Annotated in this window: 50 protein-coding genes (1 of these 50 running past the window's edge); 21 read left to right on the top strand and 29 right to left on the bottom strand. The window is 62.0% G+C overall.

Going from position 1 to position 57,671, the window contains the following annotated elements:
* Positions 1–118 carry the beginning of a LysR family transcriptional regulator gene (locus SNL23_RS04645; RefSeq protein WP_076014340.1) on the bottom strand. 773 nt of this gene lie to the left of the window's left edge, so the window shows 118 of its 891 coding nt (coding positions 1–118); its start codon is at positions 116–118; its stop codon lies off the left edge, out of view.
* A gap of 101 nt (positions 119–219) precedes the next feature.
* Here SNL23_RS04645 and SNL23_RS04640 point away from each other — a divergent pair, with 101 nt between their 5' ends.
* From SNL23_RS04640 to SNL23_RS04630, 3 genes are all read left to right on the top strand, one after another.
* Positions 220–1,635, top strand: coding sequence for an aldehyde dehydrogenase family protein (locus SNL23_RS04640; RefSeq protein WP_318301739.1), 1,416 nt, complete (start codon positions 220–222; stop codon positions 1,633–1,635).
* A 196-nt stretch (positions 1,636–1,831) separates the two neighbouring features.
* The gene (gene mrdA / locus SNL23_RS04635; RefSeq protein ID WP_076014338.1) at positions 1,832–3,724 is read left to right on the top strand and encodes a penicillin-binding protein 2; all 1,893 of its coding nucleotides are present in this window, start codon (positions 1,832–1,834) and stop codon (positions 3,722–3,724) included.
* Positions 3,725–3,816: 92 nt separating this feature from the next.
* Complete coding sequence (locus SNL23_RS04630; RefSeq protein ID WP_318301738.1) at positions 3,817–4,284, top strand: SRPBCC family protein; 468 nt, start codon at positions 3,817–3,819, stop codon at positions 4,282–4,284.
* Positions 4,285–4,305: 21 nt separating this feature from the next.
* On the opposite strand, the gene SNL23_RS04625 is transcribed toward SNL23_RS04630, so the two are convergent.
* Complete coding sequence (locus SNL23_RS04625) at positions 4,306–4,893, bottom strand: hypothetical protein (RefSeq protein ID WP_076014336.1); 588 nt, start codon at positions 4,891–4,893, stop codon at positions 4,306–4,308.
* 140 nt (positions 4,894–5,033) lie between these two features.
* On the opposite strand from SNL23_RS04625, the gene SNL23_RS04620 reads away from it, so the two are divergent.
* A complete protein-coding gene (locus tag SNL23_RS04620) occupies positions 5,034–6,068 on the top strand; it encodes a M4 family metallopeptidase (protein ID WP_318301737.1) in 1,035 nt (344 codons plus the stop codon).
* Positions 6,069–6,078: 10 nt separating this feature from the next.
* Positions 6,079–6,393 carry a protealysin inhibitor emfourin gene (locus SNL23_RS04615; RefSeq protein ID WP_318301736.1) on the top strand — a complete coding sequence of 105 codons (315 nt, stop codon included), beginning with the start codon at positions 6,079–6,081 and terminating at the stop codon, positions 6,391–6,393.
* Between the two features lie 9 nt (positions 6,394–6,402).
* Here SNL23_RS04615 and SNL23_RS04610 read toward each other — a convergent pair whose 3' ends face one another.
* The 6 genes from SNL23_RS04610 to SNL23_RS04585 all read right to left on the bottom strand — a co-directional run bounded on the left by SNL23_RS04610 (position 6,403) and on the right by SNL23_RS04585 (position 14,052).
* Positions 6,403–7,374: a cyclase family protein gene (locus SNL23_RS04610; RefSeq protein ID WP_087695324.1), complete on the bottom strand. Its 972-nt coding sequence runs from the start codon at positions 7,372–7,374 to the stop codon at positions 6,403–6,405.
* A gap of 27 nt (positions 7,375–7,401) precedes the next feature.
* Positions 7,402–8,160 carry an SDR family oxidoreductase gene (locus tag SNL23_RS04605; RefSeq protein ID WP_318301735.1) on the bottom strand — a complete coding sequence of 253 codons (759 nt, stop codon included), beginning with the start codon at positions 8,158–8,160 and terminating at the stop codon, positions 7,402–7,404.
* Positions 8,161–8,192: 32 nt separating this feature from the next.
* The gene (locus SNL23_RS04600; protein WP_318301734.1) at positions 8,193–9,641 is read right to left on the bottom strand and encodes an aldehyde dehydrogenase family protein; all 1,449 of its coding nucleotides are present in this window, start codon (positions 9,639–9,641) and stop codon (positions 8,193–8,195) included.
* Positions 9,642–9,643: 2 nt separating this feature from the next.
* Positions 9,644–10,750 (bottom strand): tartrate dehydrogenase, encoded by a 1,107-nt coding sequence (locus SNL23_RS04595; RefSeq protein ID WP_167665723.1) that lies wholly within the window; start codon positions 10,748–10,750, stop codon positions 9,644–9,646.
* Positions 10,751–10,870: 120 nt separating this feature from the next.
* Positions 10,871–11,752, bottom strand: coding sequence for a LysR family transcriptional regulator (locus SNL23_RS04590; protein WP_318301733.1), 882 nt, complete (start codon positions 11,750–11,752; stop codon positions 10,871–10,873).
* Between the two features lie 65 nt (positions 11,753–11,817).
* Positions 11,818–14,052: a TonB-dependent receptor gene (locus SNL23_RS04585; protein WP_318301732.1), complete on the bottom strand. Its 2,235-nt coding sequence runs from the start codon at positions 14,050–14,052 to the stop codon at positions 11,818–11,820.
* A gap of 230 nt (positions 14,053–14,282) precedes the next feature.
* On the opposite strand from SNL23_RS04585, the gene SNL23_RS04580 reads away from it, so the two are divergent.
* Together SNL23_RS04580 and SNL23_RS04575 are read left to right on the top strand one after the other, a co-directional pair.
* Entirely contained in the window at positions 14,283–16,640 is a 2,358-nt protein-coding gene (locus SNL23_RS04580; protein ID WP_318301731.1) for a DNA polymerase II, read from the top strand.
* Positions 16,641–16,712: 72 nt separating this feature from the next.
* Positions 16,713–17,291, top strand: coding sequence for a GNAT family N-acetyltransferase (locus tag SNL23_RS04575; protein ID WP_318301730.1), 579 nt, complete (start codon positions 16,713–16,715; stop codon positions 17,289–17,291).
* Here the strand turns inward: SNL23_RS04575 and SNL23_RS04570 are convergent.
* Positions 17,288–17,503, bottom strand: a complete 216-nt coding sequence (locus SNL23_RS04570; RefSeq protein ID WP_003208231.1) for an AbrB/MazE/SpoVT family DNA-binding domain-containing protein — start codon at positions 17,501–17,503, stop codon at positions 17,288–17,290. The two genes, SNL23_RS04575 and SNL23_RS04570, sit on opposite strands and share 4 nt — an antisense overlap.
* Before the next feature lie 244 nt (positions 17,504–17,747).
* Between SNL23_RS04570 and SNL23_RS04565 the strand changes: the two genes are divergently transcribed.
* The 4 genes from SNL23_RS04565 to SNL23_RS04550 all read left to right on the top strand — a co-directional run bounded on the left by SNL23_RS04565 (position 17,748) and on the right by SNL23_RS04550 (position 22,472).
* A complete protein-coding gene (locus SNL23_RS04565) occupies positions 17,748–18,317 on the top strand; it encodes a DUF4174 domain-containing protein (protein ID WP_318301729.1) in 570 nt (189 codons plus the stop codon).
* Between the two features lie 179 nt (positions 18,318–18,496).
* Positions 18,497–19,009, top strand: coding sequence for a sigma-70 family RNA polymerase sigma factor (locus SNL23_RS04560; RefSeq protein ID WP_167665731.1), 513 nt, complete (start codon positions 18,497–18,499; stop codon positions 19,007–19,009).
* Positions 18,982–19,968, top strand: a complete 987-nt coding sequence (locus tag SNL23_RS04555) for a FecR domain-containing protein (protein WP_318301728.1) — start codon at positions 18,982–18,984, stop codon at positions 19,966–19,968. Before SNL23_RS04560 ends, SNL23_RS04555 begins: the two co-directional genes overlap by 28 nt.
* A gap of 83 nt (positions 19,969–20,051) precedes the next feature.
* Entirely contained in the window at positions 20,052–22,472 is a 2,421-nt protein-coding gene (locus tag SNL23_RS04550; RefSeq protein ID WP_318301727.1) for a TonB-dependent siderophore receptor, read from the top strand.
* 24 nt (positions 22,473–22,496) lie between these two features.
* Here the strand turns inward: SNL23_RS04550 and SNL23_RS04545 are convergent, their stop codons facing one another.
* The 14 genes from SNL23_RS04545 to SNL23_RS04480 form a co-directional block, all read right to left on the bottom strand.
* Positions 22,497–23,561 (bottom strand): acyltransferase family protein, encoded by a 1,065-nt coding sequence (locus tag SNL23_RS04545; RefSeq protein ID WP_412104155.1) that lies wholly within the window; start codon positions 23,559–23,561, stop codon positions 22,497–22,499.
* Positions 23,562–23,576: 15 nt separating this feature from the next.
* Positions 23,577–24,992: a murein biosynthesis integral membrane protein MurJ gene (gene murJ, locus SNL23_RS04540; protein WP_318301726.1), complete on the bottom strand. Its 1,416-nt coding sequence runs from the start codon at positions 24,990–24,992 to the stop codon at positions 23,577–23,579.
* A 2-nt stretch (positions 24,993–24,994) separates the two neighbouring features.
* Positions 24,995–26,422 carry an O-antigen ligase family protein gene (locus SNL23_RS04535; protein ID WP_076014349.1) on the bottom strand — a complete coding sequence of 476 codons (1,428 nt, stop codon included), beginning with the start codon at positions 26,420–26,422 and terminating at the stop codon, positions 24,995–24,997.
* 2 nt (positions 26,423–26,424) lie between these two features.
* Entirely contained in the window at positions 26,425–27,528 is a 1,104-nt protein-coding gene (locus tag SNL23_RS04530) for a glycosyltransferase family 4 protein (protein WP_318301725.1), read from the bottom strand.
* A complete protein-coding gene (locus SNL23_RS04525) occupies positions 27,519–28,736 on the bottom strand; it encodes a glycosyltransferase family 4 protein (RefSeq protein WP_318301724.1) in 1,218 nt (405 codons plus the stop codon). The genes SNL23_RS04530 and SNL23_RS04525 overlap by 10 nt, the downstream gene beginning before the upstream one ends.
* An 8-nt stretch (positions 28,737–28,744) precedes the next feature.
* Complete coding sequence (locus SNL23_RS04520; protein ID WP_318301723.1) at positions 28,745–30,073, bottom strand: GH39 family glycosyl hydrolase; 1,329 nt, start codon at positions 30,071–30,073, stop codon at positions 28,745–28,747.
* The gene (locus SNL23_RS04515) at positions 30,063–31,253 is read right to left on the bottom strand and encodes a glycosyltransferase (protein WP_318301722.1); all 1,191 of its coding nucleotides are present in this window, start codon (positions 31,251–31,253) and stop codon (positions 30,063–30,065) included. Before SNL23_RS04515 ends, SNL23_RS04520 begins: the two co-directional genes overlap by 11 nt.
* Positions 31,253–33,244 (bottom strand): GumC family protein, encoded by a 1,992-nt coding sequence (locus SNL23_RS04510; protein ID WP_076014316.1) that lies wholly within the window; start codon positions 33,242–33,244, stop codon positions 31,253–31,255. The genes SNL23_RS04515 and SNL23_RS04510 overlap by 1 nt, the downstream gene beginning before the upstream one ends.
* A gap of 14 nt (positions 33,245–33,258) precedes the next feature.
* Positions 33,259–34,023, bottom strand: a complete 765-nt coding sequence (locus SNL23_RS04505) for a polysaccharide biosynthesis/export family protein (RefSeq protein WP_076014315.1) — start codon at positions 34,021–34,023, stop codon at positions 33,259–33,261.
* Positions 34,024–34,052: 29 nt separating this feature from the next.
* Positions 34,053–34,964 carry a glycosyltransferase family 2 protein gene (locus SNL23_RS04500; protein ID WP_063028458.1) on the bottom strand — a complete coding sequence of 304 codons (912 nt, stop codon included), beginning with the start codon at positions 34,962–34,964 and terminating at the stop codon, positions 34,053–34,055.
* Positions 34,964–36,424 carry a mannose-1-phosphate guanylyltransferase/mannose-6-phosphate isomerase gene (locus SNL23_RS04495; RefSeq protein WP_318301721.1) on the bottom strand — a complete coding sequence of 487 codons (1,461 nt, stop codon included), beginning with the start codon at positions 36,422–36,424 and terminating at the stop codon, positions 34,964–34,966. Before SNL23_RS04495 ends, SNL23_RS04500 begins: the two co-directional genes overlap by 1 nt.
* Positions 36,424–37,863 carry an undecaprenyl-phosphate glucose phosphotransferase gene (locus SNL23_RS04490; protein ID WP_318301720.1) on the bottom strand — a complete coding sequence of 480 codons (1,440 nt, stop codon included), beginning with the start codon at positions 37,861–37,863 and terminating at the stop codon, positions 36,424–36,426. Before SNL23_RS04490 ends, SNL23_RS04495 begins: the two co-directional genes overlap by 1 nt.
* Before the next feature lie 487 nt (positions 37,864–38,350).
* Positions 38,351–38,653 (bottom strand): DUF6124 family protein, encoded by a 303-nt coding sequence (locus SNL23_RS04485; RefSeq protein ID WP_076014311.1) that lies wholly within the window; start codon positions 38,651–38,653, stop codon positions 38,351–38,353.
* Between the two features lie 303 nt (positions 38,654–38,956).
* The gene (locus SNL23_RS04480) at positions 38,957–40,282 is read right to left on the bottom strand and encodes an aminotransferase-like domain-containing protein (protein WP_167665739.1); all 1,326 of its coding nucleotides are present in this window, start codon (positions 40,280–40,282) and stop codon (positions 38,957–38,959) included.
* A 94-nt stretch (positions 40,283–40,376) separates the two neighbouring features.
* Here SNL23_RS04480 and SNL23_RS04475 point away from each other — a divergent pair, with 94 nt between their 5' ends.
* The gene (locus tag SNL23_RS04475) at positions 40,377–41,006 is read left to right on the top strand and encodes a LysE family translocator (RefSeq protein ID WP_318301719.1); all 630 of its coding nucleotides are present in this window, start codon (positions 40,377–40,379) and stop codon (positions 41,004–41,006) included.
* Between the two features lie 27 nt (positions 41,007–41,033).
* Positions 41,034–41,375, top strand: coding sequence for an antibiotic biosynthesis monooxygenase family protein (locus SNL23_RS04470; RefSeq protein ID WP_076014308.1), 342 nt, complete (start codon positions 41,034–41,036; stop codon positions 41,373–41,375).
* Here the strand turns inward: SNL23_RS04470 and inhA are convergent.
* Positions 41,372–42,052: an isonitrile hydratase gene (inhA, locus tag SNL23_RS04465; RefSeq protein WP_318301718.1), complete on the bottom strand. Its 681-nt coding sequence runs from the start codon at positions 42,050–42,052 to the stop codon at positions 41,372–41,374. The two genes, SNL23_RS04470 and inhA, sit on opposite strands and share 4 nt — an antisense overlap.
* 90 nt (positions 42,053–42,142) lie before the next feature.
* Between inhA and SNL23_RS04460 the strand changes: the two genes are divergently transcribed.
* The 3 genes from SNL23_RS04460 to SNL23_RS04450 all read left to right on the top strand — a co-directional run bounded on the left by SNL23_RS04460 (position 42,143) and on the right by SNL23_RS04450 (position 46,020).
* Positions 42,143–43,111, top strand: coding sequence for a GlxA family transcriptional regulator (locus SNL23_RS04460; protein ID WP_318301717.1), 969 nt, complete (start codon positions 42,143–42,145; stop codon positions 43,109–43,111).
* Between the two features lie 129 nt (positions 43,112–43,240).
* Complete coding sequence (locus SNL23_RS04455; RefSeq protein WP_318301716.1) at positions 43,241–43,828, top strand: biliverdin-producing heme oxygenase; 588 nt, start codon at positions 43,241–43,243, stop codon at positions 43,826–43,828.
* The gene (locus tag SNL23_RS04450; RefSeq protein ID WP_318301715.1) at positions 43,825–46,020 is read left to right on the top strand and encodes an ATP-binding protein; all 2,196 of its coding nucleotides are present in this window, start codon (positions 43,825–43,827) and stop codon (positions 46,018–46,020) included. Before SNL23_RS04455 ends, SNL23_RS04450 begins: the two co-directional genes overlap by 4 nt.
* Here the strand turns inward: SNL23_RS04450 and SNL23_RS04445 are convergent.
* From SNL23_RS04445 to SNL23_RS04425, 5 genes are all read right to left on the bottom strand, one after another.
* On the bottom strand, positions 45,998–46,906 hold the full coding sequence (locus SNL23_RS04445) for an alpha/beta fold hydrolase (RefSeq protein WP_318301714.1): 909 nt from the start codon (positions 46,904–46,906) through the stop codon (positions 45,998–46,000). The genes SNL23_RS04450 and SNL23_RS04445 overlap by 23 nt on opposite strands.
* 82 nt (positions 46,907–46,988) lie before the next feature.
* Positions 46,989–47,177 (bottom strand): VOC family protein, encoded by a 189-nt coding sequence (locus tag SNL23_RS04440; protein WP_256576857.1) that lies wholly within the window; start codon positions 47,175–47,177, stop codon positions 46,989–46,991.
* A 185-nt stretch (positions 47,178–47,362) separates the two neighbouring features.
* Entirely contained in the window at positions 47,363–47,824 is a 462-nt protein-coding gene (locus SNL23_RS04435) for a cysteine hydrolase family protein (protein WP_318301713.1), read from the bottom strand.
* Positions 47,825–48,020: 196 nt separating this feature from the next.
* A complete protein-coding gene (locus SNL23_RS04430) occupies positions 48,021–49,847 on the bottom strand; it encodes a glycoside hydrolase family 15 protein (RefSeq protein ID WP_318301712.1) in 1,827 nt (608 codons plus the stop codon).
* The gene (locus SNL23_RS04425; protein ID WP_010166680.1) at positions 49,840–50,640 is read right to left on the bottom strand and encodes a glucose 1-dehydrogenase; all 801 of its coding nucleotides are present in this window, start codon (positions 50,638–50,640) and stop codon (positions 49,840–49,842) included. Before SNL23_RS04425 ends, SNL23_RS04430 begins: the two co-directional genes overlap by 8 nt.
* 161 nt (positions 50,641–50,801) lie before the next feature.
* Between SNL23_RS04425 and SNL23_RS04420 the strand changes: the two genes are divergently transcribed.
* The 5 genes from SNL23_RS04420 (at position 50,802) to SNL23_RS04400 (ending at position 57,570) form a co-directional block, all read left to right on the top strand.
* The gene (locus SNL23_RS04420; RefSeq protein WP_076014300.1) at positions 50,802–51,542 is read left to right on the top strand and encodes an AraC family transcriptional regulator; all 741 of its coding nucleotides are present in this window, start codon (positions 50,802–50,804) and stop codon (positions 51,540–51,542) included.
* A 246-nt stretch (positions 51,543–51,788) separates the two neighbouring features.
* Complete coding sequence (locus SNL23_RS04415) at positions 51,789–53,030, top strand: hypothetical protein (RefSeq protein ID WP_076014299.1); 1,242 nt, start codon at positions 51,789–51,791, stop codon at positions 53,028–53,030.
* Positions 53,031–53,493: 463 nt separating this feature from the next.
* Positions 53,494–54,942 (top strand): efflux transporter outer membrane subunit, encoded by a 1,449-nt coding sequence (locus SNL23_RS04410; protein WP_167665748.1) that lies wholly within the window; start codon positions 53,494–53,496, stop codon positions 54,940–54,942.
* Positions 54,939–56,069 (top strand): HlyD family secretion protein, encoded by a 1,131-nt coding sequence (locus SNL23_RS04405; RefSeq protein WP_318301711.1) that lies wholly within the window; start codon positions 54,939–54,941, stop codon positions 56,067–56,069. The genes SNL23_RS04410 and SNL23_RS04405 overlap by 4 nt, the downstream gene beginning before the upstream one ends.
* On the top strand, positions 56,059–57,570 hold the full coding sequence (locus SNL23_RS04400; protein WP_167665750.1) for an MDR family MFS transporter: 1,512 nt from the start codon (positions 56,059–56,061) through the stop codon (positions 57,568–57,570). Before SNL23_RS04405 ends, SNL23_RS04400 begins: the two co-directional genes overlap by 11 nt.
* Positions 57,571–57,671: the final 101 nt, after the last annotated feature.

Below are 57,671 nucleotides of genomic sequence, written 5' to 3'. Positions count from 1 at the left end.
CAATAGAGTGACTCAGCGCCGACGTCGACACATTCAACTCAGTCGCCGCCGCACGAAAACTTCGATGCCGCGCCACTGCCAATACGGCTTCCAGCTCATTCAGTCCGGATGTGTTCATTGTCCTGGATCACTCATCAACTCATGCCGATTTGTACGGCTTATCAACTCAATCATAGTGAATTACGGTATGACGCACTAGCTCAGCGTCCCGGAGGACCTATGCAACGCATCAACCAGATTTACATCAACGGCGCTTTTGTAACTCCCCATGGCGAAGAGCTTTTTGACCTGTTCAATCCCGCCACGGGCCAGAGTATCGGCCAGGTTCGGTTGGCAAATGAACAGGACGCCCTGGATGCCATCGCCGCCGCTAAGCAAGCGTTTATCGAGTTTTCCCACAGCTCGAAAGAGGTACGCATCGGCTATCTAAAACGCATGCATGCTGCCGTTGAATCCATTGAGGACGAACTCACCGAAGCGATTATCGAGGAGTATGGTGCCCCGGTTTCACGTGCGCGATGGATGGCCAAGCACGCGGCCAGCGTCCTGCAGGATGCCGCTTCGGTTCTGGAGAACTACAATTTCTCCCGACGTATCGGTATTGCCGAGGTGGTCATGCGGCCCTTGGGTGTGGCCGGTTTGATCACCCCCTGGAACAGCAACGCCGGTTTTATCTGCGGCAAGCTCGCTGCTGCGCTGGCCGCCGGCTGTACCGCGGTGATCAAACCCAGCGAAATGAGCGCAATCCAGACCTCCATAGTCACCCGTGCACTCCATGAAGCGGGCTTACCGCCTGGTGTGTTCAACATCGTCACCGGTCGTGGCGAAACCGTAGGCGCCGTGTTGAGCTCCCATCCTGACATCGCAAAAGTGTCCTTCACCGGCTCGACCGCTGTCGGCAAAACAATCCTGCGTACCGGAGCCGAGACACTGAAACGCATCACCCTGGAGCTGGGCGGCAAATCACCGGTGTTGGTTCTCGATGATGCGGACCTCAAGGTGGCCGTGCCCATGGCTATCCAGGCAGGCTTCATGAACAGCGGCCAGGCCTGCATCGCCGGCACCCGAATCCTGGTACCTGAAAGTCGCCTGGCTGAAATCGAAGCGCTGATGATCGAGGAAGTAACCAAAGTACAAGCCGGTAATCCTCGTGATCCATCCACGGCCGTGGGTCCCATGGTCAGCCTTAAACAATGGGAGCGCGTGCAGCGCTACATTCAGATCGGGATCGAGGAGGGCGCTCACCTGCTAGCGGGAGGCCCCGGTCTGCCAGAAGGCATCACGGCGGGCTGGTTCGTAAGACCCACCGTATTCAGCCGCGTGACCAATCAAATGACCATCGCCCGCGAGGAGATTTTCGGTCCGGTGCTATCGATCATTACCTACGCAACCGAGGAAGAAGCACTGGCCATCGCCAACGACACGCCCTACGGCCTCCAGGCGTACATCCTGTCATCAAATCCCGAGCGTGCCCGCACGCTAGCCAGCCGTATCGACGCAGGGCGGGTCCTGATCAATACCCTCGCCCATGAGCCGCTCGCACCGTTTGGCGGCTTCAAACAATCGGGCATTGGCCGCGAGTACGGCACATTCGGCCTGGAAGCCTTCCTGGAACCCAAATCGATCCTCAGTTGATTCCTCAGCATGAAAACGTATGAATAAGGTCAACCAGCCAAACCTAAGTGCATGAACCGGCTCCATAAGCACACCGTTCAGGGAAATCGATGCAAAGTGTTTCTGCATTTTTGGTATGGTGCAGCACATTTTCACAAGGACTGATTTCTCCTCCGCAGGAAGCGGCGTCGACCTTATTCAACGAGATGCTGTAGAAATGCCTGAACCGATACCGATCAAGGATCACGAAAAAGAAAACCGCCTGGTCAACAAGCGGCTGTTGGCCTGCGCGCTGCTGGTAGTGGGGATTACCTGCGCACTGGTAGGCCGGATGTACTTCCTGCAGGTGGTGCAGTACGACTATCACTCCACTATTTCCGAGAACAATCGCGTCCACGTCCTACCGATTACCCCGACGCGCGGTCTGATCTATGACCGCAATGGCGTAGTACTTGCCGACAATCGCCCCAGCTACAACTTGACGATCACCCGCGAGCGCACCACTGATCTCAAGGGTGAGCTGGACGCCATCGTCAGCCTCCTGCATCTGCCCGCCGAAGACCGCGGCGTATTTGATAAAGCGCTCAAGCAGGCGCGTCATCCCTTTGTACCCGTCACGCTGTTTTACGAGCTGACCGAAGAACAGATCGCCGTGCTGGCCGTCAACGAATTCCGCCTGCCGGGCGTGGATGTCGAGCCGCAATTTGTCCGCCATTACCCGCTGGGTGCGCACTTTGCCCACTCCATTGGCTACGTAGGCCGGATCAACGAAAAAGAATCCAAGGCCCTCGACTCTGTGGAATACCGGGGCACGCAGTCCATCGGTAAAACCGGGATCGAGCGTTTCTATGAGTCCGAGCTGCATGGCCACGTGGGCTATGAAGAAGTTGAAACCAACGCCCAGGGCCGCGTCCTGCGAGTGCTCAAGCACACCGACCCGATCCCCGGCAAAAACATCGTTTTGAGCCTGGACGTCAAACTCCAGGAAGCGGCCGAAGAAGCCCTCGGCGACCGTCGTGGCTCGGTGGTCGCTCTCGATCCGGCAACTGGCGAAGTCCTGGCGATGGTCAGCAAGCCGAGTTTTGACCCCAACCTGTTCGTCACCGGTATCAGCTTCAAGGAATATGCAGCGCTTCACGACTCCCTCGACCGTCCGCTGTTCAACCGCGTGCTGCGCGGGCTCTACGCACCGGGCTCGACGATCAAGCCGGAAGTGGCCATCGCCGGCCTCGACAGCGGTGTGGTCACCGCCCAGACCCGCGTGTTCGACCCCGGCTATTACCAACTCCCGGACTTCGATCACAAATACCGCAACTGGAACCACAGCGGCGACGGCTGGGTGGACATGGATGCGGCCATCATGCGCTCCAACGACACCTACTTCTACGACCTTGCCCACAAGCTGGGCATCGACCGCCTGCACGACTACCTGGCCGAGTTCGGCCTCGGGCAGAAAGTCTCCCTCGACATGTTCGAAGAGTCGGCCGGCTTGATGCCGTCCCAGGCCTGGAAGCGCGCCACCCGACGCCAACCGTGGTTCCCGGGTGAAACCGTGATCCTCGGCATCGGCCAGGGCTACATGCAGGTCACCCCGCTGCAACTGGCCCAGGCCACTGCGTTGATCGCCAACAAAGGCGTGTGGAACCGACCGCACTTGGCCAAGACCATCAATGGCGTGGCGCCAGTGGATGAAAATCCGATGCCTAACGTCGTCCTCAAAGACCCGCGCGACTGGGAACAGGTCAACCACGGCATGCAACTGGTCATGCACGACCCACGAGGTATTGCCCGGGCGGCTGCAGCCGGCGCGCAATACCGGATTGCCGGCAAGAGTGGTACCGCACAGGTGGTGGCCATCAAGCAGGGCGAGCGTTACAACCGTCTCAAGACCCTGGAACGCAACCGCGATAACGCCTTGTTCGTCGGCTTCGCCCCGGCGGAGCACCCGCGGATCGTGATTTCGGTGATGATTGAAAACGGCGAGGCCGGTGGCCGAGTGGCAGGCCCGGTGGTGCGTCAGATCATGGACGCCTGGCTGCTTGATCAGGAAGGCCATTTGAAGCCGCAATACGCGACGCCCAGCAAGGCACCGGGTGACCCTCACGTCTGAGGCCACGAGGGCATGACGCTGGTCATGCCCCATCCTTTTTTAAAGGTTGCGCATTGGTCGATGTCGCCTACTGTCAATACAGGAGGTGTCTCATGCACGAATCAAATGAAATCAAACGTAAAGTCCTGCTCAACGCTCCACGTCAACGCGTCTGGGAAGCACTGACCGATGCCGAGCAATTCGGCAGCTGGTTTGGCATCGCTCTCAAGGGCAAGCAGTTTGCCCAGGGCCGGGCCATTGAAGCCCAAATTACTTATCCCGGTTACGAACATGTGGTGTGGAAGGCCAAAATCGAGCGCCTTGAGCCGCAAACGCGCTTCTCTTTCAGTTGGCATCCCTACGCCGTAGACAAGGATGTCGATTACGACACCGAAACGCCCACCTTGGTGGAGTTCACCCTTGCGGATCACGCCGAAGGCATCTTGTTGCGGGTGGTGGAGTCAGGTTTTGACGCGATCCCCGGCGCTCGCCGTCAGAAAGCCTACAAGAAGAACTCCCGAGGGTGGGACGATCAGATGAACAACATCGAAGACTACCTGGCGAAATCCCATCAGCCGTGAGCGGATGGGACGCCGCAATCATCAGCCCTCGTGGGCGGTGCTGATTTCCAGGGTATCGGTGTAGGTTACCAGCACGCTCTGGCCAACCTTGAGGTCTTTGAGGCCGGCGCGGATTTCCGGTTTTTCCACGGTCAGCACTTTGCTCTGGCCAGCTGGATTTTCCAGGGTCACCTGGTTTTTTTTCAGGTCGATGTGGGTGATCTTCAACTGCACCTGCACCTGGCGGAACGCAGCACCGCCCGGGTTCGGGTTATCTGCGGTCGCGCGCAATACGCCAGTCTTCTCGATGGCATCCGGGGCGCTCTTGTCGATGTCGGTATCCAGCACGGCCGCGACCGAATGAGTCACCAGGACCTTGACCTGATCGCCGACCTTGAGGTTGCCCAGGTCCTTGGCCTGTTCGCTGAGCTGCACATGCACCTCACGACCTTCGGCGCCTTGGAGTACTACCTGATGGCTGGCGGCATCCACCTTCAGCACCTTGGTGGTCACCTCATCGGCTTCCAGTGACTTGGACAGCGGGATATCGGCGGCATGTGCCGTCAGGAAACCAGCAGACAGCAAGGTTGCCAGGGTAATTGCCTGACGAAGAGGGCGAAATACGTTCATTCAATAGACTTCCATGTAAGAGGAGCCTTGAGTCTAGTGATGAGCCGGTGATATGCAAATTCGCCAGCCGATCAAAACGAACCTCTGGGGCCGAACCCGATCACAACAATACAGACCGCTATCTGACAAGGAGAACGCCCATGCCCAGTCAAGGTTCATGCCCGGGATTTATCCCGCCCTACATTCTCCATCGGCTGATCGACCATGGTTCCGAGTGGCAGCGTTCGCGAGCGCTGAATACCCTGACGCACGTTCGCCAGTTGCTGCCCAACCCGGGCAAGCCTGGCCCGGCTCCGGTGGCGCCAATCGCCGGCGCGTTGCAACGCAACCTCTACGATGCCGGCCACCTGACGGTGCTCCCCGGTGACCTGGTGCGCGGCGAAGGGCAGCGGGCCAGCGGCGATGCGGCGGTGGATGAGGCATATGACGCCTTGGGCGCGACCCACGATTTTTTCTGGCAGGTTTACGGACGCGATTCTATCGACAATCGTGGTTTAGCCCTCGTCGGCACCGTGCATTATGGGGAAGGCTACGACAACGCCTTCTGGAACGGCGCGCAAATGGTCTTCGGCGACGGCGACGGCGAGGTGTTCCAGCGCTTTACCCGGTCCCTGGACGTGGTCGCCCACGAACTGACCCACGGTATCATCGAGAGCGAAGCCGGCCTGGTTTACCGCAATCAGTCCGGGGCGCTCAATGAATCAATCTCCGACGTGTTCGGCGTACTTACCCGGCAATACGTACTCAAGCAAACTGCCGAGCAGGCGGACTGGCTCATCGGCGCGGATTTGCTTACCGACAAGGTTCAGGGCAAGGGCCTGCGCTCCATGTCCCATCCCGGCACCGCCTATGACGACCCCGTGCTGGGCAAGGACCCGCAGCCCGCGCATATGCGGGATTTCGTCGTCACCCAAGATGACAACGGTGGCGTGCACTTGAACTCCGGGATCCCAAACCGCGCGTTTTACCTGGCGGCGACCGCCTTGGGCGGCTCGGCCTGGGAGCAGGCTGGGCAAGTCTGGTATGACACCCTGTGCGACGAAAAACTCGATAACGATGCGGACTTCCAAGGCTTTGCCGCCTTGACCGTCGCCCATGCCCGCGAACGTTTCGGTGCGACCCAGGCCAAGGCCGTGGAGAAAGCCTGGGCCGGGGTAGGCGTGAGTCCTGGATGAGGAGGATGTGATGAAACAGCTACCACCCTTGGGCAGCGATGCCACGGTGCGTCTGTCTCGCCAAGGCGGGGTGACCGCGATGCTGAGCCGGCCGCGAGAGATCGAGTTTGCCCAGTGCAACGTGGATGAACGCGAACAGATCTTCACGCTGCTCAATGGTTGCCTGCCGCTGGCCTCGGCTGAGTCAGGAAGGGGCGACCAGCGCTTCTATCAAATCGAAGTGCGTTTTCGCCAGCATGATCGCGATGACCGGTTGCTGCTCCAGGTGCCGGAAGACCTGGCACCTGGAGAGTTAGTCCGGCTGTGGGACAAAGGCCAGGTCTGATCTTTCGGGCTACTTGATCACCACCGGATTAACCGGCGCGCCACTGCCCCCGACAATCTTCAACGGGGCGGCGGTGTAGAGGAACTTCCACTGGCCGTCATCCGCGCAATCGGCGGCCAGTTCCTCCAGCAATACAATCTCGGTGAAGGCGATTCCCAGGTTGCGCATCAGCGCGCAATGCAGCGGAATCTGCACCCCGGACACCGGGTCGGTGATCACTTCGTTGGCGATGGTATCGGTCACCAGGTTGGGGATTTCCATTTCATGGAACCACTCCACCAGCTCGCGGCTGTAGGTCAGCCCTGGCTCCATCAGGTCCTTGAAGAACTCGGTCTTGCCCAGCTCATAAAACGCACCCATGGAACCGGTGCGGATGATCAGGATGTCGCGCTTTTCAATGGTCACGCCCTGGGCCTTGGCGGCGTCGAGCAAGTCCAGGTGGTTGAAGGTTTCGCCGCGACCCAGGCATTTCTTGCCGCGATGGCGGGCCATGTCGATCAGCACGGCGCGGCCCACCACGCCGCGTTCGGCGATGGCCAGCACGCTGGCCTTGGCCATGCCGCCGACGGTAGTCTGCGCGTCGTAGCCGTTCCACAGTTGATTGTCGTACCAGGCGTGGCCGAGAGCGTCGTACTGCGTCGAGCCTTGCAGTTGCATGAAGATCACGTCGTCGGAGTACGCCGCGCCACCGGTCATGTGCGGCTGTTTGCCGAAGTGGTAATGGCTGTGGTCGAGGGTGTTGAAGCGCATCGACGGGTTGCGTGCCGGCCACATCGGATCGCCGTCGGGGTGGCCGATCTGCACCTGCAGGGTAAAGGTCTTGCCCTGGCGTACCGAGGCGACGCCTCGCAGTACTTCGGCTTCAGTCAGGTAATTGAGGGCACCGACTTCGTCGTCCGGTCCCCATTTACCCCAATTCTTTGGCAGGCCTTCAAGCAATTCCCGGGTGTTCGGCTCGTTCTTATTATGAAGATCACACATAGCAATTCCGGTCCCTGTGAGAGTGAGTTACACGCAGCGCCCGCCATCGACTTCCAGGCAGGTGCCGGTGATGAACGCCGCTTCGTCCGACGCCAGGTACAAGCAGGCGTTGGCCACATCTTGCGGGGTGGAAAAGCGCCCCAGGGGAATGGTCGACATGAACTTCTGGCGGTTTTCCGGGGTGTCCGGCACGCCCATGAATTCGCTGAGCAATGCTGTGGCACCGACTACCGGATTCACGCAGTTGACGCGGATATTGTCCGGCCCCAACTCTGCCGCCATGGTCTTGCTCATGACCACCACTGCGCCCTTGCTGCCGTTATACCAGACCAGTCCCGGGCGTGGGCGGATCGCTGCCGTCGAGGCAATGTTGACGAACACGCCGCCGCCCTGGCCGCGAAAGTGCGGCACAAAATGCTTGGCGCTCAAGAAGATGCTTTTGACGTTGACCGCAAATACCCGGTCGAACTCGGCCTCATCGACCTCCAGCATCGGCCGGTTACGGTGGGTGGTACCGGCGTTGTTGATGACGATGTCCAGCCCACCGAATTGCTCCAGTGTGCCGCGCAGCAGCGCGCCCATGCTTTCATCGTTGGCCACGTTGACCTCGATAAAGTGCGCATGGCCGCCGCTTTCGGCAATCTCATTGACCACTCGCTGACCGCCCACGGCGTTCATGTCCGCAACGATGACCTTGGCGCCCTGGCGGGCAAACGTCTTGGCGATGCCCTCGCCAAAACCCGAACCGGCGCCGGTGACGATCGCGACTTTATTGGCTAAACGCATGGTGTGTTCTCCGTTCTTGTTGTTGTGAGGAATCAACCGTGTTTGATCGCAATGGTCTTCAAGGTGGTAAAGCCCAGCAGCGCCTCGAAGCCTTTTTCCCGGCCATAACCGCTGGCCTTCACTCCGCCGAATGGCAGTTCCACGCCCCCACCGGCTCCGTAGTTGTTGATGAATACCTGGCCACAACGCAGCGTGCGCGCCAGGCGCATTTGCCGCGCGCCGTCGCGGGTCCACACGCCGGCCACCAGGCCGAACTCGGTGCCGTTGGCCAGGCGAATCGCTTCGGCTTCATCGTCGAAAGGCATTACGGCCAGCACCGGGCCGAAGACTTCCTGTTGCGCCAGGCGGCTGTCTGGCGGCACGTCGCGAAACAGCACCGCCTCCTGGAAATACCCGCCGCTGCCGGCCTCGGCTACCACCGTGCCGCGTGCGGCGACGGTGATCCCGGCCAGTTCGGCCTCGCGAATAAACTCCCGCACCAGGCGTTGCTGCTTCTGGTTGATCAGCGGGCCCATGTCCAGGTCCAGCGCCGAAGGCCCGGCGCGCAATTCGGAAAAGCGTTGGCTGAGGCGCGTGAGCAGGGTTTCGTAAATGCTGCGCTCCACCAGCAAGCGGCTACCAGCGGAGCAGGTTTGCCCGCAGTTCTGCACGATGGCGTTGACCAGCACCGGCAGCGCTTCCTCCAGGTCGGCATCGGCGAACACCAGTTGCGGCGACTTGCCGCCCAGCTCCAGGGTGACCGGGCAGTGGCGTTCGGCAGCAGCTTTCGACACGGCTGTGCCGGTTGCAGTGGAGCCGGTAAACGAGATGTGATCGATGCCCGGGTGTGCGCACAACGCCGCGCCGGCTTCATAGCCGTAACCGGTGACCACGTTGATCGCGCCAGCCGGAAAGCCGACCTCGGCAGCGATCTCCGCCAGGCGCAGTAACGACAGGCTGGCATCTTCCGCCGGCTTGACCACACACGCATTGCCCGCCGCCAACGAAGCGCCGACGCTGCGCCCGAAAATCTGCATCGGGTAATTCCACGGGATGATATGCCCGGTCACGCCATGAGGTTCGCGTACGGTCAATACGGTGTAGCCCGCCTGATACGGCAGGGTTTCGCCGTGCAGTTTGTCGGCGGCACCGGCGTAGTACTCGAAGTAGCGGGCGAGGGCAGTGGCATCGGCGCGGGCGACTTTCAGCGCCTTGCCGGTGTCCCGCGCTTCGATCTGCGCCAGTTCTTCATGATGGTCCAACACCGCCACGCCGAGCTTCGCCAGCAGGCGGCTGCGCTGCACGGCAGATAACGTGCCCCACGGGCCATCGAAGATTTCCCCGAGTGCCAGGCGCGCCGCGCGGATCGCCGCATCGATATCGGCGGCCGTGCCACGGGCGATGCTCGAGTAGGTTTCGCCGGTGCTCGGGTCGATCACTGGAATGTCTTCCAGCGAGGTCGATGCCAGCCATTGGTTGGCGATGTAATGTGCGTTGGTCATGTTCAACTCCTGTTCCCTGCGACGCATTCGGCGATGGCGCGGCCCACTTCAACGGTGCTGGCGCTGCCGCCCATTTCCCGGGTGCGCGGGCCTTCGGCAAGCACGGTTTCGATGGCGGACACGATCGCCGCTGCGGCTTCCTGGTAAAGCGGATTACCGTCGCCCAAGTGCTCGATCATCAGCGCGGCCGACCAGATCTGCCCGATAGGATTGGCCACGCCCAGCCCGGCGATGTCCGGCGCCGAGCCGTGTACCGGCTCGAACAGTGAAGGGTAATGCCGCTGCGGATTCAGGTTCGCCGACGGCGCAATGCCGATGGTGCCCGTGCAGGCCGGGCCGAGGTCGGAAAGGATGTCGCCAAACAGGTTGGAAGCCACCACCACATCGAACCAGTCGGGGTGCTGCACGAAGTGCGCACACAGAATGTCGATGTGAAACTTGGCCGTCTTCACGTCCGGGTAGCGCCGGGCGATCTCGTTCACCCTCTCGTCCCAGAACGGCATGGTGATCGAGATGCCATTGGATTTGGTCGCCGCCACCAGGTTTTTCCGGGGCCGCTGTTGCGCCAGCTTGAAGGCGTAATCCACCACACGGTCCACGCCTTCCCGGGAGAAAATCGACTCCTGCACTGCGATTTCCCGCGAGGTGCCTTCCCACATCCTTCCGCCGACACTGGAGTATTCGCCTTCGGTGTTTTCCCGCACCACGATGAAGTCGATGTCACCCGGCACACGGCCGGCCAGCGGGCAGGGCACGCCAGGCATCAGGCGCACCGGGCGGATATTCACGTATTGATCGAACTGGCGGCGGATCTTCAGCAGCGACTCCCACACAGCGGTGTGGTCGGCGATGATGTCCGGCGCGCCAACCGCGCCGAAGAAGATCGCATCGTGGCTGCCGATCTGCTCGGCCCAGTCGTCGGGCATCATCGTGCCGTGGGCCAGGTAGTGCTCGCTGCACCAGGCAAAGTGGTCGAAGTGAAAGTGAATACCGAACCGCCGGCTGACGGCCTCGAGTACCCGCAGGCCTTCGGGCACCACTTCGCGGCCGATGCCGTCGCCGGGAATCACGGCGATGCGGTGGGTGGGGCGGGTGTTGGAATCGGACACGCCGTGTCTCCTGTCTTGTTTTTATAGGAAGGTCTGGCGGGGGCATTCTTGGCACAGCTGTTACAGCAGGGGAATTGCTCATTGTGGAATCGGCCTTCGCAAAATTCGAAGGCCGAAGGGTTAGGCCGGGTTGGCGCTGAGGTAGTCGAACAACGCCAGGCTGGTCAGCGATGGCTGTTCCTTGCGCATGCACAGGTACATCTGGCGGTCGGCCCAGGCGTCATCGATTTCGATAAAGCGCAAGGCCATCTCCTTGCGGAAAATCTGCACCGCGCCCTGTGGCAGCACGCCCACGCCCTGGCCGGCAGCGATCAGGCGGCACACCGCTTCGAAACTGCGCACCTGCATCCGCAGTCGCAACGGCATGCCGATGGCGGCGGCGGCTTCGGTAATCAACGGCGTGATGGCGGCGTTGTCTTCCAGCCCGACGAAGTCATAACCGAGCAAATCCTCGAAGCGCGCATGGCGCATTTTCAACGGATGATCATGGGGCACGATCAGGCACAGGCGGTCCTGGCAGTAGGGTACAAAGCGCAACTCTTCGCTGGGCCGGGTCGTGACAATGCCGACATCTGCCACGCCGTCGCGCACGGCCTGGAGAATTTCCCGGCTGCGCTCCTCGCGAATGTCCAGGCGGATGCCTGGGTGCAGCGTGTTCCACTGGGTCAGCTGGCGCGGCAGTTCCTGGCTCATCGCCGAACTGTTGGCGTACAGGCAAATCCGGCCGGTGGCGCCCTTGGCGTAGTCGGCGAGGTCGGCGTGCATGCTGTCCACTGCCCGAAGGATCGACTGTGCATGCTGGGCCAACACTTCCCCGGCCGCCGTCGGCGAAACGCCGGTGGAGGTGCGAGTCAGCAGGGCGACCTTGAAGTGCTGCTCCAGCAGCGACAGGCGTCGGCTGGCGGCAGAGAGGGAGAGATGGGATTGCTCGGCCGCCCGGGACAGGTTGCCCAGCTTGACCGCCTTGAGGAACAGCTCGATGGAAGTGAGGTCGGGGGACATGCCGGGGTCCTTATGCGCAGTGGGTGAAAAACTACGCAGTTGTGACCCCGGTGTCCAACCTGGGGTTAGAAGTCGATGCTGGCCGACAACTTGGCCACCCGCGGGTCACCTTGGGTCAAGTAACCGCCGAGGGCCGACTCCCAGTACTTGGTATTGGCGACGTTTTCCACGGTGGCACCCAGGGTGACGTCACGCTGGTTCACCTTGAAGGTGTAGCGGGCGCCAACATCGAAGCGGTTCCAGGCGGGCAGGCTGAGGTTGTTGGCCGCGTCGGCGTATTGGCCGCCGGTGCGTAGCATCCGACCGTTAACCGTCACGCCTTGCAGGCCCGGTACATCCCAGTCCACGCCAGCATTCAGTTGGAAGCTAGGTACGCCGATGGCGCGGTTGCCGTCGTTGGCGCCGTTCTGGGTGCCGTTGACTTCGGTGTGGATGATGGTTGCACCGCCCAACAGGCGCAGCCCTGCGATAGGCTCGCCGAACACGTTGAGTTCCACGCCTTTGTTGACCTGCTCGCCCTGGCGAACATAGGTGGCGCTTAAACCGTCGGCGCTGAGTTGTGAGTAGCCATCGGTGGGTTGCTCGATGCGGTACACGCCCAGGGTTGCACCGTAGGTGCCCATGTCGACCTTGACCCCGGCTTCGGTCTGTTTCGAACGCGCCGGGGCGTAGGCCTGGCCGGCGTTGCTGATGGGGGCTGTGCCGGCTGTCTGGGGAGCGGTCGGACCCTGGGCCAGGCCTTCGATATGGTTGGCATAGAACGACACATGGTCCCACGGCTTGAACACCAGGCCGTACACCGGTGTGGTGATCGACTTGTCGTAATCGGCGGTGCGAGTGCCCGTGCCGTAGGCGAAGCCCTGAACCACTAGTTCCTGGCGACGCAAACCAGCGGTCACCAGCAAACGATCATCCATAAAGCCCAGGGTGTCGGAGACCGCCGCACTGCGGGCGAAGGTCTTGGCGGTGATGCCCGGGTCGTTCAAGTCGCCGCCCACGAAGCTGCCTTTGACCGGCTCGGCAACGTCCACCGGGTTATAGATATTGCTGGCGTGGCCGGTGAAGTCGAAGTCATAGGCATTGCGGGTCTGGGCCCAGATCCCGGTCAACCCGAGGTTCAGCTTGTGGCTGACCGGGCCGGTCTGGAACTTGCCGTTCAAGCCTGCCATCAGGCTGGTGTTGTCTTCCTGGTGGGCGATGCGCGAGCCACTGACGGTGGCATTGCCCAGGGTGTCGTTCAATGTGACCGACGAGTAGCGGCCGATCTCGTTGGTGTGCTTGGCACCGCCGGCGACATAAGCGGTCCAGTTGTCGTTGAGGTCGTACTCGGCGCGCAACATGCCGAAGGTGTCTTCCAGGCTGCTGGTGCCCCAGCTCGGCGCGTAGTTGGTGTCGGCCGAAGGTGCGTTGGGGATATGGGTCAGGTTCTGGCCAAGCAGCACGGTGTTGCGCCCGCCATTGATCTGCTGTTTCGAGTAGACAAAATCCCCCGACAAACGCAGTGCATCGCCGCGATAATCCAGGCCAACCGCAAACAGCTTCGAGCGCTGGCTCTCGTCGTCGACCCCGGTATCGCCCTCACGCTGGGAGATATTCACCCGCGCGCCGAAGCGATTGTCTTCACCAAAGCGCTGGCCGATATCCAGGTGCTCGCCGACCCGGCCATCGCTGCTGATATCGGTGCTGAAGCGGCGCAACGGCACATCATCGGCGCGCTTGGGTTGCAGGTTCACACCGCCGCCAATCCCGGAGCCGCCGGGCGTCACGCCGTTGATAAAGGCGTTGGGGCCCTTGAACACTTCAACCCGTTCCAGGGCGTCGGTGGACATGATCTGGCGCGGCAGGATGCCGTACAAACCGTTGAACGAAATGTCGTCGCCGTTCAGCGGCAGGCCACGGATCACAAAGGCCTGGGCCTGGTTGGCATAGCCTGACGCCTGGCGCACGGACGAGTCGTTGAGCAGCACATCACCGACGTTTTCGGCCTGCTGGTCACGAATCAGTTTTTCGGTATAGGACGACATGCTGAAGGGCACGTCCATGATGTCCTGATTGCCCAGCACCCCCAGTTGCCCGCCGCGAGCGACCTGGCCGCCGGCATACACCGGGGCCAGGGCGTTGGGCGTAGGTGCGTCGGCGCTGATGGTGGTAGCACCCAATTCCAGAGCCTTGCCGTCCTGACTGTTGTTCGCATCCTGCGTGGTTTCTGGAGTTGCAGCGTGAGCAGCGAGGCTCAGGGAGCAGCAAAGGGCGAGCAGGGTAGGGCGAAACGGCACAGCAAAACGGCTGGAAGTGGGCATGGTCGATCCTGACGGCGAACCGTCAATGTGAGGAAAAGGGCAACAACGTTGCGCGTCCTCGCTGCGCGGATACGACTCCGGTGCGAATGATAGTAATTGTCATTAATATTCTGCAACAAGTTTGTGAGATTGTTGTCTTCGTGCGTGTAGGCCATTTCGGTTAAATCGCCGCGCCTTGTCACAGGCCGAGTAGAATCACGCCCTGAAAGCGATTCTTGAGGTGTGGCAAGGTGGATTTACAGCAGGGGTTTGTCCTGACCCGGCATTGGCGCGACACCCCGGCGGGCACGGAGGTCAGTTTCTGGCTGGCCACCGATCACGGCCCAAGGTTTGTGCGCTTGCCGGTGCAGACCTCCGTGATGTTCATCCCCCAGGCCCATCGCAAGCCTGCCGAGCTGCAGCTCAAGGGTGAGCGCGGCATTGAGTTGCGCGACCTGGCGCTCTGCGACTTCCACCATCGCCCTGTGTTGGGCCTCTACACCAAACAACATCGCCAATTGATGGACCTGGAAAAGCGCCTGCGCAAAGCCGGCATCGACGTCTACGAAGGCGATGTGCGCCCACCCGATCGCTACATGATGGAACGCTTCATCACCGCGCCAGTGTGGTTTGGCGGTACGGCGGGCGAGGGCGGCATGCTGGTGGAGGCGCAGATGAAACCCGCGCCGGATTACCGCCCGCCACTCAAGCTGGTGTCGCTGGACATCGAGACCACCGCCCAGGGCGACCTGTATTCCATCGCCCTGGAAGGTTGCGGCGAGCGCCAGGTGTACATGCTTGGCCCGCCCAACAAAACTGACGCAGTGGACTTCAAGCTCGACTACTGCGACACCCGCGCCGAACTGCTCGAACGCCTGAACCAGTGGCTCGCCACCCATGACCCCGACGCGATCATCGGCTGGAACCTGGTGCAGTTCGACCTGCGTGTCCTGCACGAGCATGCGCAACGCTTGAACGTGCCGCTGCTGCTGGGCCGTGGCGGTGACGCCATGGGCTGGCGCGAACACGGCAGCCGCAACCACTACTTCGCCGCGGCAGCCGGGCGGCTGATCATCGATGGCATCGAAGCCTTGCGTTCGGCCACCTGGAGTTTCGAATCCTTCAGCCTGGAAAACGTCGCACAGACCTTGCTTGGCGAAGGTAAATCGATCTCCACGCCGTACCAGCGCATGGACGAAATCAACCGCATGTTCGCCGAGGACAAGCCCGCGCTGGCGCGCTACAACCTCAAGGACTGCGAGCTGGTCACGCGAATTTTCGAGAAGACCGAGCTGCTGAAATTCCTCCTGGAGCGCGCCAGCGTCACCGGCCTGCCAGCGGACCGCAACGGTGGTTCGGTGGCAGCCTTCACTCACCTGTACATGCCGCTGATGCACCGCCAGGGTTTCGTCGCGCCGAACCTGGGAGACAAACCACCCCAGGCCAGCCCCGGCGGGTTTGTCATGGACTCGCGCCCGGGCCTCTACGAATCGGTGCTGGTACTCGACTACAAAAGCCTTTACCCGTCGATCATCCGCAGCTTTCTGATCGACCCGGTGGGCCTGATCGAAGGCCTGCGTCACCCCGAAGACAGCGAGTCGGTGGAAGGCTTTCGCGGGGCGCGTTTTTCCCGCACCCGGCATTGCCTTCCGTCGATTGTCGCGCGGGTTTCCGAAGGCCGCGAAGTGGCCAAGCGCGAACACAACGCGCCGCTGTCACAGGCACTGAAAATCATCATGAACGCCTTCTACGGCGTGCTCGGTTCCAGCGGTTGCCGCTTCTTCGACACGCGGCTGGCGTCGTCCATCACCTTGCGTGGCCACCAGATCATGCGCCAGACCCGCGAACTGGTTGAAGCCCGGGGTTATGAAGTGATCTACGGCGACACCGACTCTACCTTCGTCTGGCTCGGCAGCGCCCACTCCCAGGAAGACGCCACGCGTATCGGCCTGGACCTGGTGCAGCACGTCAACACCTGGTGGCGTGAACGCCTGCAGAATGAGTTCGGCCTGCAAAGCGCCCTGGAACTGCAATACGAAACCCACTTCAGCCGCTTCCTGATGCCGACCATTCGCGGCGCGGAAGAGGGCAGCAAGAAGCGCTACGCCGGGCTGGTCACCCGTGCCGACGGCAGCGAAGAAATGATCTACAAAGGCCTGGAAACCGTGCGCAGCGACTGGTCGCCCCTGGCCCGGCAATTCCAGCAGGAGCTCTACCAGCGGATCTTCCACCGCCAGCCTCATCAAGACTACGTACGCGACTACGTACGTCGCACCTTGAGCGGTGAACTCGACGAATTGCTGATCTACCGCAAACGCCTGCGCCGGCAATTGGGCGACTACGAACGCAACGTGCCGCCCCACGTGCGTGCCGCGCGGCTGGCCGACGAATACAACGACCGCCAGGGTCGCCCGCGCCAGTACCAGAACGGTGGCTGGATCAGCTACGTGATCAGCGTCAACGGCCCCGAACCGCTGGAAGTGCGCCAGGCACCGATCGACTACGACCACTACGTCACCCGGCAACTGCAACCGGTGGCGGATGCGATCCTGCCGTTTGTAAACGACGACTTCGGCACCCTGGTGGGTGGCCAGATGGGCTTGTTCTAAAACGGCTTGCCTTGCAGTGGCGAGAGCCTGCAATCTTGGCCACTGACGACCACCAGACGGCGCAGCACTCCCATGACTGAAATCACCCTGACCGGCACCACGGTCGAACTCCGCCCCCTGCAACGCGAACACTCGGCTGCCTTGGTACAGGCCGCCGCCGACGGGCAACTGTGGAACCTCAAGGTGACCAACGTGCCGGGCCCCGACACCGTCGAGAAGTACGTGGACATCGCCCTGGCCGGGCGTGAGGCGGGCACCATGATGCCGTTTGTCATCGTGCGCCGCGACACTGGTGAGGTGGTGGGCAGCACACGGTTCTGGAAGGTTGACCGGGTCAACCGCAAGCTGGAGATCGGCCACACGTATATCAGCCAGTCGGTGCAGAAATCCGGGGTCAACACCGAGGCCAAGCTGTTGCTGCTGACCCACGCGTTTGAAGTGATGGAGTGCGTGCGGGTGCAATTCACGACGGATGAACTGAATGAAAAATCCCGGGCCGCGATCCTGCGCCTCGGTGCGGTACAGGAAGGCATCGTGCGCCACGAGCGCATCATGCCCGATGGCCGCAAGCGCAACTCGGTGCGCTTCAGCATCATTGATCCGGAATGGCCGCAGGTGAAAGCGGGGTTGCTGGCCAGGCTGACTCGCTAGGGCTTGTGGCTCAGCTCTTCCACCAGCTCATCCATCCGGTCGGCAATTTTCGGCGTGGTCGACAACACAAAGCCTTTTTGCGTGCCCACATAGGTCTCGACGATATACAGCGTGTCGCCCACATCCAGCCCCAATTCCTGCAAGGCTTCGTCCGGCAGGCGAATGGCGCCGTCGCCGTCCCAGTCTTCGATCGTGACGCGTTTACTGTGCATGATGGCTTCCCGTTGAGCGATTGAACGGCCTAGCCTAACACCTCAAGCGACTGCAGGAGCCACTGCAGTGGTCATGATGAGCATCCGCAATCAGAAGAAACAATGAGGCCCAAGGTGGCTAAACGCCTTGCGTCGCGGGCGTGCTGACCTACGCTTTCTGAAGCTGGCGTAGGAATCATCCTTGAATTTGACTGTCGCAGACATGAAACTCAAGAACCCTGCATGGAATTCAAAGGAGGTGTGCATGCTCATCCGGTCGCTGACCCTGGCTACCTTGATGGCTTTTACGGGGCCGCTGCTGGCCGCGGATGATCTCAATCCGCTCAAGCAGGACCTGGGCAAGTCACGCCCGTTGGTGGTGGTGGAACTCGACTCCGGCAACCCAACGTTGGCCACTCTCAAGAAACAGCTGGAAGAGCCTGCCAACAAGCAGTCCTTCGAAGAGCGCAGCATGGTGCTCTACACCGTGTCCTTCGGCAGCATCGGCGCCGAAGGCGAGAAGTTCGCCAAGGAGGCCAAGGACAACAAGAAGCTCGCCCCGCCTGAAACCAATGCGCTGATCCGCGCACTCAAGTTGGGTGCCGGCAGTGGCACCAAAGTGATTCTGGTGGGCAAGGACGGCGAGAAAAAACTCGAGAAGACCGTGCCACCGGACACCCTCAACCTGGCGGATTTCTTCAGCGCGATTGATCAGATGCCCCAGGCTGAAAAGGAGCTTGCCGCCCCGGCCGAACCGGAACCGGCTGCGCCGAAAGCCGCGAAGCCTGGCAAAGCTGTGAAGCAAGCACCTGCTTCACAGCAACTGGACGACTGACCCACACTGTAGGAGCGAGCTTGCTCGCGAAAATCGTTAACGAAGACGCGGCCTCTCTGAATGGCCACGCCATCCTCAGGTTTTTCGCAAGCAAGCTCGCTCCTGCAAGTTGAGTAGTTGCAGCCTCTGCACTGTGCAGCATATGATAAACATTATCATTTGCACTCTGCGCGCCCTTCATGTCCCCGACCCCATCGGCAACTCCCACTGACCTGGCCACGCTTTACCAGCAGCAACACCGCTGGTTGCAGCAATGGCTATGGCGTCGTTTGAACTGTTCGCAGAGTGCCGCCGACCTGGCCCAGGACACGTTCCTGCGCTTGCTCACCAAGAACCAGCCCCTTGAAGTCCAGGCACCTCGCAGCTTTCTGGCGAAAGTCGCGCAGAGCGTGTTGTCCAATCACTACCGCCGGCAAAAACTCGAAAAGGCCTATTTGCAGGCCCTGACGCTGTTGCCGGAAGAGTCGGCTCCCAGCGCTGAAACCCAGTGGATTCTTCTGGAAACCCTGATGGCCCTAGACGAAGTACTCAGCCGCCTGGCACTGCCGGTGCGCCAGGCATTCCTGTGGTCGCAACTCGACGGCTTGAGCCATGGGGAAATTGCCGAACGCCTCGGCGCGAGCATCACCACCGTCAAGCGCTACATCGTCAAGGCGGGCGCCCAGTGCATCCTGCTGGACAGCCAGCGTTGATCAAGCCGTCGCCACTGTCTTTGGACGCGGCCGAGCAGGCCATGCATTGGCAGCTGGAATTGCAGGCGCCGCAGGTCAGTGAGCAAACCCGCGCCGAATGGCTCGCCTGGCGCCAGCAAGACCCAGCCCATGAATTGGCGTGGCAGCATTCCCAACGGTTTTTCCAGCGGATGCAGGACGTGCGCGCGCCGGCTCATCAGGCATTGGTGAAGGCCGCACTGTTGCCGGCATTGTCGCGGCGCCGGGTGATCAAGAACCTGGCCCTGCTGCTGGCAGCCGGCAGCGTGGCGTGGACGGCCCGGGATACACCCTTGGTGCAGCACTGGACCAGCGACTACAGCACCGGCGTCGGCGAGCAATGGCGCATCGACCTGGCAGACAATACGGAAGTCCAGCTCAATACCGACACCGCCATCGACGTGAAATACACCGACGATACCCGGCAAATCCATCTGCTGCGGGGAGAAATCCTGGTGTTGCCTAACCCGGCGGACACGCGCCCGTTATGGGTCAAAACCGCCGAAGGCCTGACCCGTGCCTCCGCCAACCGCTTCAGCCTTCGCCAGCGGGGCGGTTTTACCCAACTGGGTGCGGACCAGGGCGTGCTCTCGGCCCAGATCCCCATGGGCACCATCAGCCTGCAACCTGGGGAGATCATCAGTTTCGACGCCAACACACTGCTGGCGCGCAGGGCGCAGCGCGACGGCGAGCTGGCCTGGAGTCGCGGCATGCTGGTCGCTCAGGGGCGGCGCCTGGAAGACTTCCTCCATGAACTGAGCCGCTACCGGCGGGGCCACCTGGCCTGTGATCCAGCCGTGAGCGAGCTGCGAGTGTCCGGCACGTTTCCCTTGGGCGACACCGACCGCATCCTCACGACACTGGGCCAAACCCTCAAGCTGGACGTGGAGCATTTCACGCGTTTCTGGGTCACCCTCAAGCCACGACGAAACCTGGCCTGAATTTATTTTCGCCCAAGGGTGGTCCGTTTGCGTTTCTCACGAGACTCGTATCCCCAGAAGCCAACTTTACTGGGGAGCAGGGCATGCAAGCGCGACAACCGATACGTACAACATTGAAAAAAACACTGGCCGTCGCGGTGGTCCGGGGCATTGCCAGCCTGGCCATGGCGGCGCCCGTGCTCTTGGCGCCGGCGTGGGTACAGGCGGCTGAGCAACACACATTCGATATCAAGCCAGGCTCCCTGGCTGCTGCGCTGAACCAGTTCGGCCAGGTCACGCACATCCTGCTGTCTTACCCGGCGGTGCTCACCGAGGGCAAAACCAGCCCTGGCCTGCAAGGGCTGCATGACCTGGACAGCGGCCTGGCGATCCTGCTCGGCAACACCGACCTGCAAGCCGTGCGCGGCAGCGGTGACAGCTATTCCCTGGAACCGCGCCCCACCGGCGACGCCCTGCAACTGGGTACCGTGTCGATTTCCGGCAAGGCCCCGGGTTCGACCACCGAGGGCACCGGTTCCTACACCACCCAATCGTCCAGCAGTTCGACGCGCCTGAACCTCACACCCAGGGAAACCCCGCAATCGCTCACAGTGATGACCCGCCAACGCCTGGATGACCAGCGCCTGAGCACCCTCAGCGATACCCTCGACGCCACCCCCGGCATCGTCGTGCTACGCGACGGCCTGGGCTCGGAGAGCGACAGTTACTTCTCCCGGGGTTTCCAGATCCAGAACTTCGAAATCGACGGCGTGCCCACCGTCACCCGTATGGACAACTACACCCAAAGCATGGCCATGTATGACCGGGTGGAAATCGTACGCGGCGCTACCGGCCTGATCAGCGGCATGGGCAATCCCTCGGCCACCATCAACCTGATTCGCAAACGCCCGACAGCCCAGCCCCGCGCCAGCGTCACGGCCACGGCGGGCAACTGGGACCGCTATGGCAGCGGTCTTGACGTGTCCGGCCCGCTGACCGAAACCGGCAACGTGCGCGGGCGGCTGGTGGCGGACTACAAGACCGAACACGCCTGGATCGACCGCTACAAGCAAGAAACCCAACTGCTCTACGGCATCACCGAATTCGACCTGAGCGAAGACACGCTGCTGACCATGGGCTTCAGTTACCTGCGCACTGACGTCGACTCACCCGCCCGTTCCGGCTTGCCCACGCGCTTTACCGACGGCTCGCGGACCAACCTCAGCCGCTCGTTGAACACTGCACCGGCCTGGTCCTATAACGACCACGAGCAAACCAGTTTCTTCACCTCCATCGAGCAGAAGTTCGATAACGGCTGGAGCGCCAAGGCGGAATTCACCCACAGCGAAAACCAGTTCGACGAGGTCTTCAACTACGTCAACGGCTCCCTCAATCGTGACGGCAGCGGCACCACTCAACTGCCGGTGCGTTTCTCCGGCACACCACGCCAGGACAACCTCGACCTCTACGCCACCGGGCCGTTCGACTTGCTGGGGCGCGAGCATGAGTTGATCGCCGGCGTCACCCTGTCCAAGTACCGCGAAAGCGTGCCCAGTTACGGCGGTTGGCACTACGACTATTCCGGTTCGCCGGCGGGCGCCATCGACAACCTGTTCACCTGGGACGGGCATTCGGCCAAGCCGGACTTCAACGTTACCGGCAAGTCCTCGGCGGATGAGAGCCAGTACGCGGCCTACCTGAGCACGCGCCTGCGGGTTACCGATGACCTCAGCGTGATCCTCGGCAGCCGGGTGATCGACTGGAAGCGTGAAACTGAAGACCGACCTTATGCGGGGGATGCGACGCGCACCGATGAATCGCAAACCGGGGTCTACATTCCCTACGCTGGGGTGGTGTATGACCTGACCGAGAACTGGTCGGCGTATGCCAGCTACACCAAGATCTTCAATCCCCAGGCAACCTGGGTGCGGGACATCAACAACAAGCCCCTGGAGCCGATGGAAGGCAAGGGCTATGAAGTGGGCCTCAAGGGCAGCTTCTTCGATGAGCAACTGAATACCAGCCTGGCATTGTTCAAGCTGGAACAGGACAACCTGGCAATCTGGATCGATACCCCGGGCGGCAATACCTATCGCAACGAGAAAGGCACCACCACCGAAGGCGTGGAGCTGGAACTCAGCGGTGAACTCGCCGAAGGCTGGCAGGCATCCGCCGGCTACGCGTACGCGGTGAGCACGGATGCCAACGACAAGCGCATCGTCACCACCTTGCCGCGCCAGAGCTTGAAGACCTTCACCACCTACCGCCTGCCGGGGGACTTGAACAAGGTCACCGTCGGCGGTGGCGTGAACTGGCAGAGCAAGGTAGGCGAGGACCTGCACACCTTCAGCCAGGGCAGCTATGCGATTGCCAACCTGCTGGTGCGCTACGACATAACCCCCAAGCTCAGCACGTCGGTCAACCTCAACAACCTGTTTGACCGGGAGTACCTCAGTTACGCGGGCAACCACGGGATGTATGGTGCGCCGCGTAACCTGATGACCAGCCTCAAGTACGACTTCTAGGGTCGACCGGCCTGGGGCGCCGGTTTAGGCCCCAGGCTTCTCACCCGCCACGGCCGGCGCCTTGCGCACCGGGAACGGGAAGTAGAAGAACCGCAGGAACGCCACCCGCTTGATCACCTCGCCGATCATCAACGGCACCACCACCGCCACCACCAGCCCGATAAACGCGGCCGCCACATCCGGCAGGCCCAGGTGCTGCAGCAGCGCGATGGTTTTGTGCTGGATCTCGCCATGGAAAATCAACAGGATCAGGGTCGACTGCCCGATGTAGGTCATGGCGCGGGTCAATACCGCGGAGGTCATCATCAACCCGGCCAGCGCCCAGCAGATGTACACACCGATCACCGCCAGTGCACTGGTCCACAACCAATGGTCATAGCGCCGTTGGGCCAGGTCCATGGTGTCCCAGGTCGGGATGAAAATCGCGAAGTACACCACCAGCGCCACCACCATGCTCAGCAGTGAGCTCTGGTGTTTGCGCAGAACGTCCCGCAGCAGGTAACCGAGAATGAAATAGGTACTGCTGATCAACGTGACATCCAGGCTGAAGGGCAGCCCCGGCATCGTCCAGGTCTGGCCGCCGACGGTGATCGGTACCTGCCAGAACCAGTCCAGGGTCCAGACCCCCAGCAGCAACTGCACGCCCACCACCACGCAACTCCACACCAGTGACAGGCCCAGGCGTTGCATCAGCCGCAGCATCACCCAGGCAAACAGTATCGCCGCCCAGAAGTGCGGCAGAAACCACAAGGCCTGCCAGGGCAGGGTATCCACCGAGGCGTACAGCACGCCGCCAATGTCGGGCAGCAGCGGCTGGCCGCGCAGGATATCGCGCACCAACACGTATGCCAGCATCGTGGTGAAGAACGGCTTGAGCAGGGCATCGGCCTTGCGCACCGCCATTTCAACGAAGGGCTGCTCGGGCTTGAAGAACACTCCGGACAGGAAGAAGAACAGCGGCAGGATAAAGACCGCGAGTATCGGGTACAGCAAATCCGGGGAATGCTCCACGAACCAACCATGCCCGAACACGATGATCAGGATGCCAATGCCCTTGGCAATATCCATTTGAATCCAGCGTTTTTTCACCTGACTGCTCCCACTCTATAAATCTGCCTTGCGCCACGGCTTGAGCCACAGGCCCATGCCCAGCAACACCACGGCCCCAGCCAGGGTGCTCAACCCCAACTGCAGCCAAATACCTTGAACCCGAAACAACACCAACGCCGCCACGCTCATCACCAGCCCACTCAACAACCAGTGCCCCTTCCAGGGCAGGGCGCCGAGCAAGGCCTGGCGTTGCATCAGCAGCAACGCGGTGCACAGCACGCCGGCGAGGGCGGCCAGCGGGATACCCGCCAGGCCAAACACAAACGGCAGCACACCCAGCAGCACCACGTTCACCAGGCTGCCCAGCAACTCGCAGCGCAGCGGTTGGCGGGTGTCGCCGGCGGCGTAGGCATAACGCGCCAACAGGGCGTTCCAGGCGCCGAACACCAGCGGCACGGCAAACCAGGCCAGCAGTAGCGGCAACGGCGAATCCACCGACTGCTTCGGCAGCAGCAACGCCACCAGGCTCGGCGCTGCGGCCACCAGGCCAACGCCTGCGGGCAGGGTCAGCAGGCTGGCGGTTTCCAGGCCGCGCTTGAGCAGGGCCAGGCGCTCGTCGCCCTGGCGCCGGCTCATCATGCCCAGCAGCACCTGGTTGAGGCTCATCAGCGCAATCAGTGGCAAGTTCATCAGCTTGCGGGCCAGGTTGACCCAGGTCACCGCGCCTTCGCCCAGCAACGACGCCACCAATCGTTCAATCAATGCCAAACCCTGGCTGGCGCCATTGCTCAGCAGCAATGGGCCGATGCGCCCGCCCAGCTCGCGCAATTCCAGGGTCGAAGCCCGCAGCCGCCAAGGCCGCCAGCCCAGGCGTAACATCGACGGCAACAGCGCCAGGGGCATCAGGAAACTGCCCGTGAGGCAGGCCAACGCCAGGGAGTGCGGTTGCGTGGCGGTGCCGGCGAGGGCCAGGTAGGTCACCGGCGGCAGGTTGAACAGCAACGAACCGAGCCCCGCGACCACAAAGCGCTCGCTGGCCTGCAACGGAATACTGAACAGCGCATGCAGCATCAATCCCGGCACGCTCCAGGCGAGGATCTGCAAGTTGCTGCTGGCAAGGCTGGTGGCCGTTGCAGCGAGGCCCGGGCCGAGCAGTTGCACCAGCCACGGCGCCAGCAGCGTCAACAGCAGGCTGGTCACCAGCGCAATCAACAGCAGCGCCGGGAACAACACCGCCAGCCAGTCCAGGCGTTCGCTCTCCTTGCGTTGCAAGTACAGCGGCAGGGCGGCGGCGCTCAGCACGCCACCGGCCAGTGACATACGCAAGGCTTCGGGCAAAAACAGCGCAATCAGAAACGCATCGCTGCGCTCACCCGCGCCCCACGCGGCCACCAACAACCACTCACGGGCAAACCCGAGGCACAGTCCCAGCAGGGTTGCCAGGGTCAACCAGAACGCCGATCCGAGCATGCCTAGGGTCCGACGCTATCGAGCACGGGCTTGCGATATGACACGGTCTTGGCCTGTGGCAGCCGCGCCGGAAACAGTCGCCGCGCCTCCAGCACGTTGATCCCTACCATCAGCCAGAACAGCGCAATCATCACCAGGGCGAAACTGAAGTAGTGGTCAAAAAAGCCGCTGACCAGTGCCGACAGAATCCCCGCCGTGCTGCCCAGCCAAATCGCGTTGTCCTTGGTCAGGCGGATCGGGCCGATTTCCGGCCGGGACTCACGCCACCAGCGCCAGGTCACCGCGATAAACAGCAGCATGCTGATCACGCCGGTCTTGTAGACGAAGTTCAGCCACAGGTTGGAGATCCCCAGCAAGTGCGTGCCCGGCACTGGCGGGTCAACCTTGAAGCCAATGCCCAGCGGGTAACTGGCGACGGCCTGGGGGAACATCCGGTATTCGTCGAAGCGCACTTCGGTACTCGCGTTCTGGGTCGAAAAGATCGTCGCCAGACGTTCCTGCAACGGTGGATACGACAGCACCAGCGCCACGGCCAATGCCACGCCGATCATCAGCAAACGCCCGGTATATGGCACCCGCCGCGACGCCATCCAGATCAGCACCAGCGCCAGGCTGACCATCGCGCCCCGGCTACTGGCCAACAGCAATGCCGCTGCGCCCAGGCAGGCAACGCCCAGGCCGAGGCCGCGTTTCCAGCCGGTGTTGGTGATGCCGTAGCAGAACGCCAACGGCAGCAGCAACGCCATGATCCCGCCGGTGGCGTTGGGGTGCATCCACGGCGAACCCATCCGCGAGGCCATGGCGCCCAGGCCCAGGGACAGGGTGTCGAGGCTGCCGTAATTCATCAGGGTCAGGATCGGCAACATGCCCGAGGCCGAGCGCGAGCGGATAAACACGCCGATGGACATCACCAGCATCGCCAGGGTGCCCAGCAACAACGCGATCACCAGCGCTTCGCGGTTCTTCTGCTCAACCAGCAGCTTGGCGGCGAGGAACAGCACCGACAGGTTCAGCAACCAACGCAACCAGTTCGCCAGGCCGCTGGCCTCGGCGGTAATGCTCACCTGGCCGACGATAAACGGCACCACCGTGAAGATCATCAGCCACATCAACATGCGGTCGGTAGGGCGCCGGGACAGCGGTGGCGCAGCCGGCAGGCGCGAGAGGAAGCCGTGCCAGATCACCGCGGCCCAGGTCAGCGCAATCAACGCCTCACTGACCGTACTGCGAATCCCCAGGTTAAGCGTGGAGTAGGGCATGAACGTCGCCACCAGGGCGAACAGCAGCAGCCCCCAGAACGGGAACCGCAAAATCGTCACGGCAGCGGCCAGGCCGATCACCGCCAGCACGGCCTTGGCCGGGGAAAGGAACAGGATCAACCCACCAAACAGCAGGCCGAAGACGATGGCGACGAGGCTACCCAGTGAGATTCTCAATTCAATTCCTCGATCAGTTCGGCCAGGCGCCGACGGTAGGCCTGGTGGTTGAAACGTTCGGCCCAGCTGCGTAACTGTTCAGGTGGTTGTTCGACGGGTTGGTCGGCCAGGTGCAGCATCAATTGCACCAGCGCCGCACCGTCGGTGGGTGAAAACCGTGGCGCCAGGGGCGGGGTTATTTCGTCAAGCGAGGTACCGCTGGCTACCGCGACCGGGGTGCCGACGCTCAGGGCTTCAATCACCGGCAAACCAAAGCCTTCGGCATAAGAAGGCTGCCACAGGCGCGAGGCGTTGCGATAGAGCCCGTGCAACTCGGCATCGGAGACGCCGCTCAACGCGCGTATCCCGGGGTAGTTGCGCTGTGCTTCGGGCAAATGCTCCAGGCTGCCCACCAGCACCAGTTCCGGCACGCTTGGCGATTGGCTGCGCGCCTGCTGCCAGGCGTCCACCAGGAATGGCACGTTCTTGCGCAATTCCCGGGTGCCCACCAGCAGCCAATAGCGCTCGGGCAGTTGCCGGGCCGAGAGGTCTGCCGGCAAGCCGACAAAACCGACCACCTGATTGGGCAACACACGAATCTTGCCGGCCGCCTTGGGAAACAGCCGCGCCGTTTCATCGGCACTGTACTGCGAAGGCGTCCACACCCGGTCCGCCGTGTGCACCGCATAGGTGATCGACAGGCGATCGCTGGCCTTGTAGATCATCGCCTTCAGGCGATTGGCGTGGTAGTTGTCCAGGGTGATCTGAAACAGGTCATGCAGCAGCACCACGGTACGCAGGCCTTTGGGTTTGGGGGGCAGCGGCAGGCCCATATTGAAGGTGCTGATGTACACATCGATCTGCTCATCGCGCAGGGCCTTGGGCAAGAATCCCGCCTCGAAACGCAGGCGCTGATGGGGTTGATGCATGGCGGTCTTGGCGCAGCCCCAGTCCGGGCAATGCGCATTCAGGCGCAGTTCATCGCCCAGCGGCGCGACGGTAAAGCGTTCCAGCTCGATACCGGGCATGGCGCGCAGGGCATCTTCCAGGGCGTATACCTGGCGACTGATGCCTGATTGCGGCGAGGTGCCGACGGTACGGTAATCGAGGCCTACGCGCATGCCGGCTCCTTTTGGTTCAGGGGCGACAGTTGGGCGTACACCTGCTCCAGCTGGCTGGCAGCGACGCTCCAGTCATGGGCGCGGCGCACATAGGCGCGACCGGCTTCGCCCATCGGCGCTGCGGTTTCAGGCTGTTGCAGCAGGCGCACCACGGCGTCGGCCAGGCTGTCGGCGGTCTGGCCGCCGAGGTAGTCCAGGCCTTCCACCACATCCAGCCCGGACACGCCCTGGTCGGTACTCGCCAGCGGCAGGCCGGCGGCGAGGGCTTCGAGGACCTTTAGCTTGGAGCCTCCACCATGGCGCAACGGCGCCAAAAATACCGAGCAGCTCGATTGCAGGGCCAGCAGGTTGGGCACAAAACCTTGCCACTCGATGCGCCCGTCCTTCCAGCGTTCGCGCCAGCTTTCCGGCATACCGAAGCCGCAGACACTCATGCGTGCGTCGGGGCAGCGGGCCCAGACCTTCGGCAGGATTTCATCCAGTGCCCACTCGATGGCATCCACGTTGGGTGCGTATTCGTAGTTGCCGAGAAACAGCACGCGGCGGGTCGCCGGGTCAGGGCGGGCGGCGGCGAAGTGCGCGCAATCCACACCGTTGACCACCACCGGCACCGGTTTGCCGGCAATCTGCGCCAGGGTCTGGGCATCGGCCTCAGTCACCGCGACCACTTGCGCGGCCTGGCGCATCACCCGACGTTCCCAGCGGCCGTAGCGCCATTGATCGTAGCGAATAAACGGCAGCGCCCAGCCGGGCAGGCGGTCGTAAGTCGCGGCGCCGAGGGACGATTCCACATTGTGTTCGGTCAGCACAAACGGCTGGGAGCGACGGGCCAACGCAGCTTCGTAAGGCTGGAAGGTGTAGGTGTGTTCGATCTGCACCACGTCCCAATGCTCGGTCAGCAATCGCTCGAAGGTGTCCTGCAGTTCACCCGACAAACCATTCACACTGGCCAGCAGCGGGTAGGGTGCAAACAGCCCGGCCAGCAGGGTTTTCAGGCTGCGCAGCGGGCGGCGCGGCAGGATGATCAGCTGTTCCAGAAAGGCTTCCAGCACCTGGCGATCCGTCAGCGATACCGCCTGTTTGTCATGCAACAGCAAGGTGATCCGGTGCCCGCGCGCAGCCAGGCTGCGCAGCAAATGAAACTGGCGCGTCTTGCCACCGCTGGTAGCGGGCCAAGGCGAGTAGGGCAGGATCCAGAGGATGCGCATGGGTGGCTTCAATCCCATAACAGAATTTGCAGGTTGGGCTTGACCGGTACATCCAGTCCATTGGTGCCACTCAACGGTGTTTCGGTGCTGCGCAATGGGTCGTACAAGGTGGCGGTGGTCAGGCCCGGCAAGTGCGCGTTGCCGCCACGGGCCGACCAGAAGAACCAGACCTTGCGCCCATCGGCACGGGTCCAGCCGATGCTGAACAGGCCGTCGGGCAATTGGTCGGCGGTGGGCGGATCGCCCGGGGTCAATTTGGGCCCGCTCACCTGCAGGAAATTCTTCAAGGCGGTATACGACGGCTTGGGATTGGTGTCGATGTCGAGCAAGCCATAACTCTGGTCGCGCACGCTGGCGCGCTGGTCCAGGTCACTCAGGGTGAACAGGAAAATCTTGTCAAAATCCAGCGCGCTCATCAGTGCGATGCGGCGCACGATGTAGTCGGCCTGGCCTTGAGGCGTGATGAAGTCCTGCAGCTCTTTCGGGCCTTTATAGGTCGACCAGCCCCACTCGGTGCTCCACAGGGTTTTGACCCCGGCGGCCCGCAGTTTCTGATTGAACGCGCTGGTTTTGGCAACAAAGTCCAGGTTCGACGGGTCGTTGCCTTCGGGCAATTGGGTGTAGGGGTGATAAGACACCACGGTATTCAGGCTCGGCAGGCCCAGTTGCAGCAGCTCGTCGAGCATGTTCTGCCCGTTGGGCATTTCGCTGAAGAACGCCATGCCGGCCGTCACCACCGGTTTGTTCGGGTTCACCACCCGCAGCGCGGCAGCGGTGACTTTCAAGAGATTCGCATAGCCGGCCGGGTCGGCGACGGGGCGCCAGAAACCCAGCAGGTTCGGCTCGTTCCACACCTGCCATGCATCCACGCTGGGGTAACGCTGGGCCAGCAACGCCATGCGGTTGGCGAAAATGCCCGGGTCCTTGGGCGGGAACTGGTCCTGGAAGCGCGAAAAGGCCGGCGCGGTGGTGACGAACTTCGCCGAGCCCACCAGGTAGAACACCGACTTGATCTGGTTCTGCTGCAGCTTGTTCACCAGCTCATCGAGGGTCGCCACGTTGTACTGGTTCTCGGCGGTTTCCAGCTGGTCCCAGTGCAGGTCCAGGCGCACCCATTCCAGGCCCAGGGCCTTGAGGCGGTCGATCTGCTTCTGATAACGCTCGGGGCTGAACCACAGGAACTGCGCGTTCACCCCCAGAAAATCTTTCCACACGACCTCTTTGCTGCTCTTGAGCACATGGCTCTCGGCATCGGCCGGGCGGCCCCAAAGAAAGGCGGTCAGGCCCAGTGCGGCGACGATCGCGAGGGTCGCCAGGTAAGTCCGTTTACGTGCCATGGTTGCCTCCTGCAATGGCTTCACTAAACAGCTTCGCGAACTTCTGCGCGGTCAACGGCCACAGGCGTTCACGACCAATCGCCGCGGCGCGTTCGGCCCAATCCTGGGCCTTTTGCGGGTTGCGTGCGAGCAGCAACAGTTGTTCGCTCAAGGCGGCTACATCGCCTTGTGGGTAGATGGCGCCATTGCCGCTGGCGACTTCTTCGGCAAACGCCCGGGCATCGGAGGTGATCGCGCCGCGCCCGCAGGCGGCAGCCCACGACAATGCACCGCTGGTGCCGCGCTGGCGGCCCAACAGGCCGAGCTTTTTCGATTCGCGATACGGCAGCACCATCACATGGTGCGCCTGGATCGTCTGCGGGATGTCGCTGGCCGGCAAATTCAGCCGCCAGTCGATGGAGCCGGCCAGGCCGAGTTCGGCGATCTGGCTGTTCAACTGCTCCAGGTAATTGCCGCCCGCGCCAAACGCCATTTCGGCGGCAGTGCCACCGGCCAGGGTCAGGCGCACACGGTCACGCAATTCGGGGGCTTTTTCAAAGACGGCGGCCAGGGCCTGCAACAGGTCTTCGATGCCTTTGCCACGGTAGATAAAACCAAAATACAGCAGGTGCAGCGTGTCCAGTGGCGGCAAGGCCACGGGCGGGATATCCAGGTTGGCGTGGTTGATCACCGCCACCTTGCCGGCGGGCAATTGCATGCGCGCCGTCAGGCAGTCGGCGCCCAGGCGGGTGAGGGTCACCAGCCGGGTCAGGCCCTGGGCGACGTGGCGTTCTTCGCGCAGGGTCAAGGGATCGGCCAGCACCACCGCCGCTTGCGGCAATGGGCTGGGCAAGGATTCCAGCAGGTTCAGCGGAAAGGGCAATTGCTCGCGCCGCCAGACCATGCGTTCCGGGTCATGCACCGTGGCAGTCAGTGGCAGCGCAGGGTAGGCCTTGCGCAATTCGCGCAGGGCCAAAAACTCCCCCAGGCGCCCACCGCCCAGCTCGGCGTGGACCAGGTCAACACTCTGCCAATCGAAACCGGCAATCGCCTGTTTGATCGACGTCGTGCTGCTGACCACGCCCGTCAAGGGCGTAGCCACCTCGACGCCCAGTTGCTCCAGTGCCGTCTTGAAATGGTTCGCGTAGTCGGCGATCCCATTCTTTTCCGGCGGCAGGGGAGCGAGCAGGGCGATGCGCATCAGAACGAACCCCGATATTTGGCGATGGTTTTCAGCACCTTGACCGGCACCTCGAACTTGCGGCGGTTGATGATGATGCCATCGACCTTGCCGAACGCCGTGGTGAGGATCGACAGTGCATGTTCCACCACCGGTACCGTGCTTTTTTGCGCTTCTACGACCAGCGCAATCAGGTCGGCACGGCGCAGGTTGATGAACGCGTCACGGTTGTCCAGCAGCGCCGAGGCATCCAGCAACACCACTTGGCCAGGAACCGCCGGCTCAATCCCGCCGACCCGTACCCGCACGTCATTCTCTTCCAGCAACTGGCGCAACTGCTCGACGATAAAACTCACCCCTTCACCGTGTCGCGCGGAGGTCAGCCCCAGGGTCAGGCCCTGCTCGGCAATACGCTCCAGCGGCAGCAAGCCATACAGGCGATAAATGCTCGCGTTGAAGGCGTTGGTGCTTTGCGCGGTACTGGTGTCCAGCTCCGGCAGCGTGGTCCACAGCGGCAGGCCGAATTTGCCTTCCACCAGGCCGCCGTCGTGGATCCGTTGATCCAGCAGGTAGCACAGGTAGATCACCAGCAGCCCGACCACGATGGAGAACGGGATCGCCAGCAACAGCATCAACAGGGTTTTCGGGAAGACGCGCCCAGGGTTGAGGGTGGCTTCTTCGATCACCGCGATGTTACTGATTTGGCTCTTGTCCAGTTCACGGTCGATCCGCGATTTCTCCAGGCTGTCGACATACAGCGCGTAGTTTTTCTCGGTGCCGTTCAGCTCACGGGCCAGGCGCGCCAGTTCCGGCTCAATGGCCAGGGCGTCCTTGCGTTGGGCTTCCAGCTCTGTCAGTTGCTTTTGCTGTTGCGTCAGTTGTGTGCGCAGCGCCAGGTTGTTGCTGGTTTCATCCAGCAGCACCCGTTGCAGGTGGATTTCCAGGGTGTTTGGCGCACGGTTTTCCGAGCTTTGCACCGTGTCGCTTTCACCGGCGACCTGGGCCTGCATGGCACGGATCGAGGCGTCCAGGGCTTTGACCGGCGGCGCGTTATCCGTGTAGGTACGCATCATGTCGGCTTTTTCCAGGAGCTTCTGGTTCAGCAGGCGACGCAAGTCTTGTTGCTGCGGGTTCAACGCGATCTGGCGAACCGTGGTCACCTCTTTGGGCTGGCCCTTGAGTTGATTACGGGTGCTTTCGATGGCGCTGTCAGACGAGGCAATCAGGCGGGTGGAGTTGAACACTTCGCCACGCAGCACGTTGATCCGCTCGGACAAGTCTTCCAGACGGTCAGTGATGCTCGATGCGCCGATCTCGTTCAAGTGCGTGAGGATCTGGTCCTTGTAGCTCTTGATCTGGGCAGCGCTTGAAGACACCTGGCCTTCATAGAACGCGTACAGGCTCTTGCGGCCCAACGCCTGGGTGCGCTCGTCGATGTACGTCTCGACCCAATCCTTGACCACCGCCTGGGCGATTTGCGGATCATCCCAACGGAAGCTGATGTCCATCACCGTAGAGCCGACGGCGTGGGTCACTTCGAAGTTTTTCTCCAGGCTTTTCGCCAGGCGTTCCACCGGGGTGGTTTCTTCGACGATGCCAACGGTTTCCAGCACCACTCGCACACCGTCAAACACGGCGCTGATGCCTTTTTTGACGTACCACTTGGTGCGTTTCCACACGCCTTCCGGCGGCTGCATCTTGTCCATCACTTCCAGGTAATGCTCGGCCACGGCACGTACGATGGGGCGCCCGGTCAGCAAGCGCTCTTCGTCGACAATCGGGTCGCGCTGAGTGCTCGGCATGACGATCGGCTGACGGTTGTTGACCTCGATCGGCATCGTCGAGTCACGGCCCGGTTTTACCAGCAACCGCGCGGTGGATTCATACTTGGCCGGCAGCAGGAACGCCCCCAGCAAAATGATCACCAGCGCGGCAATCGCCGCCAGTTTGAACTCGTGCTTGAAGATGAAGAACAGGCGCAGAAGATCACGAAAAGAACGGATCTCGATCATGGGATGTCGCTCCTTTAGTGGTTCGTGGTGTAGCTGTAGCCCACACCAATGGATTTGGTGAAGGGAATCAGCTGGTTCAGGTAAGTGTCCACGCCTTGGATCCGTTCGCCGACGTTGGACTTGGGTACAAACACCACGTCACCGCGTTGCAGCGCCACGGGCTTGCGGCCCAGTGCGCCGTTCTTCAGGTACTGGCTGAAATCCAGGAAGTAAGCGTGATAGATACCTTGGCCATCTTCACGCAGCAGGGCGACCATGCTCGCGTTGCCCACCGGGCTGACGCCGCCGGCACCGAGAATCGCCTGCTCCATGGTCGGGGCCGTGGCGATGGAGATCGCCGACGGGTTGAACACCGCGCCGCCGACGATCACCGTGTTACCCGGCGCCTGGTTGATATTCACCGTGACCCGAGGCTCGCGATACACCGGTGCGAGTTTCTGGCTCAGCTCGGCGGCGACTTCCGCCGGCGTGCGCCGCGCCACCTGGATCGGGCCCAGGAAGGGGTAGTTGATCTTGCCGTCGTTCTGCACGGTGTACAGCGTCAGCTCATAAATCGTGCTGACGTTGAACGCCGACAGGGTCGGCATTTCCCCGGCATCGCGGACGATCCGCAGCTGGTCGCCGATGCGGATCCGCTCCACCGCCGGCGGCAACTGGGCCATGCGATCGAGGGCCTGCTTGCCCTCGTTCACGGTCTTGCCATCGGGCGCGACGATCCGCGCGGGCGTATTGCAGGCGGCCAATGCCATCATGGCCAGGACGAGCAAGGTTCGTTTCATCAAAGGGGTCTTCCTGTAGGTCATGATGCTCACCTCCAATAACCGGGGAACATGCTGATGCGCCGCTTGAGGGCGAGGGGGAGCTGGCGCTCCAGATGGCCCAGCCGGTAGCCGAGCAATTTGAACGCGCTGCGCACCAGTACTTCGGGTACGCGGTGCAATGCACCGGCTTCGCGTAATGCTCGAAGCTCAGCCAGTACATAGCGTTTACCTTCACCGCCGGCATCGCCAAAAGCCTGGCGGATCCACGGCTCACGGCCGTAGAAAACGCCAATGTCGAAGTAGCGGTGAAACTCATCCATGAGACGGTAATCGTGGGAGTGATAGACCAGCGCGGTGGCGGCGTAGCGCACCTTGTAGCCTTCCAGCAGCATGCGGGCGGCGACGTAGGCGTCCTCGCTGCCGATCACATCCGCGGGGAAGCCACCGACGGCTTGCAGGGCGCTGCGCCGGTACACCGAAAAAGAATCCGAACTGAAGCAGGTCTTGATCCCCAACTCCGGCGCATCTGCCAGGCTTTTGCTGCGGCTTTGCGGCGGGTAGTTGAAGTGACGTGACTGGGCGCCCAGCACACCGGCATCCGGGTGCGGCAGTTGGCGGCCATACGCAACGCCGTTGAGCGGGTCCAGTTCCAGCTCGCCCACCAGGTTGGCGAAGGTCTCGGGTTCGGCAGGGATCGCATCCTGAGTCATCACGATCAGCGCGTCGCCGTCGACTTGCTCGCTGGCCCAGCGGCGCGTGCCGCCATGGTTGAAATCCTTGGCATCGATCACTTCGACCCGTACGCCGAACTCGCGAAAACGCGCCACGGTGTCATCGCTGGAGGCGCTGTCGACCACCAGGGTTTCGTCCGGTTGCAGGGTTTGCATGCGCAGCGCCGGCAGCAGCCTGTCGAGGTGGCTGGCCGCGTTGCGGGTCGGGATGATCAGGGCGGTTCGCATCAGCTTTTCACTTCGGCCGGAGCCCGGCCGTAAATGTCGTCAAAGCGCACGATGTCGTCTTCCCCCAGGTACTCGCCGCTCTGCACTTCGATCATCACCAGGTCGATGATGCCGGGGTTGGTCAAACGGTGTTTGTGCCCGGCCGGAATGTAGGTGGACTCGTTGGCGTTGATCAGGAATTCACGGTCGCCGTTGGTAATCATCGCCGCGCCGCTGACCACTACCCAGTGTTCGCTGCGGTGATGGTGCATCTGCAACGACAGCGAGGCGCGTGGCTTGACCACGATGCGCTTGATCTTGAAGCGGCTGCTTTCTTCCAGCACGGTGTAGGTACCCCACGGCCGGGTAACGGTGCGGTGCAGGCTGAAGGCCGGATGGTTCTGGCGCTTGAGCTCGGCGACGATGTAGCGCACGTCCTGGCTGCGGTTGGCGTCGGCAATCAGGATCGCGTCCGGGGTGTCGACGATGATCAGGTCACTCACGCCCACGGCGCCCAATACGCGCTTGGGCGAGTCGATGTAGCAGTTGTGCACGTCGTGCAGGATCGCTTCACCGTTGATTTGGTTGCCATTGGCGTCGCTCGGGGTGAGCTGGCGCACTGCGTCCCAGGAACCGATATCACTCCAGCCGATGTCGCAGGGCACCACGGCCACTTGCGCGGATTTTTCCATCAGCGCCACGTCGATCGAGATATCCGGCGCCGACCCGAAGCCTTCAGCGTTCAATTCGCGCTGGCGGCAGTTGTTGTTATTCAGGCTGTGGCTGTGGTCGAGGGCGGCTTTCGCGGCGTCCAGTACGGCGGGGGCGTGCAGCGCAAGCTCGTCGAGCAATGTGCCCGCCTTGAAGCAGAACATCCCGGCATTCCACAGGTGCTTGCCGCCGTCCAGATACCCCTGGGCGGTGGCCAGGTCGGGCTTCTCGACGAAACGCTTGACCCGGAAACCCTGGCCCAGTGCATCGCCTTGTTCGATATAGCCGAAGCCGGTTTCAGGGTGGTCGGGCTGGATGCCGAAAGTCACCAGGTAGCCGGCCTCTGCCAATTCGCGGGCCTGGGTGACGGCATCGGCGAAGGCGCTTTCATCGAGAATCAGATGGTCGGCAGGCATCACCAGCAACTGCGCCTCGCCGCCGAAATTCTCCTGCACGTGCAGGGCGGCCACGGCGATCGCAGCGGCGGTGTTGCGCCCGAATGGCTCCAGCAGCAGGTCGAGGGCCAGGTGGGTCTTGTTGACCACACGGTAGTCATCGAGGGTGCGAAACAGCATCTCGCGGTTGGTCACCGTCAGCACGCTTTCCACGCCCGGCAAGTGACTGGCCCGCAGGAAGGTCTTCTGCAACAGGCTCTGGTCGTCACGCATGCGCATGAAGGGCTTGGGCATGTTCTGTCGCGACACCGGCCACAGCCGGGTGCCCGAGCCACCGGAAATAATGCAGGGAATCAAGCCGTTGAGGGTGTTCATCAATAGACTTCCTTGGTCGAAAGGACGGCTGGGACCGTCATGAAAACGATGTACAAGTCGAACCACACCGACCACTTCGAGATGTATTCCAGGTCGTACTCAACGCGTTTTTGAATCTTGAACAGGGTGTCGGTTTCACCACGATAGCCGTTGATTTGCGCCCAGCCCGTGATGCCCGGTTTCACCCGGTGCCGCGAGCTGTACTCGCTGACGGCGACTTCGTAGGGCACGCCGGCGGCCTTGGTCGCGGTGGCGTGGGGGCGCGGGCCGACCATCGACATGTTGCCCAGCAGCACGTTGAACAACTGCGGCAGCTCATCGATGCTGGTCTTGCGAATGATCCGGCCCACGCGGGTGATGCGCGGGTCGCCACGGGTGGTCTGGCGGTCGGCGTTGAAGTCGCTCATCTCGGCGTACATCGAACGGAACTTGAACACCCGAATCACGTTGTCGTTGTAGCCAAAACGGTTCTGGCGAAACAGCACCGGGCCCTTGGAGTCGAGCTTGATGGCAATCGCCGTGATCAGCATGATCGGCGACAACGCCACAAGGCCAAGGGTCGCCAGAATCAGGTCTTCGCAGCGTTTGATAAACGGCGACCAACCCCGCAGCGGCACATGGGAGGTGTTGAACATCAGGATGCCGCCGACATCGGTGATGCGGCTGTGGCCATAACGCAGGGCGGCCATGTCGGGCACCAGCATCACGTTGACCGACATCTGCCGCAGGCGCTTCACCAGCCCGTTGATCCGCTGTTCGGCGGCCCAGGGCAGGGTGATCATCACTTGGTTGACCTGCTCGGAGCGGATCAGCTTTTCCAGGTCGCGGGTATTGCCCAGCAGCGGCAGATTGCTCAGTTCCTTGGGGATGCGCTCGGTGCGGTCGTCGATAAAACCGATCAGGCCGGAGCGGATATCACCGTTGCGTTGCAAGTGGTCGGCCACGTGCACGGCGGTGTCGGTGAAGCCAAGGATCACCGTACGCTGCAAGTATTTGCCGTTGGCCATCAGGTTGCGGAACAGACGCAGCATCACGATCCGCTCCAGCCCGAACAACGCGAGGCTGGCGACAAACCAGAACGCCAGGTTGCGCGGGCTCAACTGCGGGAACATCAGCAGAATCTGGTACATGAACAGCAGGATGCAAAACGCCGAAGACCAGGCCACCAGCATGGTGCGAAACCGCAGGCGGTTGCTGAACAACTCCTCGGAGTAAACCCCCATGGCCTGGAACAGAATAATCGTCAGGATCGCGAAGAACAGCAGCAAGCCGAGAAAGTGCGCGCGCAACTCGGAGGCCATCGGTTCTGGATAAAACACGAGGATCAGCGCTGGCAAAACGGCGGTGAGACCGTGCATCAACTTTACGAAAACAACGAAAAACTCAATAAAACCGGCCCGGGTCAAAAACAGGCTGTCGACTGACGACTTCTCGCGCATAAAAACATCCCTCATTGCACACCAGGGCTTCCTTGTTTGGCTGCTCATCCATAAAGGCAGGGCTTGCTTTATAAGTGGCGCCAGACGAACGGCTTGCTTCGCTGGGTAATACGCAATTACCTATCTATTTGCAGGGAATTTGCGGGGTAATGGCTAAATGATGGTTCTCTTTTCCCTATTCGTCAAGGTTTTGACTTTTTTATAAGGGTGTCGGTCTAGACACATTATCTACTCGTCGACGTGACAGATTGTTGACTGTCTTGGTCGAGCTCTCGGGTTTTTCGAGAACAAAATGCTGGCGTTTTGGAGTGTAGGAACAAATTTGGGAAATTTCCTGCCGGGGAGGAAAACCTTTTTTTGACGGAGGTAGGACGCGGGGTTTTTCGGGGACAAGCGACGAGTGGTGAGGACGTGAGTCCGTCACCACATCGGTGCGGTACTAAGCTTGAAGATCGCTTTTCAAAAATGTCGATCAGTTCGGATGTTGCTAAGCCTTGCGCAAGTGCAAGCACTCAATCGACCGGTCGACGGTGGTCTTGGCTATTTCCAGCAAATGCCACACCGCCAATAACTTCGCCCGCTCGGGGCTTTGCAGCAGTTCGCCGCAGTCGAGGGCGGTGGCCGAGGCGCTGCTGAGCAGGCTGGCGGTGTAGAGCAGGGAGTCTTCGAAGCTCAGGTCTTCGTTCACCGTGTGGAAGCCCTGGGAGGGCAGGTAGTGTTCGAGTGCGCGATTGAACGCGGCGCGGTTTTTCAGCAGGTCGCTGGGTGGGTCGGGGACGGCTTTATTCATGGTGTAGCTCCTTTTCGGTTAAGGAGTCGGCCCTTCGCGACTAAACGTAGGGTGGCGGCTGTACGCAGGTTAGTCGACCGGCCGAAAAGGAAAAACCCGGCGCACCCGAAGGTGCCCTGCGCACAGCCACCATAAAACCTCATGATGGGACCATGCGCCTTTTCAGAACCGGGCGACTAAACCCGTTCACTGATGAGCAGTGAAGGGGCGAAGACTAGCCACCGGTTCCAACAGGCACAAGGCCGAAAGATTGTCTCGGAAACGTCCCGCAAATCAAAGGGATTTACCCTGCTGGCCCTTTATTCATATCCGAATGGCCTCGCGAATTTTCCCCAAGGCTAATCTCAACGTTGCCAAATCAATCGACCCCAACGCCACTCGCAACGCATGCGGCACATGGGCCGTACAGGCAAACGGCTCTGCGCTGGTGACGCGCACACCCTGGCCCTCCAGCGCAGCCACCACTGCATCCGCCCGCAGACCTTCGGGCAACACCAGCCACAGGTAATACGACGCCGGATGCGCAATCACCTCAAACCCTCGCAATACCTCCCGGGCCAGCGCCTGTCGCTGGCGCGCATCCTGACGCTTCTGTTCCTCCAGCGTATCCACCGCGCCGGACTCGATCCAACGGCAGGCCAGGTTCACCGTGAGCGTCGGTGTGCTCCAGGTCGAGACGCGAATCGCTTGCTCCAGCGCCGGTACCCACGCTTTGGGCGCCACGATAAACCCCACCCGCAACCCCGACGCTACGCTCTTCGACAGGCCGGACACGTACACCGTGCGCAACGGCGCATAGGTGAACAACGGCTTGGGCGCCGGCTCTGCGAGAAAGGCGTAGGCGCCGTCTTCGACCAGTAGAAAATCGTAGCGCTCAGCCAACACTGCAAGGCGTTGGCGGTCGGTTTCGCTCATTACCGTGCCCAGCGGATTGTGCAGGGTGGGCATGCAGTAAAACGCCCGCACCGGGCGCCGTTTGCACAAGGCCTCCAGCGCATCCAGATCAGTATGGCCAGCCGGTTGCGGCAGAGGCTCCAGGTCTATGCGCTGGGATTGGGCCAGGGTTTTCAACCCGGGATACGTCAGCGCATCAACCGCCAACACATCCCCCGGTTGCAGCAACGCCATCAGGCTGACAGAGAGACCTTGCTGCGCCCCGTTGACGATCAGCACCTGCTCGCCACCCACGCGAATCTGCCGATTGCGCAGGTGCCGCGCCGCCGTCTGCCGCTCATGGGCGCGGCCACCCTGAGGGGCAGAATGCAGCAGGGCATCGAGGTCGCCCGAGGCGGCGATGGCGCGCAAACCGTCGCGCAGCATTTCGGCCTGGCCGGGCAACGAAGGGTAGTTCAGGCTCAGGTCCACGGTGCCCGGTTGCAGCGGTTGTTGCACCAGGCCCATGCCTCGCAGCAGGGTGGTGTCGCGCACAAACGTGCCGCGCCCTGGCTCACCCACTACCAGACCACTGGCCTCCAGCTCGCTGTACACCCGCAACGCCGTCGCCAGAGCAATGCGATGGCTGTTCATCAGGCTGCGCACGGTCGGCAACTGGGTGCCCGGCGGCAATTTCCCGGCGCGAATCCGCGTGGCCAGTTCATCGACGATCAGTTTGTAGCGGACCTGAGCCATGGCGTGTTCCCGTGTAAAGCGTATCTAGATCAATTTTTTGTTTGTATCAGGTGAGCTGATTAATCTACAGGCTTTCCCGGTGGATGGCTTGAGCATGATCGACCTCGCAACGCTGGCTGTTTTCTCTGGTGCAGTTCTGCTGCTGTTGTTATCCCCGGGGCCGAACATGGCTTTCGTCATCAGCCACGGTGTGACCTATGGCTGGCGTGGCGGCGTGGCGTCCGGGTTGGGCATCAGTGTGGCGGACCTGCTGCTCACGGCACTGACCGCGACCGGCGTGACCGCACTGGTCGCCAGTTGGCCGCCGGCCTTTGACCTGATTCGCTACGCCGGGGTGTTGTACCTGTTGTGGCTGGTGTTCAAGACCCTGCAAAAAACGCCCGCCCTGGACCCGGCCCACGTCACCCGCGTGCCGTTGGGCCGGGTGTTTGTGCGGGCGATGCTCAACAGTTTGCTCAACCCCAAGGCGTTGCTGTTTTTCATGGTGTTCCTGCCGCAATTCGTCAGTCCCGAGGCGGGGCCCATCGCGCTGCAACTGGTGGTGCTGGGGATCATCCTGACATTGATCAGCGGTGTCTTTCATGCCGTGCTGGGGATCTTCGGCGGGGCGCTCAGCCGGTTTTTTGCCGGCAAATCGGGCAGCGCAGGCTTACAGAAATGGGGCCTGGCGAGCGTGCTGATGGTGCTGGCCATACGGTTGGCATTGATGTCTCGCCCGACGTGAAATCCCACTTATAAAAGGACGTTACCCATGTACATCGCAGCCTTTATCTACAAGCCTGGTGAACGGGATGACGAGTTCCAGCGCCTCACGGATTTGATCGACGCACTGGCGGCAAGGCTGCCGGGATACGTGGGGGCCGAGTCGTGGCACTCGGCGGATGGGCGTTTGATCAACGCCAGTTATTACTGGCGTGATGAAGCGTCAATCCGCGCCTTTGCCAGCCACCCGACCCACCTGGAAGCCAAGCGTCTGTACCGCCGGTGGTACGGCGGTTATCACGTGGTGATTTCCAAAGTGGAGCGGGCCTACGGGGACGGAACGATCGGGCATCTGGTGCCCGCCGACCGCCACGGGCATGCGAATGCTTAACCCAGCCGTGCAGCCGCGCGTGCCACGATTTCACCCCGTGTCTTGCGCGACTCGGCGGTGCGTTTGCGGGCTTCCTCCAGCACATGCGGCGGCGCGGTTTCTGGCCGGCCTGCATTGAATGGTGGTGCCGGGGCATATTCAATCTGCAACTGCACCAGTTGCGCCGCCGCTTCGTTGTACAGCTCGGCCGCCAGGGTCAGGGCAAAGTCGATCCCGGCGGTAATCCCGCCACCGGTCAACAGGTTGCCGTCACGCACCACGCGCTCCTGCACCGGGATCGCGCCCAGCGGGGCGAGCATATCGTGGTAGGCCCAGTGAGTGGTTGCCCGACGCCCGCGCAACAAGCCCGCTGCGCCCAGTACCAGGGAGCCGGTGCACACCGAGGTCACGTAACGTGCGGTCTGGGACTGCACCTTGAGAAACGCCAGGGTTTGCTCATCCTCCATCAACGCGCCGACCCCTGAGCCGCCGGGCACGCAGATCACATCCAGCGTTGGGCACTCCTCGTAGGTGGTGCTCGGGGTAAAGACCAATCCGGTGCTGGAGGTGACCGGCGCCAGGTCCTTCCACACCAGGTGCAGTTTCACGTCCGGCAGCGATCCCAGCACGTCGTAGGGGCCGGTGAGGTCCAGTTGCTGGATGCCAGGGAACAACAAAAAGCCGATCTGCAAGGTCATGGGAATACGCCTGATAAAGGGATGGACGGCTTCACTCTAGTCACCTAGGCTTTGGCGCATACGCCATTGAGCCCACGAATCACGCCAATCATGCCCAGAATCATCAACGTACTCGCCTTTCCCAGTGTGCAGGTGCTCGACGTCACCGGGCCCTTGCAAGTGTTTGCCTCGGCCAATGACCTGGCGCGCCAGCAGGGTTTGCCATTGCCCTATGCGGTCAGTGTGATCGCCGCGCAAGCCGAGCCGGTGATGACCTCGGCGGGCCTGGCGCTGGTGGCCGAGCCGCTGCCGGCCGCCGACGCGCCGTGCGACACGCTGGTGATCGCCGGTGGCTGGGGCGTATACGGCGCCGCCGAAGACCCGGCGTTGGTGGACTGGGTTCGCCAAAAAGCCACCCAGTCAAGGCGCATGACCTCAGTGTGCACCGGCGCCTTTCTGCTGGCCGCCAGTGGTTTGCTCGATGGCCGCCGCGTGGTGACCCACTGGACCCGCTGCGAAGAACTCGCGCTCAAACACCCGGAACTGACCGTGGAGGCCAACCCGATTTTTATCCAGCAGGGCAACCTGTGGACCTCCGCCGGCGTGACTGCCGGCATCGATTTGTGCCTGGCGCTGGTGGAAGAGGACCTGGGCCGCGCCGTGGCCCTGGAAGTGGCGCAGCACCTGGTGGTATTTCTCAAGCGCCCCGGTGGGCAATCGCAGTTCAGCGTGACCTTGTCCCTGCAAAAGGGCGGCAGCCGTTTTGCAGAGTTGCACGCCTGGATCGCCGAACACCTGACCCTCGATTTGAACATCGCCACACTGGCCGCCCAGGCGGGCATGAGCGAGCGCAGTTTCGTGCGCCACTACCGCGCCGAAACCGGCCAGACGCCCGCGCGGGCGGTCGAGTTGATCCGCGTGGAGACCGCCCGCCGGCAACTGGCCGACAGCAGCGCGTCGATCAAACGTATTGCCGTGCACTGCGGCTTTGGCTGCGAAGAAACCATGCGCCGCAGCTTCCTGCGGGCGGTGTCGATCACGCCCCAGGCGTATCGCGAACGTTTTTCCTCACCCGGTTGAAGTTGAGCCTGTTTGAACGAATGGGTACGGTTTTGTACCAAGGTGCTATGTTACTCATAGTCCATTGCGCAGTGTCTTGATCCTAGGCCTCTACGTCGCGGTTTCGACCCTTCCGGCGTACGCACACCCATGAATTCACTACCTCCTGTCCTTGTCGAATTACGCGCGGCGACCGCTGCGCTGCATCGACGCCTCGATACCCGGCTGCCGTTTTCCCGCATGGACCTGGCGCTTTATCGCGAGCTGATGGGCGCCTACTACGGTTTCTATCAACCGCTGGAGCGAGCCCTGGCGCCGTGGGGTGAAATCATCCCTGACCTGGAATGGGGGCGGCGCAGCAAAACCCCGTACTTGCAGGCTGATTTGCGGGCGCTGGGCCTGGAAAACCCGCAGATCGACGCCTTGCCGATATGCCCTGAACTGCCCGCCATCACCAACGTGGCCCAGGCCTTGGGCGCCCTCTACGTGCTGGAAGGCGCAACCCTCGGCGGCCAAGTGTTGCGGGACCTGATCGAGATCAAGATTGGCGTGGGCTCCACCAATGGCGGCGCGTTCATGAATGTGTACGGAGCGCAAACCAGCGCTCTGTGGCAGCGCTTCCTTGATTGTCTTTACCCGTTGAAAACCCCGGTCGACCGTTTGGAGGCGGTGAAGGTCGCCGAGTCGACCTTCCTGTGTTTCGAGCAGTGGCTTGCCCACTGTGGGGTATTGCGATGAGCACGGTCGATACGCTGATCGACGATTGCGCCAGCGAACCCATCCATATTCCGGGCTCGATCCAGCCTCACGGGTTGTTGTTGACGCTGAGCGAGCCGGCGCTTGAGGTACTGCAAGCCAGCAGCAACCTCGCCGTCGCCTTGGGCCTGGGTGCGGAAAGCGCGTCGGGCCAGGCGCTGGCCAATGTGCTTGGCAGCGAGGCGGCGGCGCAGGTGAGCCGTGCCCTGGCGGACCTGGACGCCGATGAAGATGAGATGCACCAACTGACGCTTGATGGCTATGCCTACGACATCCTTCTGCATCGTCATCAGGGCCTGCTGTTCCTCGAACTGGAGCGGGCGATGACCCTTGAGCACCGCGCCGTCGGACAACTCGCCCGCACGCTGCGTCGCTTGCAGTCGACCAAGACGCTCGAGGGTTTGTACCAGACCTGCGTCACCGAGATTCGCAGCCTCACCGGCTATGACCGGGTCACCTTGTACCGCTTCGAGCAGGAAGGCCACGGCAAGGTCATCGGCGAGGCGCTAAGCGAAGGCATGCAGCCGTACCTGGGCCTGTGTTTTCCCGCCTCGGACATCCCGCCCCAGGCTCGCGAGTTGTACCGGCTGAACTGGATCCGCGCGATTCCCGACGCCGAGTACCAGCCGGTGCCTATCCTGCCGGCCCTGCGCCCCGACAACGGCCAGCCCCTGGACCTCAGCTTCGCCGTATTGCGCAGCGTGTCGCCGGTGCACTGCCACTATCTGAAGAACATGGGTGTGCGTTCCTCCATGAGCATTTCGCTGCTCAAGGACGACCAGCTCTGGGGCCTGATCACCTGTGGTCATCGTGAGCCGTTGCGCGTGCCCCATGAACTGCGCACGGCCTGTACCAGCATCGGCCAGCTGTTGTCGATGCAGATCACCTTGCTCCAGGAGCAGCAGGAGCGGCGCCAGCAGCAAGAGAACGCGGCGATGATCGAAGCGTTGGTCGCCGCCATGACTGCGGACCAGTGCGATGTGATGGAAAGCCTGTTGCCGTATGCGCAAACGCTGCTGGACCTGACCGCCGCCGGTGGCCTGGCGATACTGGTGGAGGAGCGCCTGCATGTCTTCGGTGTTTGCCCCACACGTGTTGAGATCCACGGGTTGTACCAATGGGTACGCGGGCAGGGCAAAGGCGTGGTGCACAGCCATCAATTGTCTGTGGATTTCCTGCCGGCGGCGGCTTATCAGGCCCACGCCAGCGGCCTGTTGGCATTTTGTCTGCCCAAGCCGGTGGACAACGCGGTGATGTGGTTTCGTCCGGAGGTCAAGTCCACGGTGGAGTGGAGCGGCCAGCCGGTCAAACATCGGGAACCGGGCGCCACGACCTTGAGCCCGCGCCTGTCGTTTGAACTGTGGAAGCAGCAGGTCGACGGCAAGGCGCTGTACTGGTCGCTCTCGGAGTTGCAAGCGGTGGAGAGCCTGCGGCGCAATGCCCTGGAACACGACCTCGCACGCCAGGTTCAGCGCGAACATAAAGCTGTACAGGCGCGTGATGAACTGGTGGCGGTGGTCTCCCATGACCTGCGCAGCCCGCTGACGATCCTGCTGATGCAATGCGGCATGATGCGCAGCATGGTGCCCGCCGATGACAGCAAGGCTAACCGGCGCCTCTCCTCCGCGATTGAAACCATGCAAAACGCTACTTCCCGCATGAACACGCTGTTGGAAGACTTGATCGATATCTCGCGCATCGAGGCCGGGCGCTACAGCGTGTCACTGCAACAGCTCGATGTGGCGGCGACCCAGGAACAAATCTGCTCAATGTGGCAGCCACTGGCAGCCGCCAAGGGTGTGGACCTGACCTGGCGCTCTGCTGCGGGGCTGTGTGTGCAGGCCGACCCGGAGCGTTTGTTCCAGGTGTTTTCCAACCTGCTGGGCAACGCCCTGAAGTTCACGCCGGTGGGCGGCGTGATCGAGGTGATTGCCGAGGCGGCGGGGGACGAGGTGTTGTTTCGGGTGTGTGACAACGGCATCGGCATCCAGCCGGCGCAACTGCCATATATCTTCGATCGCTACTGGACCTCCCGCGAGGGCAACCCCACCGGCAGCGGGCTGGGGTTGTACATTTCCCACGGCATCATCGAGGCCCACGGCGGTACCTTGTGGGCTGAAAGCGTGCTGGGGCAGGGCAGCGTGTTCAGCTTCAGGATCCCGGCCGGGGGTTGAGGTCCAGCAATTCGAAGATCGCCTCGAGGGTCGCCTGGGGCGCTTCCTGGGGAATATTGTGGCCCACGCCGGCCAACACTTCGCGTCGATAAAACCCGCTGAAATTTTCCAGGTCGTCATCTTCAACCGGGGCCGGGCCTACGCCGTCATCGGCGCCGCACAACGAGATGCTCGGCACCGAAATCGGTGGTGGCTGCACCAGCGCCTGCTCGATGCTTTCCAGCGCCGGATCACCCGGCGCGTACATGAAGCGATGACGGTAAGAGTGGACCACCACCTCGACAAAATCCGGGTTATCAAACGAAGGTGCCGTCTTGCCATACAGGCTTGGTCCCTCGGCCCACGACGGCGACCAGAGCGCCCACAGCAACTGGCAGAACTCACGCCGGTTGGCGGTCAACCCGTCCACGCCGCGTTGGGTGTGAAGGTAAAACTGATACCACAGCCGATGCTCTGTTTCCGGCGCCCGAGGCTTGGTCGACGCAGCAATATCCTGGATGTTGTAGCCATCGCCCGTCACCAGGCCCTGCACCCGTTCAGGCCATAGCGCCGCAACGATACACGCCGCGCGTCCGCCCCAGTCATAGCCCACCAGCGTGGCTTTTTCGATGGACAGGGCATCCATGAAATCCAGCAAATCCTTGGCCAGCGCCGCTTGTTGGCCGGAGCGCATCACCTGATCGTTGATAAAACGTGTCGGGCCATAACCCCGCAGGTACGGCACCAAAACCCGGCAGCCACGCTCGGCGATTACCGGAGCGATCTCGTCGTAGCCGCGAGGGTCATAAGGGAAACCGTGCAGCAGAATCACCACCTCACCGCCTTCCGGGCCATGGGCTTCGTAGGCAATATCGAGCATGGGCGTGCGGATGTGAAGGGTGGGCATGGAGGCTCCGAGGGTGGAGGGGAAGTGTGGGAACTGTAGACCAAGCGGGTTACTGAGCATCGTCAGAAAGGCTGCAGTTGTTTTACTTGTCTAGACCGGCCTGGCGCAAGCCGATGCAGTTGCCCCACGGGTCGCGCACCTGGCACATCCACTCGCCGCCTTCGATTTTCATCGGGCCGCGATACAACGTGGCGCCTAACGTGACTGATGTTTCCGTCGGCGACCAGGCCGGCAGTGACGCCGAGTAATGCGTCGGCAGAGCGCCGATCAATACGCGCCTTGTGGTAACGATGATGTTTGCCCAATAACCTGTGGCGAGGGAGCTTGCTCCCGTCGGGCTGCGCAGCAGCCCCAGGTTTTGTTGACTGTGTTCTTTGAGTTAGATGGCGTTGAGCTTTTTGGGGCCGCTTCGCGACCCAGCGGGAGCAAGCTCCCTCGCCACAGTGAGGGGCTGACTTAAATCTCTGCGTGGGTGATGACGTGTTTGAAATGATGCCGCCACAAATCCGCGCCCAGTTTCCCTGACCGATCCAGTGACGAACCCACAGTCAAATCGCTGATCAGCGTTGGCTGCAAGCCAGCGTCAAACAACGCAAACCCGGCCGCCAGCACACAGGTATCAGTCTGGATGCCACACACCAGCACCCTGTCCGGCGCGAGGCTTTTCAGGTGGCTGATGGTCTCGGGCGTGGGGGCGTAGCCGTGTTTGATGAAGACATGGTCGGCAGCGATCAGGCTGTTGTCGTCGGGCGCCGGCTGCCAGCCCAGTTGGCGGGCGAACGGGGTGATGCTTTCGTCGTGGCGCTCTACGGTGGCCACTGAGGGCATGCGGCCCAGCAGGGCGTTGATGCCGCCCACCATCCAATCGGGCGGGGCGAAGGAGGGTTGTACGTCGATGATCAGCAGAACCTGGTGCATTGGAATCCTGGCAGGGATCGAAGGACCACGCATTGTGCACCGGGTACACCTCGTCTCCAAGTCTGGCGCGGTCTATGTGGGAGCTGGCTTGCCTGCGATGGCGGTGGATCAGCTCATACATCAATGACTGAGACACCGCTTTCGCAGGCAAGCCAGCTCCTACAGGTTTACTCATTTGCCTTCAGTGTGCTCGGGTTCAAGGCTGCCAAACCGTCTTCACCCCACTCAACTTCCGGTCCAGAAACGTCGCTGCGCTGATCAGCGCCAAATGGCTCAACGCCTGCGGCGTATTGCCCAAATGCCGAGCCTGGTTATCAAACTCTTCGGCATACAACCCCAGCGGGTTCGCGTAGCGCAGTAACTGTTCAAACTCCAGATGCGCCTTCTCCACTTGCCCGGCCCGGGCCAGGCATTCCACGTACCAGAACGAGCACGCCGCAAACGCGCCTTCGGTGCCTTGCAAGCCGTCAATCTGGCTGTCGTCGTTGCGGTAGCGATAAACCATCCCATCGCGCACCAGGCTTTTCTGGATCGCTTCCAGTGTCGATAACCAGCGCGGGTCCGTCGCCGCAACGAAGCGCACCAGCGGCATCAACAGCATTGAGCCGTCCAGAGCCGTGCTGCCGATATGCTGCACAAAGTGCCCGCGTTCTTCGTTCCAGAAGTTGCTCCAGATATCCGCGTAAATCGCCTGGCGGGTCTGGTCCCAGCGGGCAAACGGCGCCGGCAGCGAGCGCTTGGACGCCAGGCGAATCGCCCGGTCCAGGGCCACCCAGCACATTAGCCGCGAATGCAGGAAGTGATGCTGCTCGCCGCGCATTTCCCAGATGCCGACGTCTTTGTGGTTCCAGGTTTCGCAGACCTGGTCGGCCACTTCCACCGTGTGTTTCCAGCCCTCGTGGGAGATGGCTTCGCCGTATTTGTTGACCAGGTATACGGCGTCCATCAGCTCACCGTAGATGTCCAGTTGCACCTGGTCGTAGGCCTCGTTGCCGATGCGCACCGGTTGCGCACCGCCGTGGCCGCTGAGGTGGCTCAGCTCGGTTTCCGGCAGTTCCTGGCGGCCGTCGATGCCGTACAGAATGTTGATCTTCATCGGCTGATCGCAGCAGTCACCCACGCGGCCTTTCAACCAGCGCATGTAGCCGTTGGCTTCCTCGATAAACCCCAGGCGCATAAACGCGTAGACGGTAAACGAGGCGTCGCGGATCCAGGTGTAGCGGTAGTCCCAGTTGCGCTCGCCGCCGGGGGTTTCCGGCAGGCCGAAGGTGGCGGCGGCGAGGATTGCACCGTGTTTGCGCGAGGTCAAAAGCTTCAAGGCCAGGGCCGAACGATTGACCATCTCGCGCCAGCGCCCACGGTAGTTGGATTGGGAAATCCAGCCGCGCCAGAATTTCAGGGTGCGATCCAGGCACAGGTCGGTGCAGTCGTTTTTGACTCGGGGATCTTCCAGCCCGCCGAGGACAAATTCGGCGCCTTCTTCCTGGCCCAGTTCAAAGGATGCTACGGCAGCGTCGCCATCCAGTTGCAGGGCGTGGCTGCTGGTCAGGCGCAGGCCGGGCTGGTCTGCGGCCTCAAACAACACGTCGCCGTCATCTTGAGTGGCCCGGGTCTGGCCGCGGGCGTAGTCATGACGCACTGCGCAGCGCATATGGATGCTCGCTTTGCCGCTGACCACCCGCACCCGGCGAATCAGGATGGGCAGGTCGTCGACTTCTTCGCTGACGGTCAAGAAGTCGGTGATTTCCACCACCGCTTCATTGCTCAACCAGCGGGTTTGCAGCACGTTGGTGTCTGGCAGGTAGATCTGCTCGCGGCGGGCCTCGGGCAGGTCGGGCGTGAGCTGGAAGATCCCGGCGGCGGGGGAGTCCAGCAACGAGCAAAAGATGGACGGGCTGTCGAACTCCGGCCAGCAGAAAAAATCGATGCTGCCCTTGTCATTCACCAGCGCTGCACTGCGCATGTCGCCGATGATGCCGTGGGCATCGATGGCACTTTGTGGTTCGTTTTTCAGATCAACCATTGCCACGAAACTCCGGATAAAGGCTCATGCCGCCGTCAATAAACAAGGTGCTGCCCACCACGTAATCGGAGGCATCACTGGCCAGCCACACCACCGCATTGGCGACATCTTCGACGTCACCCACACGGCCATAGGGAATCAACTTGAGTAGCTCCACCTCGGCCGCGCCTTCGGTGGCGGCGCGGTTGATGGCCGTGCGAATCGCCCCCGGCGCAACGCCGTTGATGCGGATGCGCTGCTGGCTGACTTCCTGAGCCAGGGTGCGCATCAGCATTTCCACACCGCCCTTGGACGCGGCGTAATTCACGTGACCGGCCCAGGGAATCACTTGGTGCACCGAGCTCATGTGGATAATCTTCCCGGCGGCCCGGGAAACGCCTTCGCGGATGCCCTGGCGATTGAAGATGCGCAAGGCGGCGCGGGCGCAGAGGAACTGGCCGGTGAGGTTAACGCCGATCACCGCGTTCCAGTCGTCGAGGGTCATGTCGACGGCAGCGGCGTCTTTCTGCATGCCCGAGTTGGCCACCAGAATGTCCAGGTGCCCAAACGCCTCAAGGGTTTGGGCAAACAGGCGCTCGACATCCGCCTCTTTCGACACATCGGCGCCAATTGCAATCGCCCGACCGCCGTTGGCATTGATCTGCGCCGCCAGTGCTTCAGCCGGCGCCGCCTGGGCGTTGTAGTTCAGCACCACGGCAGCTCCAGCCTCCGCCAGGGCCTTGGCGGCCCCCGCGCCGATCCCGGAACTCGCGCCGGTTACCAGCGCCACTTGTTGCTCCAACGAAATGCGCATCGCCCACCCAACCTTTTTCAGAGTGCCCAATTAGCTGACTGATGGCGTGGGCCACAAGTTCACCGGCTGTCTGGAATGCGACGATGGCTGTCTATATCTATCGTTTTTGCCACAGGGCTTTTCGCTAGAATCAACGCCTGATTGATGCGAGACCTGAGCCGATGAACCGCCCACCCCGCCCCTGGCTTGAAGCCTATGCCGACAATTACCGCAACGACGACGTGGTGCACCCCCATTGCCATGCCCAGGCGCAGCTGATCCATGGCGTGTCCGGGGTGATGGTGGTCAGCACCGCTCAGGGCAGTTGGCTGGTGCCGTCCGGGCATGCGCTGTGGGTGCCGGCCGGAACCCCGCACGAGATCCGCATGGCCGGCGAAGTGCATATGCGCACGCTGTTCCTGATGCCCGAGGCCGAGCCGGGGCTGGGGCGCACCTGCCAGGTGATCGAAGTGTCGGCGTTGCTGCGGGAGCTGATCGTCGCCGCCACGCAGATTGCCGGGCACCACAGCCCGCGTCTGCAGGCCATGATCGAGTTGATCCGCATGGAACTGCTCGCCGCGCCGGTGGTGGCGATGCACGTGCCGGTGCCCGGCGAAGTACGGCTAGCCAGGCTGTGCACGCATTTCATCCGCAACCCCTCTGACGACAGCAGCCTGGAATCCTGGGCCGACAGCCTGAACATGAGCGCCCGTACCCTGAGCCGGGTGTTCCAGCGCGAGTTGGGCATGAGCTTCGGTGAATGGCGCAAGCGCGCGCGGTTGGCCCTGAGCTTGAAACTGCTGGCCCAGGGCGTGTCGATTTTAGAGGTGGCGCTGGAGCATGGTTATCAGAGCCCGAGTGCGTTCAGCGCGATGTTTCGCAAGTCGTTGGGCTATCCGCCGAGTCATTTTCGGCCGGTTTGATAACCAATGCGCTGGTTGCCGTTAGTCGCTTTTTTGAGTTCGTTGGGCTAGTGCAGAGCAATCAGCGGGATGCCGGAGGGGCCGATCCAGAGTGGTCAATCGGGAAAGAGGGGCCAGAAAATCACGGTTTAACTCGTTTAGTACCTGTTAGAAATGACAGTAGTAAATATCTCGTTTGTGCGGCATTAGTAAACGCAGCGGCAAGCAGGATGAGTCCTAAAAGTTATTTTCAGGGAAGGATCGAAGATGAATCATCTACATGGATTTTTACTGGTCGGCGGTCTCTCGATTGTGGGTTTGGGGGGCGCCCAGGCCGCGACATGGGTTGCGTTTTCATCGTCGGCAGGTGCCCAGTGCACGCCGGCGAGTATCAATAACAGTGGTATGACCGTCGGCAACTGTACGCCCGCCAGCACCACCGCCAATAATGTACCTTGGGTCGGAGACGGCGCTGCCCACGGTGCTCAATCACCCTTGGCGACGCTGGTCAGTGGGCAGCCTTGCTCGGTATGGGGGCTTGCGCATTCGGGGCAAGCAGTGGGGGATTGCTCGGATGCCAACAATGCCTCCTTTGCAGTCGTGTGGGGCTCGGTGTCTCCAACCACCACACCGCTCAAGCTGGATTCTTTGCCTGCCACACTTCTGATTCCCCTGCTTCGCCCCAAGGACGTTGACACCACAGGCACTGCTATCAACGGCCAAGGCGATGTTGTCGGGTCAAGTTTTAACGCGAGCCGCCAAGGCACTGTGGTGTTTTACCCAGCAGGTACAGGTGCGCCGCAGCGTGTATCGGATTGGGGAGACGGCTGTGCCGCCGTCGATGTAAATCTGCCGGCATCAGGCAATCTCATGATCGCGCTCAACTGTCCCAATAGTGCCGGGAATTCTACTGCGAAAGTCGCTGAAAAGACCGGGGCGGCTTTCAGCGTGACCTCGCTGGCGCTGCCAACGGGGGCCAGTTACTGCACTGTTTCCCAAACGAATAACGCATCGCAGTTCATCGGTACGTGTATTTATCCCAACTCGGCGACCAACGTCGCTAAAAGTGCCTATTGGAGCAGCAACACAGCGGCGCCTTTGGTGCTGACGCTATCAACGGGGTCAAGGAACACCGCCGTCGGCATTAATCAGGCTGGGTTGGCTCTGGTTGTTCAAACGACAATCGAGGGGCGTAGACAGTACATTGCCTGGCAGCCGTCGACCTTGCCGTTGCCGATTGTTCAGTTCATCCCGCTACCCACTGGAAGTGTATGGGGAGACGCAGGGGCAATAGCCGGTGGAAGCCGGGTCACGTTGAACGCTGTCACTCCCAGTCAATACATCACGGGTTGCACGTGGGCACCGTCGGCTGGAAGCGTTTGTGTGCCCACTATAGGCGGAGGGAGCAACAGCCAAGTGGCTGTCATCTCTGAAAATGGCAGCTATATGGCGGGTATGGTGCTGGACGCTGCGCAAACTGTGATCAGCGTCACGACCACATTACCTTGAGCAAAAGAATAAGGAGGATTGGGCAATGAACATCAGGAAAATGATCATGTGCATGGTGTGTGCTTCGATAGCGGTCGGGGCCGTGCCGAGCAGCGTAGCAATATCAAAACTATCCAATCACGCTAATTTTGAAAAGTTTGCACAGAGTTCGGGTTGGACATTGCTTAGCGCCGTTTTCCGTCCCGGGATTTACACGGATGCCCCAATTCCCTACGCCACAGGGGTTACCGAGAAGAATGCCCCCTCCGTCGATTCCTGTCGCGGGGGAATTGTTTTTGTGAAGGATCCGCGCTCTGGGGTCGTCAGCAAAGAGTACTGCTAAGAGGTAGGCCGCTCCGCCCGTACGCTGTGTTGCGTCATGTAACGCTGTTGTCCGTTTAGCGACGATACATGGCCCTCACGCGGGCGAATCGGACAGGCCATCTGCCTAGTCTGCAAGGCTCCTTCTTGAGCGAGCCTTGCGATGCACAGCCCTTCTTTTCATCCATGGATGCCCATCGCCCTGTTGAGTGTGCTGGCCGGGTGCAGTGGCGTGTCCGGCCAGCCGTCGACCGTCACGGCGCAGCCCTCGCCGCGGCTATCCTTCGAGTCGGCCGAGCCATTGCCCGCCCGCTGGTGGCAGCTGTACCGCGACCCGCAGCTGGACGCCCTGGTGGCGGGGGCCTTGCGCCAGAACAAAGACCTTGAAGCCGCTGCCGCCCATGTCGACGCATTGCTGGCGCGGCTCGAACAGGTCGACGGTGAGCGCCTTCCGTCTACCTCTCTGGATTATGGCCTGGCCTACGGTCGCAGCCGGGATGACCAGACTCTGGCCCAGGCCACCAACGGTCATGCCGGTGCCGAATGGAGCCACACGCCTGAGTTTTCCCTGAGCTACACCCTCGACCTGTGGGGCGAGGTGCGTTATCGCATTGCCGCGGCACGGGCCGATGCCCAAGTGGCGCGAGCGCTGGAAGACGAGTTGCGGGTGACGGTGGCCGCGCAGACGGCCCGCGCTTATGCCCAGGCCTGTGTTTATGGATTGCAGGAGCAGGTGCAGGCCCACTCGGTGCAGTTGCTGGAGCAGAGTGTTGCGGTTACGCAAAAGCTGCAAAAGGCAGGTGCGGCGACGGACCTGGACCTGACTCGCCTGCAAGGCCTGCTGGAAGAAACCCGCGCGCCCTTGCCGATGTTCACGGCTCGGCGCAGCAGCGCGTTGTATGAGTTGGCCGTGCTCAGCGGGTTGCCGCCCGAGCAGGTCACACCACGCAACTGTACCCACAGCCCGCAATTGCAGGCGGCGTTGCCGGTGGGCGAGGGGTGGGCGCTGGTGCAACGGCGGCCGGATATCCGCCGTGCCGAGGGGCAACTGCGCTCGGCGACCTCGACGGTGGGCCTGTCCCGGGCCGAGCTTTACCCGCGAATTACCTTTGGCGCGATGCTCGGTTCATCCGCCAGCAGCCTGGGCAAACTCGGTGACCGCTACGCGACGGTGTATTCCGTCGGGCCGCTGGTGTCCTGGCGCTTTCCCAATCGGCAGATCGCCCAGGCGCGGGTCAAGCAGAGCCAGGCCGAAGCGCGCCAGGCCCTGGCGCGGTTCGACGGCACGGTGCTCAACGCGTTGAAGCAGGTCGAGCAGGCCATGGCCTTGTACCAGGGCGAACAACAGCGGCGCGAGGCCCTGGCTGCCGCGCTGGACAACAACCGCCGCGCCTTCGACCTGGCCTCCCGGGCCTACCACGCCGGCGCGCTGGACGCCCTGCAACTGCTGGACAGCGAGCGCAGCCTGGTGGGCCTTGAGGCCCGCGTGGCCGAGTCCGACCTGCGCCTGATCAATCGCCAGATCGACCTGTTCCAGGCCCTCGGTGGCGGTTGGCAGCGTGATGATACAACCGACCCCTTATCTGTCGCTGTCAATGGAGCCACACCATGAACCAGGCTGTTGAACCGATTCGCCTGACCGTTATGCAACGCCATCGTCGCGCCCTGGTGACCACTGCATCGCTCGCCACGCTGTTGGGGCTTGCAGCCTTTGCCGGGTATTGGTGGCAATGGGGGCGTTTTCTGGAAGAAACCGATGATGCCTATGTACGCGCTGACTGGGTCGCCATCAGCCCACGGATCGCCGGGTATGTGGCCCAGGTACTGGTGGAAGACAACCAGCCGGTCAAGGCCGGCGACGTACTGGTGCGTATCGACGACCGGGATTTCACCGAGCGCCTGAACAGCGCCCAGGCACAACTGCAACAGGCGCAGGCGGCAGCGACGGCGCAACAGGCCTCGCTGCAAACCCTCGACGCGCAAATGGGCGAGCAGCAGCAACGCATTGCCCAGGCAAAGGCGGCGTTGAGCAGCGGCGAGGCCGAGGCCCGGCGCGCGAGGCTCGATTACCAGCGATATCGCGAGTTGGTCGCCCAACAGGTGGCCAGCGCCCAGCACCTGGAAACCGTCAGCGCCAACCAGGCCAAGGCTCAGGCGGCCTTGGTAAAAGCCAGCGCCCAGGTCGCGCGCCAGCAAGCGCAGTTGCAGGTGTTGCAGGCGCGCCGGCAACAGGCGCAGGCGCAAATTGTCGAGCATCAGGCGCGCATCGGCGAGGCCCAGGCCAATCTCGCCCTGGCCGGCAATGCGTTGAAGGACACCGAGATTCGCGCGCCTTTCGACGGCGTGGTGGGCCAGCGCAAGGTTCGTCGCCAGCAGTATGTGATGCCCGGCCTGCCACTGCTGGCGGTGGTGCCGGTGGAACAGGCCTATGTGATTGCCAACTACAAGGAAACCCAGTTGCAGCACATGGCGCCCGGGCAGTCGGTGGAGATCGCGGTGGACAGTTTTGCCGGTGCGCATTGGCACGGCCAAGTGGAAAGCATCGCCCCCGGCTCCGGTGCCGTGTTCGCGCTGTTGCCGCCAGACAACGCCACCGGCAACTTCACCAAGATCGTCCAGCGGTTTCCGGTGAAGATCCGCCTGGAGCCCGGCGAATCGCGGGTTCTGCCGGGCATGTCGGTCATCGCCACGGTCAACACCCGTCCCGCCGTGAGCCAGGAGCACGTTCATGGAGGCTGAAGGGCGTGTGCCGTTTCGCGCCTGGGTAGCGGTGATCGGCGGGCTGTTCGGCTGCTTCATGGCCGGGATGAACGTGCACGTCACCAGCGCCGCGCTGCCGGAAATCGAAGGCGCACTGGGCGCGACTTTTGAGGAAGGCTCGTGGATTTCCACTGCTTACCTGGTGGCGGAAATCATCATGATTCCCCTCACCGCGTGGCTGGTGCAGGTGTTTTCCCTGCGCCGGGTGATGCTGTGGGGCTCGGGGATATTCCTGGTGGCGTCGGTGGCGTGTTCGCTGTCGCCCAACCTGCAAGTGATGATTCTGATCCGGGTGGTGCAGGGCGCGGCCGGGGCTGTGCTGATTCCCTTGTCATTCCAGCTGATCATCACTGAGCTGCCGGCCAGCAAGATCCCGCTGGGCATGGCCTTGTTCAGCCTGGCCAACAGTGTGGCCCAGGCCGCCGGGCCGTCGATTGGTGGCTGGCTGACCGACGCGTATTCCTGGCGCTGGATCTTCTACCTGCAACTGTTCCCGGGGATTGCGTTGCTGGCGGCGGTGGCCTGGTCCATCGACCGCCAGCCGATGAAACTCGGCCTGTTGCGCCAGGGCGATTGGCTGGGCATCGGCTGCATGGTGCTGGGCCTGGGCGCGTTGCAGATCGTGCTGGAGGAGGGCGGGCGCAAGGACTGGTTCGGCTCGCCCTTTATCGTGTGGATGACGCTGTTGGCGGTGGTGGGATTGATCGGCTTCGTGGCCCGTCAGTTGTGGGGCAAGCATGCCTTTATCAACCTGCGGCTGTTGGGGCACTACAACTTTGGCGTGGCCAGCGTGGCGATGTTTATCTTTGGCGCGAGCACCTACGGGTTGGTGTTTCTGGTGCCCAATTACCTGTCGCAATTGCAGCACTACAACGCCAGCGAAATTGGCGTGAGCTTGATTGCGTATGGGCTGGTGCAATTGATCATGGCGCCGTTTCTGCCGCGCTTGATGAAGTGGGTCAGTGCAAAAATGCTGGTGGCCTCGGGGTTTGCGATCATGGCCTTGGGCTGCTGGATGGGCGCGCACCTGTCGGCGGACAGCGCCGGCAATGTGATCGTGCCCTCGATCGTGGTGCGCGGGATTGGTCAGCCGTTGATCATGGTCGCGTTGTCGGTGCTCGCCGTGCATGGGCTGGCCAAGGCGCAGGCGGGGTCGGCGTCGGCGGTGTTCTCGATGCTGCGCAACCTGGGGGGCGCGGTCGGTACGGCGCTGCTGGCGCAATTGGTGGTGGTGCGCGAGCGGGTGCATTCGGCGCGGATCGGTGAGTCGGTGACGCTGTTTGACCCGGTGCTGCAACAGCGCTTGCCTGGGGGCGGGGCGCTGCAGGAGCAGTTGCCGGAGCATCAGGTGGTGTTGGACCTGCTGGACCAGAGTGTGCGCCATCAGGCGTTTTTGATGGCCTACAGTGATGCGTTCTTTCTGGCGTGTGTGGCGTTGGCCGCGTGTGCGGTGGCGGCGTTGATGTTGCGGCGTATCTAGGGTCAATGTTGTGGTTCGCTCAGGTGAGCGCAATGTTTCGGGTGGGTTTTTATGGTTTGGGGGGCTGGGTACATATCCGTTATTTGGGTGATGGCTGGTAT

The organism is Pseudomonas sp. SED1, from assembly GCF_034044025.1.
In the GTDB taxonomy this organism is placed as follows: domain Bacteria; phylum Pseudomonadota; class Gammaproteobacteria; order Pseudomonadales; family Pseudomonadaceae; genus Aquipseudomonas.
Note: the sequence above shows the minus strand (reverse complement) of the source record. Positions and strands in the feature narration are given on the sequence as shown.

Coding starts and splice junctions, on each gene's coding strand:
- SNL23_RS04640 (WP_318301739.1), top strand. CDS start 220: ATGCAACGCATCAACCAGATTTACATCAACGGCGCTTTTGTAACTCCC.
- mrdA (WP_076014338.1), top strand. CDS start 1,832: ATGCCTGAACCGATACCGATCAAGGATCACGAAAAAGAAAACCGCCTG.
- SNL23_RS04630 (WP_318301738.1), top strand. CDS start 3,817: ATGCACGAATCAAATGAAATCAAACGTAAAGTCCTGCTCAACGCTCCA.
- SNL23_RS04625 (WP_076014336.1), bottom strand. CDS start 4,893: ATGAACGTATTTCGCCCTCTTCGTCAGGCAATTACCCTGGCAACCTTG.
- SNL23_RS04620 (WP_318301737.1), top strand. CDS start 5,034: ATGCCCAGTCAAGGTTCATGCCCGGGATTTATCCCGCCCTACATTCTC.
- SNL23_RS04615 (WP_318301736.1), top strand. CDS start 6,079: ATGAAACAGCTACCACCCTTGGGCAGCGATGCCACGGTGCGTCTGTCT.
- SNL23_RS04610 (WP_087695324.1), bottom strand. CDS start 7,374: ATGTGTGATCTTCATAATAAGAACGAGCCGAACACCCGGGAATTGCTT.
- SNL23_RS04605 (WP_318301735.1), bottom strand. CDS start 8,160: ATGCGTTTAGCCAATAAAGTCGCGATCGTCACCGGCGCCGGTTCGGGT.
- SNL23_RS04600 (WP_318301734.1), bottom strand. CDS start 9,641: ATGACCAACGCACATTACATCGCCAACCAATGGCTGGCATCGACCTCG.
- SNL23_RS04590 (WP_318301733.1), bottom strand. CDS start 11,752: ATGTCCCCCGACCTCACTTCCATCGAGCTGTTCCTCAAGGCGGTCAAG.
- SNL23_RS04585 (WP_318301732.1), bottom strand. CDS start 14,052: ATGCCCACTTCCAGCCGTTTTGCTGTGCCGTTTCGCCCTACCCTGCTC.
- SNL23_RS04575 (WP_318301730.1), top strand. CDS start 16,713: ATGACTGAAATCACCCTGACCGGCACCACGGTCGAACTCCGCCCCCTG.
- SNL23_RS04570 (WP_003208231.1), bottom strand. CDS start 17,503: ATGCACAGTAAACGCGTCACGATCGAAGACTGGGACGGCGACGGCGCC.
- SNL23_RS04565 (WP_318301729.1), top strand. CDS start 17,748: ATGCTCATCCGGTCGCTGACCCTGGCTACCTTGATGGCTTTTACGGGG.
- SNL23_RS04560 (WP_167665731.1), top strand. CDS start 18,497: ATGTCCCCGACCCCATCGGCAACTCCCACTGACCTGGCCACGCTTTAC.
- SNL23_RS04550 (WP_318301727.1), top strand. CDS start 20,052: ATGCAAGCGCGACAACCGATACGTACAACATTGAAAAAAACACTGGCC.
- murJ (WP_318301726.1), bottom strand. CDS start 24,992: ATGCTCGGATCGGCGTTCTGGTTGACCCTGGCAACCCTGCTGGGACTG.
- SNL23_RS04530 (WP_318301725.1), bottom strand. CDS start 27,528: ATGCGCGTAGGCCTCGATTACCGTACCGTCGGCACCTCGCCGCAATCA.
- SNL23_RS04525 (WP_318301724.1), bottom strand. CDS start 28,736: ATGCGCATCCTCTGGATCCTGCCCTACTCGCCTTGGCCCGCTACCAGC.
- SNL23_RS04520 (WP_318301723.1), bottom strand. CDS start 30,073: ATGGCACGTAAACGGACTTACCTGGCGACCCTCGCGATCGTCGCCGCA.
- SNL23_RS04515 (WP_318301722.1), bottom strand. CDS start 31,253: ATGCGCATCGCCCTGCTCGCTCCCCTGCCGCCGGAAAAGAATGGGATC.
- SNL23_RS04510 (WP_076014316.1), bottom strand. CDS start 33,244: ATGATCGAGATCCGTTCTTTTCGTGATCTTCTGCGCCTGTTCTTCATC.
- SNL23_RS04505 (WP_076014315.1), bottom strand. CDS start 34,023: ATGAAACGAACCTTGCTCGTCCTGGCCATGATGGCATTGGCCGCCTGC.
- SNL23_RS04500 (WP_063028458.1), bottom strand. CDS start 34,964: ATGCGAACCGCCCTGATCATCCCGACCCGCAACGCGGCCAGCCACCTC.
- SNL23_RS04495 (WP_318301721.1), bottom strand. CDS start 36,424: ATGAACACCCTCAACGGCTTGATTCCCTGCATTATTTCCGGTGGCTCG.
- SNL23_RS04490 (WP_318301720.1), bottom strand. CDS start 37,863: ATGCGCGAGAAGTCGTCAGTCGACAGCCTGTTTTTGACCCGGGCCGGT.
- SNL23_RS04485 (WP_076014311.1), bottom strand. CDS start 38,653: ATGAATAAAGCCGTCCCCGACCCACCCAGCGACCTGCTGAAAAACCGC.
- SNL23_RS04480 (WP_167665739.1), bottom strand. CDS start 40,282: ATGGCTCAGGTCCGCTACAAACTGATCGTCGATGAACTGGCCACGCGG.
- SNL23_RS04475 (WP_318301719.1), top strand. CDS start 40,377: ATGATCGACCTCGCAACGCTGGCTGTTTTCTCTGGTGCAGTTCTGCTG.
- SNL23_RS04470 (WP_076014308.1), top strand. CDS start 41,034: ATGTACATCGCAGCCTTTATCTACAAGCCTGGTGAACGGGATGACGAG.
- inhA (WP_318301718.1), bottom strand. CDS start 42,052: ATGACCTTGCAGATCGGCTTTTTGTTGTTCCCTGGCATCCAGCAACTG.
- SNL23_RS04460 (WP_318301717.1), top strand. CDS start 42,143: ATGCCCAGAATCATCAACGTACTCGCCTTTCCCAGTGTGCAGGTGCTC.
- SNL23_RS04455 (WP_318301716.1), top strand. CDS start 43,241: ATGAATTCACTACCTCCTGTCCTTGTCGAATTACGCGCGGCGACCGCT.
- SNL23_RS04450 (WP_318301715.1), top strand. CDS start 43,825: ATGAGCACGGTCGATACGCTGATCGACGATTGCGCCAGCGAACCCATC.
- SNL23_RS04445 (WP_318301714.1), bottom strand. CDS start 46,906: ATGCCCACCCTTCACATCCGCACGCCCATGCTCGATATTGCCTACGAA.
- SNL23_RS04435 (WP_318301713.1), bottom strand. CDS start 47,824: ATGCACCAGGTTCTGCTGATCATCGACGTACAACCCTCCTTCGCCCCG.
- SNL23_RS04430 (WP_318301712.1), bottom strand. CDS start 49,847: ATGGTTGATCTGAAAAACGAACCACAAAGTGCCATCGATGCCCACGGC.
- SNL23_RS04425 (WP_010166680.1), bottom strand. CDS start 50,640: ATGCGCATTTCGTTGGAGCAACAAGTGGCGCTGGTAACCGGCGCGAGT.
- SNL23_RS04420 (WP_076014300.1), top strand. CDS start 50,802: ATGAACCGCCCACCCCGCCCCTGGCTTGAAGCCTATGCCGACAATTAC.
- SNL23_RS04415 (WP_076014299.1), top strand. CDS start 51,789: ATGAATCATCTACATGGATTTTTACTGGTCGGCGGTCTCTCGATTGTG.
- SNL23_RS04410 (WP_167665748.1), top strand. CDS start 53,494: ATGCACAGCCCTTCTTTTCATCCATGGATGCCCATCGCCCTGTTGAGT.
- SNL23_RS04405 (WP_318301711.1), top strand. CDS start 54,939: ATGAACCAGGCTGTTGAACCGATTCGCCTGACCGTTATGCAACGCCAT.
- SNL23_RS04400 (WP_167665750.1), top strand. CDS start 56,059: ATGGAGGCTGAAGGGCGTGTGCCGTTTCGCGCCTGGGTAGCGGTGATC.